This is a genomic window from Streptomyces sp. NPDC002309 (genome assembly GCF_053593375.1).
This window is the reverse complement of sequence record NZ_JBSFCI010000011.1, coordinates 113452-170826: the sequence shown is the minus strand read 5'-3', so window position 1 is coordinate 170826 and position 57375 is coordinate 113452. Positions and strand designations below refer to the sequence as shown.

At 69.3% G+C, this 57375-nt stretch carries 52 protein-coding genes and 2 pseudogenes (1 of these 54 only partly in view); 9 read left to right on the top strand and 45 right to left on the bottom strand.

Features of this window, described 5'->3' with window-relative positions; translation table 11 throughout:
* The 25 genes and pseudogenes from ACWCPM_RS12555 to ACWCPM_RS12435 all read right to left on the bottom strand — a co-directional run.
* Nucleotides 1-153, bottom strand: the start of a protein-coding gene (locus tag ACWCPM_RS12555; protein WP_450976110.1) for a helix-turn-helix domain-containing protein. It extends 699 nt beyond the left edge of the window; only the first 153 of its 852 coding nucleotides appear in the window; it begins with the start codon at nucleotides 151-153; the stop codon falls past the left edge of the window.
* Between the two features lie 13 nt (nucleotides 154-166).
* Entirely contained in the window at nucleotides 167-691 is a 525-nt protein-coding gene (locus ACWCPM_RS12550) for a DUF6879 family protein (protein ID WP_450976109.1), read from the bottom strand.
* Nucleotides 663-905 carry a hypothetical protein gene (locus tag ACWCPM_RS12545; RefSeq protein WP_450976108.1) on the bottom strand — a complete coding sequence of 81 codons (243 nt, stop codon included), beginning with the start codon at nucleotides 903-905 and terminating at the stop codon, nucleotides 663-665. Before ACWCPM_RS12545 ends, ACWCPM_RS12550 begins: the two co-directional genes overlap by 29 nt.
* Before the next feature lie 337 nt (nucleotides 906-1242).
* A complete protein-coding gene (locus ACWCPM_RS12540) occupies nucleotides 1243-5655 on the bottom strand; it encodes a peptidoglycan DD-metalloendopeptidase family protein (protein WP_450976107.1) in 4413 nt (1470 codons plus the stop codon).
* A 1253-nt stretch (nucleotides 5656-6908) separates the two neighbouring features.
* The gene (locus ACWCPM_RS12535; RefSeq protein WP_450976106.1) at nucleotides 6909-7304 is read right to left on the bottom strand and encodes a phage terminase small subunit; all 396 of its coding nucleotides are present in this window, start codon (nucleotides 7302-7304) and stop codon (nucleotides 6909-6911) included.
* 325 nt (nucleotides 7305-7629) lie between these two features.
* Nucleotides 7630-7872, bottom strand: coding sequence for a hypothetical protein (locus ACWCPM_RS12530; RefSeq protein WP_450976105.1), 243 nt, complete (start codon nucleotides 7870-7872; stop codon nucleotides 7630-7632).
* Entirely contained in the window at nucleotides 7869-8228 is a 360-nt protein-coding gene (locus ACWCPM_RS12525) for a hypothetical protein (protein WP_450976104.1), read from the bottom strand. The genes ACWCPM_RS12530 and ACWCPM_RS12525 overlap by 4 nt, the downstream gene beginning before the upstream one ends.
* Before the next feature lie 8 nt (nucleotides 8229-8236).
* On the bottom strand, nucleotides 8237-9160 hold the full coding sequence (locus ACWCPM_RS12520; RefSeq protein ID WP_450976103.1) for a hypothetical protein: 924 nt from the start codon (nucleotides 9158-9160) through the stop codon (nucleotides 8237-8239).
* Nucleotides 9161-9784: 624 nt separating this feature from the next.
* Nucleotides 9785-10375 carry a hypothetical protein gene (locus ACWCPM_RS12515; RefSeq protein ID WP_450976102.1) on the bottom strand — a complete coding sequence of 197 codons (591 nt, stop codon included), beginning with the start codon at nucleotides 10373-10375 and terminating at the stop codon, nucleotides 9785-9787.
* 476 nt (nucleotides 10376-10851) lie between these two features.
* Nucleotides 10852-11538 carry a hypothetical protein gene (locus ACWCPM_RS12510; RefSeq protein ID WP_450976101.1) on the bottom strand — a complete coding sequence of 229 codons (687 nt, stop codon included), beginning with the start codon at nucleotides 11536-11538 and terminating at the stop codon, nucleotides 10852-10854.
* Nucleotides 11539-11975: 437 nt separating this feature from the next.
* Complete coding sequence (locus tag ACWCPM_RS12505; protein ID WP_450976100.1) at nucleotides 11976-13562, bottom strand: recombinase family protein; 1587 nt, start codon at nucleotides 13560-13562, stop codon at nucleotides 11976-11978.
* 58 nt (nucleotides 13563-13620) lie between these two features.
* A pseudogene (locus ACWCPM_RS12500) lies at nucleotides 13621-14364 on the bottom strand (magnesium chelatase domain-containing protein); the annotation flags it as partial.
* A gap of 1 nt (nucleotide 14365) precedes the next feature.
* A complete protein-coding gene (locus ACWCPM_RS12495; RefSeq protein WP_450976099.1) occupies nucleotides 14366-14758 on the bottom strand; it encodes a YraN family protein in 393 nt (130 codons plus the stop codon).
* Nucleotides 14759-14983: 225 nt separating this feature from the next.
* Complete coding sequence (locus ACWCPM_RS12490) at nucleotides 14984-15292, bottom strand: DUF2469 domain-containing protein (RefSeq protein ID WP_003965949.1); 309 nt, start codon at nucleotides 15290-15292, stop codon at nucleotides 14984-14986.
* 56 nt (nucleotides 15293-15348) lie between these two features.
* The gene (locus ACWCPM_RS12485; RefSeq protein WP_450976098.1) at nucleotides 15349-15870 is read right to left on the bottom strand and encodes an NUDIX hydrolase; all 522 of its coding nucleotides are present in this window, start codon (nucleotides 15868-15870) and stop codon (nucleotides 15349-15351) included.
* A complete protein-coding gene (gene lepB / locus ACWCPM_RS12480) occupies nucleotides 15860-16621 on the bottom strand; it encodes a signal peptidase I (RefSeq protein WP_450976097.1) in 762 nt (253 codons plus the stop codon). The genes ACWCPM_RS12485 and lepB (ACWCPM_RS12480) overlap by 11 nt, the downstream gene beginning before the upstream one ends.
* A gap of 113 nt (nucleotides 16622-16734) precedes the next feature.
* A complete protein-coding gene (gene lepB, locus ACWCPM_RS12475; protein ID WP_450976096.1) occupies nucleotides 16735-17706 on the bottom strand; it encodes a signal peptidase I in 972 nt (323 codons plus the stop codon).
* The gene (gene lepB, locus ACWCPM_RS12470) at nucleotides 17594-18688 is read right to left on the bottom strand and encodes a signal peptidase I (protein ID WP_450976095.1); all 1095 of its coding nucleotides are present in this window, start codon (nucleotides 18686-18688) and stop codon (nucleotides 17594-17596) included. The genes lepB (ACWCPM_RS12475) and lepB (ACWCPM_RS12470) overlap by 113 nt, the downstream gene beginning before the upstream one ends.
* Nucleotides 18681-19397, bottom strand: a complete 717-nt coding sequence (lepB, locus tag ACWCPM_RS12465) for a signal peptidase I (RefSeq protein WP_450976094.1) — start codon at nucleotides 19395-19397, stop codon at nucleotides 18681-18683. Before lepB (ACWCPM_RS12465) ends, lepB (ACWCPM_RS12470) begins: the two co-directional genes overlap by 8 nt.
* Nucleotides 19398-19442: 45 nt before the next feature.
* A complete protein-coding gene (gene rplS / locus ACWCPM_RS12460; protein ID WP_450976093.1) occupies nucleotides 19443-19793 on the bottom strand; it encodes a 50S ribosomal protein L19 in 351 nt (116 codons plus the stop codon).
* Between the two features lie 134 nt (nucleotides 19794-19927).
* Nucleotides 19928-20761, bottom strand: a complete 834-nt coding sequence (trmD, locus tag ACWCPM_RS12455; RefSeq protein ID WP_450976092.1) for a tRNA (guanosine(37)-N1)-methyltransferase TrmD — start codon at nucleotides 20759-20761, stop codon at nucleotides 19928-19930.
* On the bottom strand, nucleotides 20761-21303 hold the full coding sequence (gene rimM / locus ACWCPM_RS12450; RefSeq protein ID WP_450976091.1) for a ribosome maturation factor RimM: 543 nt from the start codon (nucleotides 21301-21303) through the stop codon (nucleotides 20761-20763). The genes trmD and rimM overlap by 1 nt, the downstream gene beginning before the upstream one ends.
* Before the next feature lie 86 nt (nucleotides 21304-21389).
* Nucleotides 21390-21629, bottom strand: coding sequence for an RNA-binding protein (locus ACWCPM_RS12445; RefSeq protein WP_075031224.1), 240 nt, complete (start codon nucleotides 21627-21629; stop codon nucleotides 21390-21392).
* 2 nt (nucleotides 21630-21631) lie between these two features.
* Nucleotides 21632-22057, bottom strand: coding sequence for a 30S ribosomal protein S16 (gene rpsP, locus ACWCPM_RS12440; protein WP_450976090.1), 426 nt, complete (start codon nucleotides 22055-22057; stop codon nucleotides 21632-21634).
* 278 nt (nucleotides 22058-22335) lie between these two features.
* Complete coding sequence (locus ACWCPM_RS12435) at nucleotides 22336-22932, bottom strand: hypothetical protein (protein ID WP_450976089.1); 597 nt, start codon at nucleotides 22930-22932, stop codon at nucleotides 22336-22338.
* 689 nt (nucleotides 22933-23621) lie between these two features.
* Here ACWCPM_RS12435 and ACWCPM_RS12430 point away from each other — a divergent pair.
* Nucleotides 23622-24521 (top strand): SAM-dependent methyltransferase, encoded by a 900-nt coding sequence (locus tag ACWCPM_RS12430; protein ID WP_450976088.1) that lies wholly within the window; start codon nucleotides 23622-23624, stop codon nucleotides 24519-24521.
* A gap of 94 nt (nucleotides 24522-24615) precedes the next feature.
* On the opposite strand, the gene ftsH is transcribed toward ACWCPM_RS12430, so the two are convergent.
* From ftsH to nsdA, 6 genes are all read right to left on the bottom strand, one after another.
* The gene (ftsH, locus tag ACWCPM_RS12425) at nucleotides 24616-26556 is read right to left on the bottom strand and encodes an ATP-dependent zinc metalloprotease FtsH (protein WP_450976087.1); all 1941 of its coding nucleotides are present in this window, start codon (nucleotides 26554-26556) and stop codon (nucleotides 24616-24618) included.
* Between the two features lie 105 nt (nucleotides 26557-26661).
* Nucleotides 26662-28212, bottom strand: a complete 1551-nt coding sequence (gene ffh, locus ACWCPM_RS12420) for a signal recognition particle protein (RefSeq protein ID WP_450976086.1) — start codon at nucleotides 28210-28212, stop codon at nucleotides 26662-26664.
* 114 nt (nucleotides 28213-28326) lie between these two features.
* A complete protein-coding gene (locus ACWCPM_RS12415) occupies nucleotides 28327-30771 on the bottom strand; it encodes a [protein-PII] uridylyltransferase (RefSeq protein WP_450976085.1) in 2445 nt (814 codons plus the stop codon).
* Nucleotides 30772-30796: 25 nt separating this feature from the next.
* The gene (locus ACWCPM_RS12410; protein ID WP_003997576.1) at nucleotides 30797-31135 is read right to left on the bottom strand and encodes a P-II family nitrogen regulator; all 339 of its coding nucleotides are present in this window, start codon (nucleotides 31133-31135) and stop codon (nucleotides 30797-30799) included.
* Nucleotides 31132-32475 (bottom strand): ammonium transporter, encoded by a 1344-nt coding sequence (locus ACWCPM_RS12405; protein ID WP_450976084.1) that lies wholly within the window; start codon nucleotides 32473-32475, stop codon nucleotides 31132-31134. Before ACWCPM_RS12405 ends, ACWCPM_RS12410 begins: the two co-directional genes overlap by 4 nt.
* A 337-nt stretch (nucleotides 32476-32812) precedes the next feature.
* Nucleotides 32813-34288, bottom strand: a complete 1476-nt coding sequence (gene nsdA / locus ACWCPM_RS12400; protein WP_450976083.1) for a transcriptional repressor NsdA — start codon at nucleotides 34286-34288, stop codon at nucleotides 32813-32815.
* A 445-nt stretch (nucleotides 34289-34733) separates the two neighbouring features.
* Here nsdA and ACWCPM_RS12395 point away from each other — a divergent pair, with 445 nt between their 5' ends.
* A complete protein-coding gene (locus ACWCPM_RS12395; protein ID WP_450976082.1) occupies nucleotides 34734-35396 on the top strand; it encodes a bifunctional DNA primase/polymerase in 663 nt (220 codons plus the stop codon).
* 131 nt (nucleotides 35397-35527) lie between these two features.
* Here the strand turns inward: ACWCPM_RS12395 and ftsY are convergent, their stop codons facing one another.
* Entirely contained in the window at nucleotides 35528-36736 is a 1209-nt protein-coding gene (ftsY, locus tag ACWCPM_RS12390) for a signal recognition particle-docking protein FtsY (protein WP_450976081.1), read from the bottom strand.
* 156 nt (nucleotides 36737-36892) lie between these two features.
* Between ftsY and ACWCPM_RS12385 the strand changes: the two genes are divergently transcribed.
* A complete protein-coding gene (locus ACWCPM_RS12385; RefSeq protein WP_450976080.1) occupies nucleotides 36893-37864 on the top strand; it encodes an LLM class flavin-dependent oxidoreductase in 972 nt (323 codons plus the stop codon).
* Between the two features lie 121 nt (nucleotides 37865-37985).
* Here ACWCPM_RS12385 and ACWCPM_RS12380 read toward each other — a convergent pair whose 3' ends face one another.
* The 4 genes from ACWCPM_RS12380 to ACWCPM_RS12365 all read right to left on the bottom strand — a co-directional run bounded on the left by ACWCPM_RS12380 (nucleotide 37986) and on the right by ACWCPM_RS12365 (nucleotide 44325).
* Complete coding sequence (locus ACWCPM_RS12380) at nucleotides 37986-39404, bottom strand: sugar porter family MFS transporter (RefSeq protein WP_450976079.1); 1419 nt, start codon at nucleotides 39402-39404, stop codon at nucleotides 37986-37988.
* Between the two features lie 195 nt (nucleotides 39405-39599).
* Nucleotides 39600-43217: a chromosome segregation protein SMC gene (gene smc / locus ACWCPM_RS12375; protein ID WP_450976078.1), complete on the bottom strand. Its 3618-nt coding sequence runs from the start codon at nucleotides 43215-43217 to the stop codon at nucleotides 39600-39602.
* Between the two features lie 239 nt (nucleotides 43218-43456).
* The gene (locus ACWCPM_RS12370; protein ID WP_450976077.1) at nucleotides 43457-43663 is read right to left on the bottom strand and encodes a hypothetical protein; all 207 of its coding nucleotides are present in this window, start codon (nucleotides 43661-43663) and stop codon (nucleotides 43457-43459) included.
* Nucleotides 43664-44043: 380 nt separating this feature from the next.
* Entirely contained in the window at nucleotides 44044-44325 is a 282-nt protein-coding gene (locus ACWCPM_RS12365; RefSeq protein WP_450976076.1) for an acylphosphatase, read from the bottom strand.
* Between the two features lie 158 nt (nucleotides 44326-44483).
* Here ACWCPM_RS12365 and ACWCPM_RS12360 point away from each other — a divergent pair, with 158 nt between their 5' ends.
* Entirely contained in the window at nucleotides 44484-45824 is a 1341-nt protein-coding gene (locus ACWCPM_RS12360; RefSeq protein WP_450976075.1) for a CAP domain-containing protein, read from the top strand.
* A gap of 20 nt (nucleotides 45825-45844) precedes the next feature.
* Here the strand turns inward: ACWCPM_RS12360 and ACWCPM_RS12355 are convergent.
* From ACWCPM_RS12355 to ACWCPM_RS12340, 4 genes and pseudogenes are all read right to left on the bottom strand, one after another.
* A pseudogene (locus ACWCPM_RS12355) lies at nucleotides 45845-47081 on the bottom strand (tyrosine-type recombinase/integrase).
* A gap of 1 nt (nucleotide 47082) precedes the next feature.
* Complete coding sequence (locus tag ACWCPM_RS12350) at nucleotides 47083-47277, bottom strand: helix-turn-helix domain-containing protein (RefSeq protein ID WP_381178468.1); 195 nt, start codon at nucleotides 47275-47277, stop codon at nucleotides 47083-47085.
* A complete protein-coding gene (repSA, locus tag ACWCPM_RS12345) occupies nucleotides 47274-48701 on the bottom strand; it encodes a replication initiator protein RepSA (RefSeq protein WP_450976074.1) in 1428 nt (475 codons plus the stop codon). The genes ACWCPM_RS12350 and repSA overlap by 4 nt, the downstream gene beginning before the upstream one ends.
* Nucleotides 48698-49234 carry a hypothetical protein gene (locus tag ACWCPM_RS12340; RefSeq protein ID WP_450976073.1) on the bottom strand — a complete coding sequence of 179 codons (537 nt, stop codon included), beginning with the start codon at nucleotides 49232-49234 and terminating at the stop codon, nucleotides 48698-48700. Before ACWCPM_RS12340 ends, repSA begins: the two co-directional genes overlap by 4 nt.
* Before the next feature lie 194 nt (nucleotides 49235-49428).
* Between ACWCPM_RS12340 and ACWCPM_RS12335 the strand changes: the two genes are divergently transcribed.
* The 5 genes from ACWCPM_RS12335 (at nucleotide 49429) to ACWCPM_RS12315 (ending at nucleotide 53458) form a co-directional block, all read left to right on the top strand.
* A complete protein-coding gene (locus ACWCPM_RS12335; protein WP_450976072.1) occupies nucleotides 49429-50187 on the top strand; it encodes a GntR family transcriptional regulator in 759 nt (252 codons plus the stop codon).
* Nucleotides 50184-50741, top strand: coding sequence for an AAA family ATPase (locus ACWCPM_RS12330; protein ID WP_450976071.1), 558 nt, complete (start codon nucleotides 50184-50186; stop codon nucleotides 50739-50741). The genes ACWCPM_RS12335 and ACWCPM_RS12330 overlap by 4 nt, the downstream gene beginning before the upstream one ends.
* A gap of 1184 nt (nucleotides 50742-51925) precedes the next feature.
* A complete protein-coding gene (locus ACWCPM_RS12325) occupies nucleotides 51926-52180 on the top strand; it encodes a hypothetical protein (RefSeq protein WP_450976070.1) in 255 nt (84 codons plus the stop codon).
* 344 nt (nucleotides 52181-52524) lie between these two features.
* Nucleotides 52525-52809 (top strand): hypothetical protein, encoded by a 285-nt coding sequence (locus ACWCPM_RS12320; protein ID WP_450976069.1) that lies wholly within the window; start codon nucleotides 52525-52527, stop codon nucleotides 52807-52809.
* 253 nt (nucleotides 52810-53062) lie between these two features.
* Nucleotides 53063-53458 carry a winged helix-turn-helix transcriptional regulator gene (locus ACWCPM_RS12315; RefSeq protein WP_450976068.1) on the top strand — a complete coding sequence of 132 codons (396 nt, stop codon included), beginning with the start codon at nucleotides 53063-53065 and terminating at the stop codon, nucleotides 53456-53458.
* On the opposite strand, the gene mutM is transcribed toward ACWCPM_RS12315, so the two are convergent.
* The 5 genes from mutM to ACWCPM_RS12290 form a co-directional block, all read right to left on the bottom strand.
* A complete protein-coding gene (gene mutM / locus ACWCPM_RS12310) occupies nucleotides 53431-54291 on the bottom strand; it encodes a bifunctional DNA-formamidopyrimidine glycosylase/DNA-(apurinic or apyrimidinic site) lyase (RefSeq protein WP_450976067.1) in 861 nt (286 codons plus the stop codon). The genes ACWCPM_RS12315 and mutM overlap by 28 nt on opposite strands.
* A gap of 116 nt (nucleotides 54292-54407) precedes the next feature.
* The gene (gene rnc, locus ACWCPM_RS12305) at nucleotides 54408-55355 is read right to left on the bottom strand and encodes a ribonuclease III (RefSeq protein ID WP_450976066.1); all 948 of its coding nucleotides are present in this window, start codon (nucleotides 55353-55355) and stop codon (nucleotides 54408-54410) included.
* Nucleotides 55356-55362: 7 nt separating this feature from the next.
* The gene (rpmF, locus tag ACWCPM_RS12300; RefSeq protein WP_003951102.1) at nucleotides 55363-55536 is read right to left on the bottom strand and encodes a 50S ribosomal protein L32; all 174 of its coding nucleotides are present in this window, start codon (nucleotides 55534-55536) and stop codon (nucleotides 55363-55365) included.
* A 2-nt stretch (nucleotides 55537-55538) separates the two neighbouring features.
* Nucleotides 55539-56192: a YceD family protein gene (locus ACWCPM_RS12295; protein WP_450976065.1), complete on the bottom strand. Its 654-nt coding sequence runs from the start codon at nucleotides 56190-56192 to the stop codon at nucleotides 55539-55541.
* Nucleotides 56193-56323: 131 nt separating this feature from the next.
* Entirely contained in the window at nucleotides 56324-57373 is a 1050-nt protein-coding gene (locus tag ACWCPM_RS12290; protein ID WP_450976064.1) for a cell division initiation protein, read from the bottom strand.
* Nucleotides 57374-57375: the final 2 nt, after the last annotated feature.

The following is a 57375-nucleotide window of genomic DNA, read 5'->3' as shown; positions in this document are numbered from 1 at the left end:
GCTCTGGAGACGGGAGACCTTCGACGGCTGCCACCCTGCGCGTGCTGCAATCTCCCTACCCGACAGGCCGGCGTCCCGCCGTATCTCGCGGAGCTGCTCCGCGATGGCGCGACGTGCGGCGTCGAGTGCCGTCGATGGGTAGGGAGACTGCATCGTCGGGCGTCGCTCAGATCTCGTAGTCGTCGTGTGGGATGGCGCGTCCCCAGACTGCCTCGAACGCTTCCGCGTGGCGCTTCACGACGTCGGGCGAGTCCTCCATGACGTCTTCGACGAACCGCCCGTCGCCTGCGAACAGACTGAAGCGGATCAGACGACCGTCGAAGATCCAGAGGTCGTTTCCAGGGAGCTGGAGATCCGACGCCAGGCGCCGGGGTAGCCAGCGGACGTCTTCGCCGGCCGCAAGGTTCTGCGGCGTACAGGAGTGCTCGTAGCGGATGTAGTCGCTCACGGGCTCTGATACGACGCGAGCGCGACGCACGGCGACGCCACGGCCCACAGCATCGGCCACAGCCTCGTGGAAGCCGTTCCACCACGACGAGCGGTCGTCGTGGTCGTACTCCCAACCGTCACGCCAGGCGGCGAAGTCGGCGTCCTCCTCCGCCACCCCGTAGACGTCGCGTGTCTCCAGATGAACCGCGGAACGCTGACAGCCTGCGAGCAGCTCAGCGAACGGCGGAACCTTCTGCGACATCGCACGCCTCCCTGATCTGCTGGACCATCCGGACAGGCAGCCTGACGACTGCCTCACTGTCGGGGATCGGACCCGTCGTCAGGCATTGTGCCTGGAGTACCTCGTCCGCCTTCCACCCTTGGAAAACGAACTCCCCCTTCTCCTCGTCGAGCCACACCGTGGGGCAGTGGTCGCCGTTGGTCTCCGGGTCCTTGCCGAATGATCGTAGAGCCATGGTGTCCTCCGTCGTCACGCAGATTGCGCAATGTTCTACGACCATCACGCTCAGGGGTGCGGACGTCAAGAGCGCCTAGAGCCATCCGGCGTGGCGCATGCGAAGGCGCCAACTCCGCCCGTGCGCCTCGGAGCAGAACTGCTTGACGCGTCCCGGTCCTGGCTTCTGCTCAATGGCAGCGCCGCACTGCGGGCACGTGACGTTCTGCTTCTTCGCTGGCTGTCCGAACATGACTTACTCCTCCGAAGTCGAGAGCCCGCGGACCCTGACGGCCCGCGGGAACAAAAAAGGGTCGGCCCCGTGGCGGGACCGACCCTGATGTGTGCGTGGCTGTGCGTTAGATCCAGCGACCTTGATTGAGGTCCCTGGCAATCTCGGTCTCACGGACCTCGATGCGCTTGTCCACGTGTCCCGTGAGTTCCTTGCCGTCGAGCGTCGTCGAGACGTAGACGTTGACGGAGTCAGCGTCGATTCCTCGTCGGCCCTGCGCAGCCTCACGAATCGTGGCCCACTGCTGAGTGGTCATCACCGGCTCCGGCCTCCCGGTGCCGTTCGCTACGACGCTCAGACCGGGCGGGAGGTAGCCCCCGTCGTCGAACCACGTCGGTGCGAGGCGCTCCGCCACGCGACCGCCCAAGGCGTAGCCGCCGGGGCGGTTGTACGCGGCTGGCAGGTTGCCGTACGCAGCCTTCGCGTAGCGCATGGACGCGTAGATGTTGGCGAGAGGGTTCGTCGAGACGCCATAGGAGAACGGGCCGACGTTGCGCATCTTGCCTGCGTACGAACGGAACGTCGGGCCGATGACCTGCATCAGGCCGACCGACGGATAGCCCGCAGCCCAGTTGCTATCCCACTTGTTGACGATCGTGGGGTTACCGCCAGACTCCTGATTCATCCGCCGGAGCGTCAGGTCCGCGTACGACGCAGGGTTGCCCGTCATGCTGAGCGCCTGGAGGACCGTCGGCCGCCACCGGGCGACGCCAGAGCCGCCGTTCCCGCCGGCGTAGCTGCCTCCGCCACCGGCGCCCATGGACGAGACAGCGTCAATGATCTTATCCTTCAGACCACCGGCCATCTTCCCGGGGATCTTTGCGAGCAGCGATCCCAGTCCCCCGACGTCGAGTCGCTCGCGGACCTTATCGAGGACCGGCTTCAGGAGCCGCGCCCAGATCTTCGACGGGTTGGCAATGAGGTCCGCGGCCGTCGAAGCCCAGTCGATGCCCTTGCCGACGACGTCGGAGACGTTGTCCTTCGTCCAGTCCCACGCGGATCCCAGAGCGCCGACGATGCCGCCGTCGGCGAAGGCGGGGATCTCACCGTGCTCGTTCATGTACGCGAGCCGACCGAACCCGATCTTCCGCGCACTGTCGCGCTTAATGACGAATTCGTCGGCCATGAGCAGCGCAGGAATGCTGTCCTTGCCCGGGATCCCTCCGCGGGTACGGCCACCGTCGGCGAACTTCTCGGGAGCTTCGAGGAGCTTGGGTGCCTTCGGGAGCGGATCGAGTCCGACGAATTCGGCGATCTTGTCCCACACAGCCTTGATCCCGCGGGTGTAGACAAAGTCCACGATCCAGTTCACGGGCTTTGCGGCAACGGCGGCGATTGCGTCCCAGGCCGTCTTAATGCTCTTCTTCGCATCCTCGAACGCATCACCCAGGAGTCCGACGGCCGTCTTGATGTTCTTGAATGCGGGCTTCAGCGCCTTGTCGTAAAGCCAGTCGGTCTTTTCCTGGACCCAGTCCCATGCAGGCTTAACCGTGTGGTCATACAGCCACACGAACTGATCTCCGACCCACTTCAGGCCGTCCCAGATGTTTTCCAGGGCAGGCTTCAGTGCCTTGTCCCAGAGCCAGGTTGCCTTACTGGAGATCCAGTCCATAGAAGGCTTGACTGCGTGGTCGTATAGCCAGACGAATTGGTCGCCCACCCACTTGATACCGTCCCACACGAACTTGAAGAACGGCTTCAGGTAGTCTTCCCACGTCGCCTTGGCTAGGTTGCCAATGAACTCGAAGGCGGGTTTGAATGCCACCTCCCACAGCCACATCACGATCGCGCCGAGAATCTGGATCGCTATCCAGATCGGCGTGAACACCAACGTGACCAGCACGGCAAAGAGGATCTTGCCTGCCAGTGCGATGAAGTTGAAGGCGGGCGAGATGGCGTTCTTCCAAAGCCAGACGGCTATTTCGCCGACCTTCTTCATGAACCACCAGATGCCCTCGAACGTGGGCTTCAGGATCTTTTCCCACGTCCACAGGGTGGCAATCTTGATGCCTTCCCACGTCGCGTGAACCGCCTCGCGGAACCAATCCCACTTTTTGTAGGCCAGTACGACGATCGCAATCAGTGCGATGATCCCCACGACAATCAGCCCGATGGGGTTCGCGTACATGGCGGTATTCAGCGCCCAAACTGAAATGGTCCAGAGCTTCGTGGCGATGATCAGTAGCCAGATTCCCTGAACGAGCCACGGCGCGTTTTCGGCAATAGTCGCAACGCCGTCCGCCATCATTCCTAGGAACTTGAGCAGCGGACCGGAGATGGGCGCGAGTGAGTGTGCAATCTCGAAGAAGGCGCGGCCGATGTCGCCGAATGATTCGGCAACCGTCGGACCCATACGACTCGCGTAGTCGAGGAAGCGCTCGAATTCGGGGCTTCCTCGAAGCCCCGTCCCCCAGTTCGCGAAGCGCTTCGTGATGGACTGCATTCGCTCAGAGATGGATTCCATGTGCGGGAAGAAGGCGTCGATTACCCCCGACATGCCCTTGAAGACATTGCCGAAGGATATACCCAGACCGACGATCGCCGGCTTCGCGCTTTCGGTTATGCCCTTTTTGAAGCGCTGCCAGAACGGGCGCTTCATGTCCGCGCTCGCGCGGTCCATGAGTTCGCCGACGGCGTCAGCGGATGTACGGACGAGCGGCGACAGGCCGGGGAGCGCGTTCTTCGCTCCGTCGATCATCCTAGTGAAGATCGGGAGGACGTCGGGCTGTAGCTCCTTCGACCACGCCTTGAAGGCGTCGATCAGACCCTTCGGGCCGGCGATGGAGTCGTACAACTCCCGCTGTGCCGGCGTCAGTTTCGCAAGTGCTTCCCGATACTCGTCCGCCTTCGTGACCGCCTGCGCCGTGGTGTCGATGGACGACAGGCGCGCCGACTCGACTCCCCGCTCTGCGGACTTAATGGACTCTGCTGCCTGGACTTGAACGTCAGCCGCGTTCGTGACGGCGTCGGCAAGACGTCGCTGAGCATCGGCGACAGTCTGTGCGGCATCCACCTGCGCCTGAGCGGCGTCCTGATGGGCCTGCGCGACGGCCTCCGTCTGGTCCTTGACGTTCTGCTGTGCGTCGGCGAGACGGTCCGCGGCTGTCTTGACGTCCTCGTTGCCGTCGACGCCGGCCTTCTTCGCGGCCTCCGCGTCCTTCTGGAGTTGTGCGTAGTCCTTCTGCTGGTCCTTTGCTGCCTGCGCTGCTTGGTCGTACGCAAGCTGCGCCCGCTGCATCTCCAGTTCAGTAGCTGTGCCAGCCTCGTAGGATTCGCGGACGGCGGCGAGTTCGGCCTCCGCCTCCGTCAGCCGGAGAGTGGCCTCTCGCTCGTCGAGCCTCCCGCGCTCCAACTGGTCGTTCAGATCGGAGAGCTGACGGGCGGCGTCCTCGCGCGCCCGGGTGAGGTCTTCCTCCGCCTGGCGCGCCTGACGTTTGGCGTCAAGGAGGGAGCGCTCTGCGCGCTCGATGGCTTGTGCTGCTTGCTCCCGCTGCTCCATGGCTCGCGCGGCTGCCTGGCCTAGGGCGCGTTCGGCGTCCTCCACCTGGCGGTTGGCCTGCGCTATGGAGCGCCCAGCGTTCCGGTGGGCAGCCGCGAGGGACTGCTGAGCGGAGGCCATCTGGAGGGCGGACTGTGCCGCCTTGACGCTGGCAGCCGCAGCATTGTTCGTGGAGTTTGCAGCCTCTTTTTCGGCTGCGCTCTTCGCCTGTATGGCGCTCGTGACGTCCTTGATTGCCGGGACGGCAGCTAGCGCCAGTGCACCGACGCCAGCACCGGCAGCGACGGCCGCGGACGCAATGGCACCAATACCGGCAGCCGCAATGGGGAGCAGCGGGATAGCGGCTACGGCTCCCAGCGCGATGCCGAGTTGCATCAGGGCGCCTTGCGCCTGAGCCGTATTTGCCGTGACACGGATGCGGACGTCGTCGCGGTCCAGGTCATTTACCTGACGCTGCATCTCCGCGAGTTCGGCGCGGGCGGTTGCGATGTCAGAGCGAACCTGGATATTGGGGCTTCTGGCTCCCAATTCCGCAAGCTTGGCGTCGATGGCCTCCAGCTCCGCAAAAGCGGTAGCGGCGTCGATGTCGACACCGATGCGCTTGTTGCTGAGCGACTCCATGCGGCTTCTGATTCGCGCAAGATCCGCGTCAAAACCCGTTGTGCTGAGACGAACGTCGGGACGAGGCAGCGAACGGAACGCAACCTCCAAGCGAGACTTGAACGCTCGCCCAAACGCACCGGCGTTGTCGTTGCCAGCGCGCGTTGACGCCGTTCTCGCGGCGTTTCCGCCGTTGTTGATGGCGTTGGGGATCGTCAAGACGATATGCCGAGACATAGCGTCGCCGAACCGTCGGCCGGCCTCCTCACCCACCCGCTGAGCTGCGGGAAGGGCGATGGCCTTCATCTTGTTATGGAAGTTCGGCGCGATCGGAACGACGTCAACGGCTGCCGATCCGACGATGTCAAGGTCGGCAGCCATCAAACACCACCGTTTGCAGCGTCGTATTCCGACGGGTGCTCACGCAGGTCCAGCAAACGCGCCAAAACGTCGAGGCGTTCCGCCTGACGTTCGACCGTTGGGGAGTGCTCTCTCCGGGCAACGGTCAATGCCGATTCGGTCCAGTCCTTACATGCGGGACTGCAATACGCGAACACCTCCAGCCCTCCGGATTCCGTCATCGCCGGCAAAGGCGCGAAACGGCATCCAGGACGGAGGCACCGCGTTGGATCATGGGTCATTTGATGTCCAGACATGGCAAAGCCCCGACGCGTCCGCCGGGGCTGAATGGTTTTCGGGGCGCTACTCGTCCACGTCAGGCGACGCGTGGGGCCTTCTGAATATCTCGTCGACGCGCACGTACTGAGTTCGCCGAGCGTCGAGCACCTTGCACAGTCGAAGAAGTTCGACCGCCTCCTCCCCGTTCTCGTTTCGGAGCGCCGTGTGAGCACGACGCATGTACACCGAACATTCGGCAGAGCAGAACTTTGATTTCTTCCACCGCCCGTCATCCCGACGTCGGGCCGATCGGGTAAACCGGCATCCCGGCCGACTGCACTTGGCGGTGATCTCGGTCGTGAACACGGTTCCTCCTGGGAATGCGAAGAGCCCCGAGGGATTTGCTCCCCCAGGGCTCCGTTACGTCTATGTGTGGTTTGACCTGCACGTTTACAGAAAGCGTGACACTGAACTTATGCAAAGAAACGGCCCTAGCGCGCCACCCAGACACTCCTAGAAAGCCCCCTGCGGGCGCCTCACGGCCTCTCAGAGGGCCGCCCTCGTTTGATCCCGCGACCTATCTGCGTCGCAGTTACGGGGCGAGGCCCAGCACCTTAACGGCGCGGAAGGGTGCAGGAGGGGATTACCCGGGTGGTGTCTATGCAGGTCAGAGCGTTGCTACGGCTGACGCGTGTGCCATCGTTCGCCCAGCCCGTCGCGCCACACGGGCCGGCTCGTCGGACCGCAGAGCTGTGCGACGCGGGCGCGCAGGTGGCGTGTGCTGTCGTCGAGAGAGAGTGCGTATTCGTCGCGGGCGTCTCGCCAACGGGACCAAGCACGCATCACAGCGTCACCATCGCTGAGCGTCTCCACCTCCGCAGGCGTGAGCCACTCCTCCACGACGGCCGGCGCCAGGAGGCGGGACGGACACGAGTACTGCGCTATCTCACCGGTCCTCGTGTCCACACCGCGTGCCTCGTCGCGCATGCGCTGTGCGCGCTGCTGACGTCGGCTCATCAGTCCGCCCGTACAGCGCCGGGCGCCTCACCGACAACCCAGCGCAGACGCTCCATCGAGGCAGGCGTCAGACCAAGATCGTTCATCAACGCCCTTTGCTCACCTATGAGTTGAGCGCTTGGTCGTCCTCCGCTGAGCACTGTCGACGTGGCGACGACGAGAGCGGCAACCGCGGGGAAGGCGGAGTCTTCCCATACGTCAGCCTGTGGCGACTGCCACAGCTCCCGCCAGTGTTGCTCTTCCGCCTCAGACCACTCCCGCCCCGGCGGGAGCGGGGGTGGATCATCCTGGCATCCGTCGGGCGGAAGGTACGTTACGGGCCTCTCGTCGGGCTTGTGGCGCGAGCGGGGCGCGCCCGGATTGGGCTTCGGCCCTGGCTTCCCGCGGTGCGGCATTGCGCCTCCAATGGGGTGTTGGGTCAATGCTGTTGGTACACTTGCCGCATACGGGTGGGTGAGTACGTCCCCACCTACGGCCGGACCACGCCGGACCCCACGTGGACGCTCGCACAACAGCGAGCCGCAACCGCATTAGTCCGCGGTGGGGTCCAACGTTCCCCACCGCTATCCGCGAAGGATCTTCGGTGGGTTCTTTCCTTCTTAGCGCACTTGTTGCTGGTGTCCTGGCCGGAATGGGGCAGCACATCGCTAACGCTGTATGGCTCCGTGTTCGTCGTAGCTGGGTGTTCCTCCGACGGTGGTGGGCGTCACGCCAGGCTGGCTAGCCCTGTCCTAGCGACGACACGTGGTCCAAGCGGACCTTGTGAGCCTTCGTCGCCACGGTGACCGTGAGGACAGACGGCCACACCGTCGAGCCCTGCGGACCCGTGATCGACGTGTACGTCAGAGTCCCGGCCAGCGTCTGCCCACCGACGAGGTTGACGCTCACGGCCTGGCCAGTCAGCGTCATCGCGTGGTCGCGGACGGCCGACGCGTACTCGTCGAAGAGGAATGTCGAGATCATCGGTTCTCCATGGTGTAGGTCCGCTCCTGGAAGGGATTGGTTCGGCGCTGCTCATCCGGTCGGGGCTCGCGCTGCGGGTGCTTCTGGCGGTATCGCTCAGCGCCGCCGCTCACGGTTCCGGCGCCGGTGCCGACGTCGCCTCCGCGGGGGCCACCGGAGCGTGGCGCGGGAGTCGTTGAGCCGGCGACGCCGAGATCCGCAGCGAATGCCTGTGCGTCGGCCGTCAGCTCCTCCTCCGTGGCTCCTGCCAGTCGGGCGCTCTGCTCCGGCGTCAGGCCGGCGGCGAGTCCGGCGCGCAGGCGGGCGAGTTCGGTTCGGACTTCGGTGAGCTGCTGCTCCGTGGTCGGTTCGCTCATGGTTGCTCCTAGAAGTAGTCGGTGGTCGACGGCTCGCGGTCCGAGTGCGCGGCTTTGGCCGTCGGCTTCTCCGGATTGGGCTGCGAGTAGTCCAGATGGGGAGTGGATGAGTGCTCGTAGGTCTGCGCCGGGCGTGGCTCGCGGACCGGAGCGACGTGCGGCGAGTAGTCGACGACAGGGCCGTCAGCGCCTGCGAAGACGTCGACGAGATCCTTCGCGCCTGCGTCGTCCTGGAGATCTCCGAACGACGTCGGGACGTAGGCCGTCTCGACGCCCGCAAGCCACAGGAGCACCGTTTCCGAGTACCGGCCCGTACGGGTGGCGTCCTGAACGAAGTTGGGGACGTCGTCGAGGGTTCCCCGGACTTCGCCGTAGCCCTGTCGCCTCCATGCCCGAAGTTTCCGACGCTCGTCCGTGTCGTCGGCGCCGGCGATGGACCAGGGACGCGGACCGGGATCCAGCAACTCCCATTGCGCCGCACGGATGTTGCTCAGCTCGTCAACGAGCCTCTGAAGCGTGCTCCACGCCGCCACGACGGCTCCTCCTGCCTTGATGGCAGCGTCCGCGCTCCGCACGTCTCCGAGCGTCTCCGCGGCCGTCCTGGCGTCGCTCAGCACCTCGTCGAGCCTCGTCCCGAGGTGCTCCAGTGCGTCGGACGCGAGTGCCTGCCGTGTGTCGTAGGCCAGAAGCTCCGTCGAGTCCTTCGCCCTCATGCGCGCCAGGCGCTCCGCCTCCCACTCCAGCGCCGATGTGTGCGCCCTCGCGGCGCGCTTGCCCAGATCCGACGGCCAGGAGCCGTCAGCGTGGAACGCGCTCACGGCAGCGTCGATCACTTCGTTGCGGGCGACGTCAGGGGCTACGCCGTGGGGGTGCTCACGAAGACGCGTCTTCGCCTCGTCGAACAGCCGCTCCGTGCGTGCGATGTCCGGCACGGTGGCGAGTGCTGCCGTCAGTTCGGGATTGCTCATGGTGTCCTCTCGTATGACATGGAAAAGGCGACCGACCCGAGTTGGTCAGTCGCCGTGTGGCGCTCTGTAGGCGCCCACTGTGGGGAGTTGCGCATCAGCTCCGTCCGCGCGGCACGGCGCTGACGCTCGCGCTCCCTGACCGGCTCTGGGTTCCGTCGGTAGCGCGTGCGGCGTTGCGAGTTCACGCAGTCCCGGCACACGCGCCGGAGGAAGTCAGCGCAACTGGGATCGACGTGGAAGTTGGCTCGCGTCCGTGGCAGGTATCGCCCGCACTCGGGGCACGGCCGCGCGGAAGCGCTGGGCACGTCAAGGTTCATGGGGTTCTCCGCGTTGGTATCGGGGGTGTCCTTCTCCCTGATCTGGACAAAAAGAAAGCGCCGCCCGCAGGCAGCGCGAAACAAGATTGAAGGTCCGGCGACGGAGCGTCAGGCGTGGAGGTCACGGAGGAGAGAGCGGTACCTCAACACAGCCGGCTCGACGTCGCCGGACCTAGCGCCGCCACGAGAGGGGGAGCGGCGCGGAATGAGGAGCGACGAGGAGGGGGCGACTGAGCGGCGCCCCCTCCACTAGTTATACGAAGGCGTGACATCACGCCGCTTCGTTGCCCCGCTGACGTCGCTTGCGGTCACGGGCGCGCTCGCGGTCCCACGCCTTCTTACAGACCTCTGAGCACAGAGTCCGCCACCTCTGACGCTGGGAGACGGGCCGTCGCTGCTCCCATGGCTGCGAGCAGCGGGCGCACGGGCCGCGCCACACCTTCGTCAGGCCGTCGACGGTGACCACACCACCTGCCGTCTCGTAGGTCGCGGGTTCCCCCACCGTGGCCCTCTGCTGCGCCTGACGCTCCGCGTAGCGTCGGGCTATCTCCGGGTCCACGCGCGTGATCACAGGGGCCTCGAACGGGGGCTCTATGTCCCTCGCGCGCCCTACGGGACGTCGTGGCGGGCGCTCTTCGTCGTTCTCCGATGCCTCGTGCCACTCGCGCCAGTACCGCTCGCTACGCTCCTCCGGGTCCTCGTCGTCGAAGGGGTCGTGCCCCTCCAGCCCTCTCCACGGCGTCGCCACGCCCGGGGAGACGTACGCTCCCCCCTCCTCCAGCTCCCTGACGAAGTGCTCCGCTTCCACCTCCTCGTAGCCGCGCCGCGTGGGACGTCGTGCCGGCCCGCTGAACTCCTCCATGCTCAGTTCCCCTTGTTGTCGGTGATCCCGCGCAACGCGCGCGGGTACACCGTGGTTATGGGGCGCAGACCGTCAGATGTTTGGTGCGCACACACAGGAGTTATGGGGCGGAGCGCGGAGGATGTGACGTCGGAGTGGCGCCTTCGTCGACTCGTCACTCCCCGTCGACGTCAGGCGGGATCGTCCTCCGGCCAGACTGAAGCCAAAGTGCCAAACTGAACCCCAATCCTGAGCCAGCCCTAACACGTTATAGAGCGACTTGGAGAACCCCTTTAGTTTGACACTTTGACTCTAGAAATGACCTAAGTAGACACACTGAGTAGTCGAACGAGTCAAGGTGGTCACTCTCTGGAGTTATCCACAGCAGGCTGTGGATAGCTAGGGCTCTCCTCGACGTGGACGAGGAGGGCCGGACAAACGACGAGGGCCGTCCCGGAGACTCTCCGAAGACGGCCCTTCGTTACTGTCGGTGATGCTCAGGAGACGGGGAGGACGTCGGCCGACGGGTGGAGGACGGGGAGCACGTCCCGACGGATCCCGTCGAGGCAGCCGGCGTGCAGCGGGATCCACGCGTTCCCGCTCTCGACGATCATCAGGTCTTCGGTGTCGTTGTACTCGCCGCACCACGTGCAGGCGGACTCCTCCAGGCACTCCGCGCAGAAGACCTCTCCGCGCTCGTCGACGTACGGCCGCGTGTGGCGCAGCAAAAGCCCGCAGGGGCACTCCGCCACCTCGTCGACCCTGAGCGGCTCGTGGACGTCCACGCCGGCCGCCAGAGCCTCGCCGACGAGGACGAGGGCCGGAGCGTCGAGCATCGACGCGACGCCGCCCGTCAGGTAGAGCGCGGAGTAGCCCGTGACGCGGTGAACCGTGTCCGTCGCCCACACCGCCGGCCGTCCCAACTCGGAGGCGACAGCGTGCGCCAGGGCGCGCAGCGCCTTGCGGTCCGCCGGCGTGTCGGCCGCACCGACGACGAGGGCGACGCCGGGCGTGCCGTCGTCCATCCCGTCCACGCAGGCCGGGTGCGCGAACACCTGGCATCCGTCGACGACGCCCACAGGCACCATGGCGCCTTCCTCGTCGGCGCAGACGAGACAGGCGATGCCGTCGAGCTGAGCCGGGGTGAGGTTTGCGGGGGTGAGGACCGGGGTGGTGGCGTACATTGGAGTCTCCTCTTCTGAGGACGAACGCCCCGTGATGGTCTGCCAGGACTGCGGGGCGTTCGCCGTTCTCCGTGCCGTCTTTGTGGCCACAAAGCTAGACCCGTTGTGGCCACAAGCGCAACCCCTTTGCGTCTTGAGTTTGTGGCCACAAGACGGATACCGTTGGAGCATGGATGTCGAGGAAAGCGACTACGACAAGGCGCGCCGCGTACGCATGCCCGACGACGAGTGGGACCCGTTCCTACAGGCGGCTCAATCAATGCACCCAACAGGGCGAAGTCCGCGCGGGCGCGTGATCAGGGAGTTCGTCCGCTGGTACCTGCGCCGGCCAGGCGCCAGGCTCCCCGAGAGACCCCCTGCGGGCGCGTGGAGCGAGCACCCGCCGCAGACATAGAGGAGCCCCCCGTCACGTTGACGGGGGGCTCTCTCGCGGGTTGCTAGAGCGCTAGCTCTTCTTCCAAGATCTCCGCTAGCCGCGCGGCGTTTGGATCATCCTCGTGCCGTCCGACGGTGACGCGTTCCGGGTCCCACTTGCGACCTCCGTAGGCCGGCTTGACGTCGGCACGGAGGCCAAGGGACAGCAGCAAGAGACGTCGCTCCGCGATGTCCTCCGCTTCTGCCCACATCTCTGCGACAGTCTTACCGGTCGGGACCCACTCCCAGCGTTCGGGTTCCACCGGCTCCGCCTGTAGTTCGTCGAGCGCCTCTTGCCGCGCGTCCAGTTCCTTCATCACAGCGTCGTAGGACGCTCCGCGGAGACCCCCGAGCGCCTTTGCTAGGTGGCTGATGTCTTCGTTCAGCTCCTCCAGCATCGCCGCCCGGTCCCCCGATCCGCCGATGCGCACACGCTCCCTGAACGGGATCGGTCCCAAGTTGGTCAGGAGCCACTCCTCGACGTGCGATTCCAACTGCTTTGCCGTGGCCGTGACGCCAGGGCACGTGCCGTCGTCGCGGTATCGCTTCTCCCGCACCGCGCGACAGGAGTAGACGTCCCGGCGCTTATCCCCGTACTGGCGCGAGTTGTAGTAAAGCGTCTCGTCGCAGTTCGGACACCACGCCACATGTAGGAGGAGCGTGGCCTTCCTCCGCGGTCGCTTAGGGTCCACAGAGGCCGCGTTGAGCGTCCTCTGAAGGGCGAAGAACGTCGCGTCGTCGACGAGTGCCGGACCGACCCTGACGGGCGCTCCTGACTCGTCTCTGACGATCCTCCGGTCCTTCCTCTTTCCTACGACACGTACTCCTCGGAGGACGTCGCTTCGCAGATGCTGATAGAGCGGGGAGTACGTCCATTCGGAGTAGCCAGGTGCCGGGGGAGGGAGTTCTCCGCGCAGCGCCTTTCGGTAGTCGAGGGGCGTGAGGACACCTTCGCGGTTCAGGCGATCAACTTCCTGCGACAGAGTGACGCCGGAAATGACGCGCTTGATGACCTTGCGGAGTTCCGCAGCGGTCTTCTCGTCGACCTCCAGCCGCTTTCCGCCTAGTCCGTCGGGAACAATGCGGTAGCCGTAGGGCGCCGCTCCTCCCAGCCATCGCCCCGCCCTGCGCAGCTCCGCCCGAGAACGCAGGATTCGACTCTGTATCACCTCTCGCTCCATCTGAGCGAAGGCAACCATGATCGTCGTCACGAAGCGTCCGTAAGGGCTGGTGAGGTCGACCTGTCCGTTGACGTCGGCGAGTGTCGTCCCGCCCTTGTCGAGGGTTTCGACAAGGGCTGCGAAGTGGCTCGTGTTGCGCGAGAACCTGTCCAAGCTGCGGCCGACGACCACGTCCACGAGCGGAAGGTTGTCGAGGATGACGCCGAAACCGGGACGCTCCTCCGGGCGGATAGCTCCGGATACTCCGACGTCGTACGTGACAGCGACGACGTCCCACCCGCGGAGCCGGCAGAACGTCCGGCCGTCCTCCTCCTGAGTTGCGATACTCGTGCTGTCGTCAGCGTCGCGCGAGAGACGGCAGGCGATGACGGCACGCAGCCGTCCGGAAGCTGCCTGTGGCGCGCCCCACCCTGCCTCGTACTTGGCCACCAATGGGCCCGGTTGTTGTACGGGTAGCAATGACCCTCCCCTGTCTCGCTCAGTATGCACCCCCTCCGGGCGGGCCCTCCAGGAACAGATGATGTCCGCCGGCGGCGCTGACCTCCACCGCCGTACGCGCCGAGATCTGGCCCACGACATCGGCCAGGTCGTGCCCGTGGTCGTGCTGGGCGGCGCCGGCGCCGTGCATGCCGGTGGCCGCGTGCGCGCCGGGGAGCCGCAGGCCGGCCAGCAGCGGATCGGGGCGGCCGTGCAGGTCGGGTTCCTCCTGCGGCACGGGCTCGTCCGAGAGGACCGCGATGAGCTGGCGCAGACTGCGGACGCCCAGCACGGACACGCCCGGCACGAGTGCCGCCTCGGCGGCCGCGCACTCGGGCACGACCACCTGCTCGTAGCCCGCGTCCGCCGCGGCCAGCACGGCCGGCAGGATGCCGCGCACCGGGCGCACCCGGCCGTCCAGACCGAGCTCCCCGATCATCACGATGTCGGCGAGCACCCGCGGATCGATCCGCTCGCCGGCCCCCAGCACGGCACACGCGACGGCCAGGTCGAACCCGCTGCCGGCCTTCGGCACGGACGCCGGGCTCAGCCCGACCGTGAGCTTTTTCTGCGGCCACTGCGCGCCCGAATTCACGACAGCGGCGCGGACCCGGTCACGGCTCTCCGTCAGGCTCTTGTCGGGCAGCCCGACAAGCGTGAACGCGGCGACGCCCGGTTCCAGGTCGGCCTGGACCTCCACCACGACACCCTCGACGCCGACGAGGGTGACGGCACACGTACGCGCGAAGCCCATCTCAGGCCACCCCTCGCGCGTGCTCGACCACGGCCGCGCCACGATCGGGCAGGACGACGCCGATCAGGTCGATGCGGACGCCGCCGGGTGGGGCGCCGCCGTGCGTGTGGATCCACTGTTCGGCGAGGGCGCGCAGCCGTTCGGCCTTGTCCTGCCGGACCGCGGCCATCGGATGCTGGAAGGGTCCGGCCCGGCGTGTCTTCACCTCGCAGACGACCAGGACGTCCCCGTCCCGCGCCACGATGTCGATCTCACCGGTCCTGCCCGCGCGCCAGTTGCGCTCCAGGACCGTCATCCCGTCCGCCACCAGGCGTCGGGCCGCCAGTTCCTCGCCGTACCTGCCGAGAGCGTCTCGTGCGTTCATGTCGGCACCTCCTTGGGCGCCAACGGTCACGCATCCGCCCTCAAGAAGTGGATCTTGGTGGACCACTCAGCGGTTGTGGACAACTTCGTCACCCACACGAGCGATACGGACCGATTCGAACCACCACGAGCCAAACAGCCGCGAGCCCGACAATCACGAGCCGGACAGCCGCAAGCCGGACAGCCACGAGCAACACCGACACGAACGGCGCACAAGCACGTGAACGCACGCGAGCCAGGCCCGCCCTGCGATCCCTCACCCGCCGGGCAGTTCGAGGTCGCTCTTGTTCAGCTCCTCGATATTCACATCCTTGAATGTGAGGACACGTACCTGCTTCACGAACCGAGCCGGCCGGTACATGTCCCAGACCCAGGCATCCGCCATGGACACCTCGAAGAACACCTCACCCTGGACCGAGTGCACCTGCATCTCGTAGTCGTTGGTGAGGTAGAAACGCCGCTCGGTCTCGATCACGTATTTGAACAGACCGACGACATCGCGGTACTCCCGGTAGAGCTTGAGCTCCATCTCGGTCTCGTACTTCTCGAGGTCCTCGGCGCTCATGGCATGTTCCCCTTCAGCCGTGCGATCCCACCATTGTGCGCCAGTCCCGTGGGCCCCTAGACGATTTCCGTGTCCAGGATCTCCGGATTGGCGGGGGGACCTTCGTCGAGCAGCCTGCGCAGCAGCTCGGCGAGTCTGGTCGGATACACCGTCTCATGAGCCCGGGTCAGATCCTCACAGGTCCACCACCTGGCCCCCACGACACTGCGCCGCTCCAACTCGGTGAGCGCGACCGCCTCCGTCGCCGTCTGGGTGGTGCGGGCCAGGTAGTACCACTCGTCCTGGTCCCAGCGCCGCCCGGCGAACGGGAAGGAGCACAGCCGCCGCCACAGCACCGGGCCGAGCTGGACCTCCGTGATCCCGGTCTCCTCCGCGAGTTCCCGCAGTGCGGCCTCCTCACGGGTCTCCGTGCCCTCCAGGCCACCGCCCGGTGTGAACCACCAGTCGTCCGCCGGGTCCTCCGGCTCATGGCCGTGCAGCAGCAGGATCCGGTCGTCGGGGTCGAGCAGGACGACCCGGGCCACCTTGCGCGCACGGCCGCCGTCGATCTCGTACCCCTCCGTCGCCTCAGCGGGCACCGGCGGGCACCTTCCTCCTCCGGGACCCCAGGAGCTTCGCGACCGGCCCGTACGCGGCGCCGCCCAGCACCAGCGCGGCACCCACCACGATCATGGCGCCCATGGTCCGGAACGGACCCGGCGCCGAGAGGCCGCCGAGGGCCTCGAAACCGGTGGGACGGGCCAGCATGCCGTCGAAGGGGAAGACGACGGCGTCGACCCGGCCGGAGACGTCGTCGCGCGCCACCGTGCCGCTCGCGGCGTCCGTGAGGTGGGCGGTGGAGTCCAGGGAGCCCTGCCGCTCGTCACCGAGCAGGAACAGCCGTCCCTCGGGCACGTTCACCGTGAAGTTCACGTCCTCCGCCGGCTGCCCCTCGGCCAGGTACGGCTCCTCGATCGCCTTGCCGTTCACGGTCAGCCTGCCGTCGCGGCAGCAGGAGACCCGGTCACCGCCGACGGCCACCACCCGCTTGATGAGCGGTGCGTCGCCCCAGGTCGCGTCCTTGAACACGACGACGTCACCGCGGCGCACCTCGGCGCCGTCGACGCGCTGCGCCAGCACCCGGTCACCCGCGTCGATGGTCGGCGTCATGGAGGTGGTGGGCACGGTGTACGGCAGATAGGTCACCGCCGCCCAGCCGAAGCCGCCCAGGAACAGCGCGAGGCCCAGCGCGACCGCCAGCCCGGACAACCGCTGTCCGGTCCGGCCGCCCGCCGGGCCCCTGCTCGTTCCACCACTGTGCGGTGCCGTACGTGTCGTGCTCTCGCCCATGGATCCGCACCCTACCCGGCGGTACCGGACCCGGTCAGCCCTTCGTCCCGCCGGGCCCGACAGCTCCACGAGGACTTCACGCACCTCGGAAGCGCTCCGGTCCGGAGGCGGGATCAGTCGGCCGTACGGCGGCGGCGCCACAGCGCCACCGGCACGACTCCCGCGAGGGCCAGCGCGTTCGGGGCGGCGGTCAGCGCCGGCGCGGCGGACGACCGGTCGTTCAGACCGGGCTGGTCGAAGGTGTCCGGTACGGGGAGCGTGCCCCAGCGGTTGATCGGCCAGGCCTTCACGATGGCGCGTCCGACGACCTTGTCGACCGGGACCATGCCCTTGTTGGCGTCGCCCTGGTTGTAACGCGAGTCGCGGGAGTTCTGCCGGTGGTCGCCCATGACCCAGATGAAGCCCTCGGGGACCTTGACGTTGAACTGGCCGCCCTGGTCGTCCAGGCTGCAGGGGGTGTTGCCGGGGTAGACGTACGACTCGTCCAGCGCCTTGCCGTTGACCTTCACCGGGCCCGTGCCGTTGCACTCGACGGTGTCGCCGCCGACACCGATCACCCGCTTGATCAGGTCCTTCTCCTCGGCGGACGGCATCAGGCCGATCCAGCTGAGGAACGTCTGCAGGGCGTTCGGGTCCAGCGTGGGCTCGCCCGCGAGCCAGTTGTCGGGGTCGTGGAAGACCACGACCTCACCGCGCTCCGGCTCGGAGCCGAACCACGGGGTGAGCTTGTCGACGAGGACGCGGTCGCCCTCCTGCAGGGTGTTCTGCATCGAGTCCGAGGGGATGGAGAACGCCTGCAGCAGGAACGTCTTGATCAGCAGCGCCAGCACCAGCGCGATACCGATCAGGATCGGCAACTCCTTCCAGAAGGAGCGCTGCTTCTTCGGCTGCTTGGGGTCGGAGCCCTCCGGCCCGTGCTCCCCGGTCTGGCTCTGTTCGTCCGTCACCGTGCCGTCCTCGGCCCTTCGGCCATCATTCCCGGGGTTCACAGCGCGGGCCGCGGCCTGGGGGCCCGCTTCCACGGGGCGTCCGCGGTGCTCCTCGCCATCGTGTCCGGACCGTGCGCCAACCGCCACATCCCCCACGCCTGCTCCTCACTCTGTGCCGCCGCCCGCGCCACGCCAGACGCAGGCCCACCACTCCCATAACGAGCGGGAGTTCCGCAGGGGTCGGGAGGTGGATCGTTCCGTTCGGATCGTCGGGGGCAACCCTATGCGACGGCCGGGGGGCCGCGGTCGACCCGGATGCCGAGTCGGCCACGGAAGCGTAGGTATTCGGTTCGTTCAGCGTGGTCCAGTGGCCCAGCGGCCAGGCGATCACGACGGCCCGGCCGACGACCTCGTCCTCGGAGACGGTGCCGCCGTAGTCGGTGTCCTGGTGGGAACGGGAGTCCGCGGAGTTGGACCGGTGGTCGCCCATCACCCACAGCCGGCCCTGCGGCACCGTGATGTCGAACGGGGTCGCGGACGGCTCGTTGCCCGGGTACAGGTAGTCCTCGTTCAGGGGGACACCGTTGACCGTGACGCGCCCCTGCACGTCACAGCACTGCACCCGGTCACCGCCGACGCCGACGACCCGCTTGATCAGGTCCTTCTCGTTCTCGGACGGCAGCAGGCCGATGAAGGTGAGCCCCGCCTTGACCTGCTTGACGACGACGGGGTCGTCCTTCTTCTGCGTCGGCTGCTCGTCCTGGAGCCAGCCTCCGGGGTCCTTGAAGACCACGACGTCGCCGCGCTCGGGCCTGGTGCCGAACCACGGGGTGAGCTTGTCGACCAGGACCCGGTCACCGATCTGGATCGTCTGCTCCATGGAGCCGGACGGGATCACGAACGCCTGGACGAGGAAGGTCTTCAGTACGAGGGCTATCAGTACGGCCACACCGACGAGGAGCGGTATCTCCTTCACGGCGGAACGGCGCCGGCGCCGCTTCACCTTCCGCTGGAGCTTGCGCCGCTCGGCGCGGGTGCGCCCGCTCCCGACCGCCGCGGTCGTACGCCGGGTGCCGGTGGGCAGCAGGTTCTCGGCGGCACTGACGGGCGCTCCGCGCGGCCTGCCACGGTTACCCATGTCCACCGTCCGCCGCGGGCACGCGCGCGTAGGCGCCGCTGCGGTCCAGGTGGGTGGCGTGGCCGAGGGGCCAGACGATCCAGTCCGCCCGGCCGATGACGCCGTCGACGGGGATCATGCCGCCGCCGGGCGAGCCGAGGTGGTCGCGGGAGTCGCTGGAGGCGCTGCGGTGGTCGCCGAGGACGAACAGGGTGCCGCCGGGTACGACGACGTCGAAGGCCACCGTGGAGGCGCCGTCGCCGGGGTACAGGAAGGTCGACTCGTCGACGGACCGGCCGTTCACCTGGAGCCTCCCCTCCTTGTCGCAGCAGACCACGTGATCTCCGCCCACGCCGACGACGCGTTTCACGTAGTCGGCGTTCCCGAAGTATCCGGTTCCGTCGAAGACGACCACGTCACCACGTCGCGGCTGAGCACCGAAACGGTACGCCAACTTGTTTACGAGAACGCGGTCGCCGATCCTCAATTCCGGTTCCATCGATCCACTGGGAATCCGGAACGGCTGCGCCACGAAGGTGTTGAGCAGCAGGGTGAAGACCAGGCATACCAGCACGGACAGGGTGATCCGTCCGCCCGGTACCCACTCGGCGACCCGCTCCACCAACGCGGAGCGCGACCGGCCCTCCGGCCCCCCTGTGTCCGAGATCTCCTCGGGCAGGGAAGGGCGGGAGGAGCGGTCGCGCTCCGTCTGCTGTGCTTCGGTGTCCATCGGGGCCAGATGCTATCCGGCCCCGACCGGAACCCCGGGAGGCGCTCAGTTGTCGCGCTTCTCCTTGATCTTCGCCGCCTTGCCGCGCAGGTCGCGCAGGTAGTACAGCTTGGCGCGGCGGACGTCACCACGGGTGACGAGCTCGATCTTCTCCACGATCGGGGTGTGCACCGGGAAGGTGCGCTCGACGCCGACGGAGAAGGAGACCTTGCGGACCGTGAAGGTCTCGCGCACGCCGGAACCCTGGCGACGGATCACCACGCCCTTGAACTGCTGCACACGGGAGCGGTTGCCCTCGATGACGCGGACGTGCACGTTGACGGTGTCGCCCGGGCGGAAGGCCGGGATGTCGCCGCGCAGCGACGAGGCGTCGACGGTGTCGAGCAGGTGAGCCATTTCTTCTGCTTTCCTCGCTGATGCCACAGGTCATCAACGGAAACTAGGTTTCTGGTGTGAGTGCCGTGCGGGTCGGGGCGGCGTCGTGTCCCCCTGCGGCAGGGGCGCACGCCGGACAGGCGCACAACAGCGACCTATTCTTCCACGCTCTCGGTCCTGCGCCAAAATCGGCCGAACGGCTCACCCTCGGGGTCCGGTGCCCAGCCCAGGATGGAGAGCATCTCCCGGTCCTTCTTGTCGAAGGCCTTGGGGTCGCAACGCTCGATCAGATCGGGCCGGTTGGCCGTCGTGCGCCGCAGTGCCTCGTCGCGCCGCCAACGGGCGATCTTGCCGTGATGCCCGCTGAGCAGCACGTCCGGGATCCCGCGTTCCCGCCACTCCGGCGGCTTGGTGTAGACGGGCCCCTCCAGGAGGCTCGCCATGGCGCCGGGCGCGAAGGAGTCGTCCCGGTGCGACTCGGCGTTGCCCAGGACGCCGGGGAGCAGCCGCGCCACGGCCTCGGTGACGACCAGGACGGCCGCCTCGCCGCCGGCGAGGACGTAGTCGCCGATGGACACCTCGTACACCGGCATCCGGCCGGCGTACTCGTCGACGACCCGTCGGTCGATCCCCTCGTAGCGGGCCGGGGTGAAGATCAGCCAGGGGCGCTCGGAGAGCTCGACGGCGAGCTCCTGGGTGAAGGGCCGGCCGCTGGGCGTGGGAACGATCAGGGCCGGGCCGTGCGAGCCCGTCTCGTAGCCGTCGGCGAGGACGGAGTCCAGGGCGTCACCCCAGGGCTCGGTCTTCATGACCATGCCGGGGCCGCCGCCGTAGGGCGTGTCGTCGACCGTGTTGTGGCGGTCGTAGGTCCAGGACCGCAGATCGTGCACGTGGACCCGCAGCTGCCCTCGCGCCCGTGCCTTGCCGACCAGGGAGACGTTCAGCGGGTCGAGGTACTCCGGGAAGATCGTGACGACGTCGAGCCGCATCAGGACTCGTCCCTCGACGAGGCGATGTCCGCGCGGTCGTCGATCAGTCCGGGCGGCGGGTCGATGACGGCCCGCTGCTCCTCCAGGTCGATCTCGGTGACGATCTCCGTGACGAACGGGATCATGACCTCGCTGCCGTCCGGTCGCTCCACGATGAACAGGTCCTGCGAGGGAAGGTGCGAGATCTCGGTGATCCGGCCGACCTCCGCCCCGTCCGTGGTCACGACGTCGAGGTCCATCAGCTGGTGGTCGTAGTACTCGTCCTCGCCCTCGGGCAGTTCCTCCGGGTCGATCTCGGCGATCAGGAGGGTGTTGCGCAGGGCCTCGGCGCCGCCGCGGTCGCTCACGCCCGCGAAACGCAGCAGCAGACGGCCACTGTGCACGCGGCCCGTCTCGATGGTCAGCGGCCCGGTGGAGGCCGGGTCGGTGGCGAGTACGGCGCCGGGCGCGAGCCTGAGCTCCGGCTCGTCGGTACGTACCTCGACGGTGACCTCGCCCTTGATGCCGTGGGCACGGCCGATCCGTGCGACTACGAGCTGCACTGTGCTTGTTCTCCTGTCGTACGACGACGGGCCGGGGACGGCCCACTGGCCCTCCCCGGCCCGTGCCGGTGCTGCGCTGCCTTGTGTCAGCGGACGTGGTCCACGTCGACGAGGTCGACACGGACACCGCGGCCGCCGATGGCGCCCACGACGGTGCGCAGGGCGCGCGCGGTGCGGCCGTTGCGGCCGATCACCTTGCCGAGGTCGTCGGGGTGCACCCGGACCTCCAGCACACGCCCGCGACGCAGTTCGCGCGAGGCGACCTGCACATCGTCAGGGTTGTCGACGATGCCCTTCACGAGGTGCTCGAGAGCCTCCTCGAGCATGCTCAGGCCTCGGTGGACTCAGCCGCGGACTCGGCCGGGGCCTCGTCCTTCTTGTCGGCCTTCTTCTTCTGGGTGATGGCCTCGCCCTTGCCCTCGTCGTCACCGCCGAGAGCCTCGAAGGACGGACGCGCCGCCTTCGGCGCGGCGACGAGCAGCGGCGCCGGGGCGGGCTCGCCCTTGAACTTCTGCCAGTCGCCGGTCTTCTTGAGGATGGCGAGGACGGGCTCGGTCGGCTGGGCGCCGACGCCGAGCCAGTACGCCACACGGTCGCCGTCGACCTCGATCACCGACGGGTTGTACGTCGGGTGGTACTTGCCGATCTCCTCGATCGCACGGCCGTCACGGCGGGTGCGGGAGTCGGCGACGACGATGCGGTAGTGAGGCGAACGGATCTTGCCCAGACGCTTCAGCTTGATCTTGACTGCCACGGGAGTGGGTTCTCCTGGATCTGACGTGGGTGGGCACGGCGGGAAGAGCCGCGTGGGGTTGCGGTACCCGAGTGCCCGATGGACGCGTCAGCCGGAGGAGAGAGGGGTCCTGTGCGGCTGTCGAGTACAGCTGTCCATTCTGCCACAGCCCACGAGCCGCTTCGGACCGAGGGTGCGCCCAGGCACGCCTGAACGGCACCCGGCGCCCCGCGACGGGCGCCGAGTGCCTGGCCCGCGGGACTACGGGTGGCGTACGGCTGCCACGAACAGCCGCGCGCTCACCTCGCTCCCGCGCCCACCACCTCGGGGATCCGGAACGGCTTGCCGCAGCCGCCGCACATGATCGGCGCCTGGGCCAGGACGGACGGGACGACCCGTACGTTCCGGCCGCAGTCGCACACCGCCTTGACCCGGACGCCGCCGCCGGACGAACCATGGCGGGCGGCCGGGCCGCGGAAGCTGCGGCCGGTGTCGGTGGTGGTGGCGGCGGTGTGGGCCTTCAGGGCGCGCTGCAGGCGCTCGATCGTCGGCCGGTACCGCCGCTTCGCCTCGGGGTTGAGCGTGACCAGCGAGAAGCCGCTGCTGGGATGCGGCTCCTCCGGGTGGTCGAGGCCCAGCTCCTCGGCGATCGCGAGGAATCTGCGGTTGTGGTACCGGCCGGCGCGGGAGGTGTCGCGGATTCCGCGCGCGGCAGCGATGCCGTGGACTGCTTCGTGAAGCAGCCGCTCGAAGGAGAGTTCGTGTCCGCAGGCGGACGAGGACTCCCCGATCAGGGACTCGGGCGCGGCAAGGTCCGGCAGCTCGGAGTGGTACCGCTGAATGTCGGCCCACGCCTGTGCCAGCTCTGCGGCGAGAACAGGTGGTGTCGTGCTCACGTAATGACAACGAGCCTGAGTCCCGCTGTGTTCCTATTCCGGGGCATCCCAAATAATTTGCACGTACCCGTCAGTTGTCGCTGATGCGTCCTGAGGAGGGCGGGTGCGCTGATCTGCGGAGAAGCCGCGCAGCTCACTACAAGGTGGTACGTAGCCTGACGTACGACCCGGCGCGCAGGGCGCGTCCACGTGGTGGGGTGGAGGAGGCCGCGGGTGCGCAAGAGGTGTTTCGGCCGCCTCTCACCCCCGCCAGGCCCGCACGCGGTACGACCGTGACCCTACCGGGTCCGCCCCCGGTGTCCGCTACCGCCCTGTCCTTCCGCGACGGGACCCCGACCGGGGGGCACGCACGCGGCGAGCACGCGGCGACCGGACGACGTCCGGGGCTCTCGACCTTGGCCGAAACCGAGCCGCCGCCCCGCGCCGCGACGCACCGTCATCGCCCACGGCGCGATCACGCCACTCCTCGGTGCGCCGGACGGAGCAATTCCGCCGCGGGAGGGACAGCGGTGTTGCCGGAACGTGAATTCTCGCCACTCACGCGGGCACCTCACAAGCGGGGCGCCGAGACCCCTGGACGCGGTCGCCGCCTCGGAGTTACCTGGCATACGGGGGAAGGGTGGGCGTACACGACGGGGGGCGACGAAAACGGGTACAGCGGCGACTCGCTGCGGATTGGGGCGCTTTCGATGACACCTACGCTCGTGCGGCAGCACCTGCCTCACGCGGGAGACGCACCCCGCGTGGACCTGTGCGCACGCGCGCGTGACTGGTCGGAGATCCAGGAGCGGATGCTCGTACCGCTCTACGAGGCCGTCTACGAGCGACTGGACGTGGGACCCGGCACGCGGCTGCTGGGGCTCGGCTGCGGTACGGGGCTCGCCCTGCTGATGGCGGCCTCCCGGGGCGCCGCCGTCACCGGTGTCGAGTCCTCCTCGCCCGAGAGGCTGGCCCTCGCGCGCGAGCGGCTGCAGGGGGCCGCGGAGACACCCCGCACGAACGCGCGTACGGCCGGTGCGCGGCTCGTCGAGGGCCTGCCGGACGGCGGCCTGCCACCGGACGGCGCCGGGCCCGGGGAGCCGGCCGGTTCGCGGGCCCCGGAGTACACCCTCGTCACCTCTTTCGAGCCCATCGGGTGTCTCGCCGGGGACGCGGAGGGCCTCGGTGATCTGCTGGCCGCCGCGGCTCCGCTCGCCGGCCGGGGCGCGCCGGTGGTGCTGGCCGGCTGGGGGCCGCCGGAGCGCTGCGCCACCTCCTCGGTGCTCCGGGTGGCGGCCAAGCTGGCGGATCCGCTGCGCGGCGGCGGCAGCTGGCGGCCGGCGCTCCGCGACAACCTGGAGGAAGTGGCCCTGGGTGCCGGTCTCAGGCCGGACGGTTCGGGCCGGGTCGCCTGCCCGTTCGGGTACGCCGACGTGGACAGCGCGGCGCGCGGTCTGCTGTCGACGGGGCTGTTCGACGCGGCGATCGCGGCGACCGACCAGGAGCGGGTCGACAAGGAACTGGCCGAGGCGCTGCACCAGCACCGGCGGCCGGACGGCACGGTGTGGATGCCGAACGTCTTCCGCTACCTGATCGCCCGGACGCGCTGAGGGTGGCGCGGCACGGTCCGGGCGGCGAGCCCGGGCGGTGCGCGAACGGCCCACAGGGGCGAGGGGACGGACCCGGGACGGTGCCCCCGGGCCGCTACCCCTGCCCGTTCGTCTTGGCCGCGCGCGCGATGCCGGCGATCCGGTACGCGTCCGCCTCCTCCAGCGTCTCCCGCTCCAGCAGCGCCGCCGCCAGCGCGTCCAGCTGGTCGCGGTGGTCGCGCAGCTTGTGGCAGGCCTCCTCGTAGCACTCGTCGACGACGCGCCGCATCTCGCCGTCGATCACGTCCAGCGTCTGGGGGGCCGCCGCCAGCCCGTAGGCCTGCTGCGCGTCGCCGGGCAGCGCCGACAGCCGGCCGACCTGCCGGCTCATGCCCCAGCGGGCCACCATCCCGCGCGCGATGTTGGTGACCTGCTCCAGGTCGCTCTCCGAGCCGGTCGTGATGACCCCGTAGACGACGTGCTCCGCCGCCATCCCGCCGAGAGCGCCGATGATCCGGCCCCGCAGATAGTCCTCGGTGTACGCGTACTTGTCCGATTCCGGGGTCGACAGCGTCACGCCGAGCGCCCTGCCGCGGGGCACGATGGTGATCTTGCGGACGGGATCCGCGCCCGGCTGGAGCATGCCCAGCAGGGCGTGCCCGCTCTCGTGGTAGGCGGTGCGCCGGCGTTCGTCCTCGGGCATGACCAGCGCGCGTTCGGCGCCGAGCTGGACCTTCTCCAGCGCCTCCGAGAGGTCGGACTGCGTCACCTCGTCCTGGCCCCGCTTGACGGCGAGCAGGGCGGCCTCGTTGGCCAGGTTGGACAGTTCGGCGCCGGTCATCCCGGGGGTCGTACGGGCGACCCGGGCGAGGTCCACGTCCGGGGCGAGCGGGATCTCGCGCGTGTGGATCCTCAGGATGGCCTCGCGACCGCCCCGGTCCGGCGGCGCGACCTGGACGATCCGGTCGAAGCGGCCGGGTCGGGTCAGGGCGGGGTCGAGGACGTCCGCGCGGTTGGTCGCGGCGATCACGATCACGCCCTCGGAGCCGGAGAAGCCGTCCATCTCGGTCAGGATCTGGTTCAGGGTCTGCTCACGCTCGTCGTGCCCGCTCACGGTCGCACCCGCGCCGCGCGCCCGGCCGATGGTGTCGATCTCGTCGATGAAGATGATCGACGGCGCCACCTTGCGCGCCTCCGCGAACAGTTCCCGCACCCGGGACGCGCCGACGCCCACGATCATCTCGATGAACTCGGACGCGGACGCCGAGAAGAAGGGCACCCCCGCCTCCCCCGCCACCGCCCGTGCGAGCAGCGTCTTGCCGGTGCCGGGAGGTCCGGCGAGCAGCACACCGCGGGGCAGCTTGGCGCCCATCCGCCGATAGGCGTCCGGGTTCTTCAGGAAGTCGACGACGTCGTTGAGCTCGCCCGCCACCTCGTCGATGCCCGCCACGTCCGCGAACGTCGTGCGCTTGTCCCCGGGCTCGAGCTCGACCGGCTTGGGCGGCGGCTTGCGCCCGAACATGCCGCCCGCCCCGCCGAACCCCGTTTTCGCCCGCCGCGCGATGAAGACCCACAGCAGGACGAGCAGCAGGATGGGGGCCAGCGAGAGCAGCAGATTGGCCACGATGCCGCGCTGCTGGACGACGGGCTCCGCGGTGACCGTGACGTTGTGACTGCTCAGGTCCTCCCAGAGCTCGTCGTCCGCGAAGGCGGGCCGCTGCGTCTTGAACCGGGTGTAGGTACCGTCGCCCCCGGGGTTGTCCTGGGCCTTCTTCAGCTCGCCCTGGATCGAGTCGCCCTTGGAGTAGATCCTGCTGACGTTGTCGGCTTCGACCTGCTTGCTGAACGCCGTGTAGGAGATCGTGGGCTCCTCCTCGTCGAGGAACGACAGCACGATGTTGGCGATCAGGAACACGACCAGGGCGGTGACGGCCAGGCTCCACCAGCCGCCGGGCAGCTTCCGCCAGCCGGACGGCGACTTCGGCGGCTCCTCCGGGGTGCCCTCGGTGCGCCAGGGCTGGTCCGGCGACTTTCGCGACGGCGCGGCGTTGGTCATATCGGGACGTTACGACACACCGGCCCCGGAGGCATGTGCGGAAGCGGCGCCGGGGGCACCCCCTGGAAGGAGGTGCCCCCGGCGCCGTCACGACGAGAAGTGCCGTCAGCCCATGAACTTCTTGAACTCGTCGGGCAGTTCGAAGTCCTGCGCGCCCTGCTGCGGGACACCGAAGGCGTTGCCGCCCTGGGCGGCGGCCGCGCGACGGGCGGCGGCGTCCTGCTCCTGCTGCTTGCGCTTCATCGGGTTGCCGGAGCGCTGCTTGCCCTTGGCCTGCTTCTGCTGCTTCTTGGCCCGGCCCGGGCCGCCTCCCATGCCCGGAATCCCCGGCATGCCGGGCATCCCGCCGCCCTGCGCCATGCGGGACATCATCTTGCGGGCCTCGAAGAACCGTTCGACCAGGTTCTTCACGGCGCTGACCTCGACGCCGGAACCACGGGCGATACGGGCACGCCGCGAGCCGTTGATGATGTTCGGGTCCTGGCGCTCGCCCGGCGTCATCGACTTGATGATCGCGGCGGTGCGGTCGACGTCCCGCTCGTCGATGTTCTGGATCTGGTCCTTGATCTGGCCCATGCCGGGCAGCATGCCGAGCAGCTTGGAGATGCTGCCCATCTTCCTGACCTGCTCCATCTGGGCCAGGAAGTCGTCCAGGGTGAAGTCCTGGCCCTTCTTGGACGCCAGCTTGGAGGCCATCTTCTCGGCCTCTTCCTGGCTGAACGTCTTCTCCGCCTGCTCGATCAGGGTGAGCAGGTCACCCATGTCGAGGATGCGGGAAGCCATCCGGTCAGGGTGGAAGGCGTCGAAGTCGTCGAGCTTCTCACCGTTCGACGCGAACATGATCGGCTTGCCCGTGATCTGCCGGATCGACAGGGCCGCGCCACCACGGGCGTCACCGTCGAGCTTGGACAGCACCACACCGTCGAAGCCGACGCCGTCGCGGAAGGCTTCGGCGGTGTTCACCGCGTCCTGGCCGATCATCGCGTCGACGACGAAGAGGATCTCGTCCGGGGAGACGGCGTCGCGGATGTCCGCGGCCTGCTTCATCATCTCCTGGTCGATGCCGAGGCGTCCGGCGGTGTCCACGATCACGATGTCGTGGACCTTGGACTTCGCGAAGTCGATGGAGTCCTTGGCGACCTTGACCGGGTCACCGACACCGTTGCCCGGCTCCGGCGCGTAGACGGCCACACCGGCGCGGTCGGCGACGACGCTCAGCTGGTTCACGGCGTTCGGGCGCTGGAGGTCGGCGGCGACCAGCAGCGGCGAGTGGCCCTGCTCCTTCAGCCACCAGCCGAGCTTGCCCGCGAGGGTGGTCTTACCGGCACCCTGGAGACCGGCCAGCATGATCACGGTGGGCGGCTGCTTGGCGAAGCGCAGCCGCCGGGTCTCGCCGCCGAGGATCGTGACGAGCTCGTCGTTGACGATCTTCAGGACCTGCTGGGCGGGGTTCAGCGCCTTGGAGACGTCGGCGCCGAGCGCGCGCTCCTTGACGTTCTTGATGAAGCTCCGGACGACCGGCAGCGCCACGTCCGCCTCGAGGAGCGCGATCCGGATCTCGCGAGCCGTGGCGTCGATGTCCGCTTCACTGAGTCGCCCCTTGCCCCGGAGGGACTTGAAGGTGGCTGAGAGGCGGTCGGAAAGGGTATCGAACACGGCGGCGTCGGTCCTCGGCAGTAGGCGACAGTAGGGATCGCCCTCCAGGGTATCCGCACCGCCGAGCGAATCGTCCTCGTCCAGCACATGAGGGAGCGCCCCGAGCGCCCCGGGTCACCCCCGCAGCATCTCCTCCAGCTTCCGTGCCACCGCCACCGCCTCCTCGCCCGGCAGGGGCGTTCCCTGGTGACCTGTGACGTAGAACGCGTCGACGGCGTTCGCGCCCAGCGTCGACACATGCGCGCTGCGTACCCGCACGCCGGCGTCCTCCAGGGCCCGGCCGATGCGGAAGAGCAGACCGGGCGCGTCCTGGGCACGGACCTCGAACACCGTCGCGTGACGGGAAGCCGCCGAGTCGACCGTCACACGCGGTGGCGGCGCGACGACGCCCCGGCGGCGCGGGTACGCGGCGTCCCGCTCGGCGAGGCGGCCCGCGACGTCGAGCGAGCCGTCCAGGGCCCGGACCAGGTCCGCGCGCAGCCGGGCGGCCTGCGGCAGGGAGCCGTACTCGGCGGCGACCCGCCAGTCCAGCACCAGCACCGCGCCGTCGACGCCGTCCGGCAGTTCCAGAGCCCGCAGCTCGGCCGCGCGCACGGTCAGACGGTGCATGGCGAGGACACCGGACACCGCGGGCAGCACACCGGGCTGGTCCGGGACGGCGACGAGGAGCTCGACCCCGAGCGGCTCCGACTCGCCGGACGCCTCCTCGGTGGGCGCCGCCGTCTGGGCCCGCAGCGCCAGCACCGGGCTGCCCGTCGCGAGCGCCTCGATGGCGAGCCGTTCCTGCTCCGCGGTGGGCGCGACGGCCTCCGGGTCGGCCGGGGCGTCCCCGGCGAGCACGGCCGAGACCCGCTTCACCAGGTCGGCCACGAGCGAACCCCGCCAGGACGACCAGGCGGCCGGTCCGGTGGCCTGGGCGTCGGCCTCGGTCAGCGCGTGCAGCAGTTCCAGCGTGCCCTGCGAGCCGACCGCCTCGGCGACGGAGCGCACGGTCGCGGGATCCTCCAGGTCACGCCGCGTGGCGGTCTCGATGAGCAGCAGGTGATGGCGTACGAGGGCGGCGAGGACGGCCACGTCCGTGCGGTCGAAGCCGATCCGGCCCGCCACGTCGCGCGCGATGATCTCGCCCGCGACCGAGTGGTCGCCGGGCCAGCCCTTGCCGATGTCGTGCAGCAGCGCCGCGACCAGCAGCAGGTCGGGCCGGCTGACCCGGCGGGTGAACTCGGAGGCACGGACGGCGGTCTCGATGAGGTGCCGGTCGACGGTCCAGAGGTGCACGGCGTTGCGCTGCGGGCGGCAGCGCACCCGCTCCCAGTCGGGGATGAGCCGGGTGATCAGACCCTCCGCCTCCAGTGCCTCCCAGACCTCGACGGTCGGCCGGCCCGAGCCGAGCAGCGTGACCAGCTGCTCGCGGGCCTCGGCGGGCCAGGGTGTGGGCAGAGGGCGCGCGCCGGCCGCCATGCGCCGTACAGCGTGCAGGGAGAGGGGGAGCCCGGCCTGCGCGGCCGCAGCCGCGGCACGCAGCGGGAGTACGGGGTCGCGGTCGGGGCGCGCGGCACGGGCGAGCACCACCTCGCCCTCCTGCTCCACGACGCCCTCGGCCAGCGGAGACCGCTCGGCGACCTGCTTGCCCCCGCCGAGCATGGAGCGCAGCCGGGGCCGCACGGCCCGCGACCGCAGCACACGCCCCACCTCACGCCAGGTGACATCGCCCGCGTACGAGATGAGCCGCGCCGCCTCATAGACCTGCCGCAGCAGGGTGTCGGCGTCGAGCAGGCCCAGCTCGGCCGCGACCTGGTCCTGCTCCTGAAGGGCGAGCCGGTCGGTGGCGCGTCCGGTGGCGAGGTGCAGGGCGTCCCGGACGTCCAGGAGCCGGCGCCGGGCGTCGTCGAGGCCCTCGCGCGGGGCGTCGGCCAGCCAGGAGGCGGCGACGGCGCGCAGGGCGGTGGCGTCCCTGAGGCCACCGCGGGCCTCCTTGAGGTCCGGCTCCAGCAGGTACTGCAGCTCGCCCTGGCGTTCGGCGCGCTCGGCGCAGAGCTCCTTGAGTTCCGGGAGGCGCTTCGGCGCCTGGTTGCGCCAGTCGGCGAGGACCGCGGTGCGCAGGCCCGCGGTCAGACCGAGGTCGCCCGCGAGGTGGCGGGCGTCCAGCAGGCCCAGGTGGACCTTCAGATCCTCCGCGGCGGTCCTGCGGGCCTCGGCCGGGGTGCGGACCGAGTGGTCGAGGGCCAGGCCCAGGTCCCAGACCGGGTACCAGATGCGGTCGGCGAGCGCGGCGATCGCCGACGCGTCGCCGTTGTCGTGCAGCAGGAGGAGGTCCAGGTCGCTGCGGGGGGACAGCTCACCGCGGCCGTAGCCGCCGACCGCCACCAGGGAGACCCCGCGCAGCCCCTCCGCACCCGCGCCGAACAGCCCCGCCAGCCACTCGTCGGTCAGCCCGGCCAGGGCGGCACGGCGCGGCGGCCCGGACCGCGCCCCCTCGGTGAGGAGACGCAGCCGGGCCGCCGCGTAGCCGCTGGGTCCCGAGTCCTCTGCTTCCGTCCGTACGCCCGTGCTCGTCACCCGGCGACTCCTGTTCCTCGGTGTGTCAGAGCGCGTCCGGTCCGCGCTCGCCCGTGCGGACGCGGACCGCGGTCTCGACCGGAAGGGACCAGACCTTGCCGTCACCGATCTTGCCGGTACGGGCCGCCTTCACGATCACGTCGATCAACTGCTCGGCGTCGTCGTCCTCGGCCAGTACCTCGATACGGATCTTGGGGACCAGGTCGACGGTGTACTCGGCGCCGCGGTAGACCTCGGTGTGCCCCCGCTGGCGACCGTAACCGCTGGCTTCGGTGACGGTCAGTCCGTGTACTCCGAACGCCTGGAGGGCTTCCTTGATCTCGTCGAGCCGGTGGGGCTTGACGACGGCGGTGATGAGCTTCATGCGTCCACCTTCTTGTTCGCGGCCGCGGCGGCCGTGGGCGGGGCAGGCGTGGTACGGGAGGCACCGCCGCCGGCGCCGCTGAAGTCGTATGCGGTCTCGGCGTGCTCGGCCTGGTCGATGCCGGCCACCTCGTCGTCCTCCGGTACCCGCATGCCGATCGTCTTGTCGATCAGGAAGGCGAGGACCGCCGAGACGATCAGGGAGTAGGCGAGGACGGCGAACACACCGGCACACTGCTTCCAGAACTGTTCCAGGCCGCCACCGTAGAACAGGCCCTCGACGTCGGACTGGCCCTTGCCGCTGGCGAAGAAGCCGATCAGCAGGGAGCCGAGCACACCGCCGACGAGGTGGACACCGACGACGTCGAGGGAGTCGTCGTAGCCGAACTTGTACTTCAGGCCGACCGCCATCGCGCACAGCAGACCGGCGATGGCGCCCACCGCGATCGCGCCGAGCGGGTCGACCGCGCCGCCTGCCGGAGTGATGGCGACCAGACCGGCGACCGCGCCGGACGCGGCGCCCAGCGTGGTGAACGCGCCGTGGCGGAGCTTCTCGTAGATCAGCCAGGCCAGCATGGCGGCGGCGGTGGCGATCTGGGTGTTGACGAACATCAGCGCGCCGACGCCGTCGTCGTTGCCCAGCCACGAGCCGGCGTTGAACCCGAACCATCCGAACCACAGCAGACCGGCGCCGAGCATGACCAGCGGCAGGCTGTGCGGCCGCATCGGGTCCCTCTTGAAGCCGATGCGCTTGCCGATCACCAGGATCACGCCGAGGGCCGCGGCACCGGCGTTGATGTGCACCGCCGTACCACCGGCGAAGTCGATCACGCCCAGCTCGAAGGCCCAGCCGCCCGCGCCCCAGACCCAGTGGGCGACGGGGAAGTACACGACGGTGGCCCACAGGGTGATGAACAGCGCCCATGCCGTGAACTTCACGCGGTCCGCGAGGGCGCCGCTGATCAGGGCGGGCGTGATGATCGCGAACATCAGCTGGAAGACGGCGAAGACATAGACCGGGATGGTGTAGCCGTCCCACAGGTCGCCGATACCGATCCCCGTGAAGCCGACGTAGTCGGAATTCCAGCCGATGAGGCTGCCGGAATCCGTTCCGAACGCCATGGAGAAGCCGTACAGCACCCACAGAATGGTGACGATTCCCAGGCTGATGAAACTCATCATCAGCATGTTCAGGGTGCTTTTGACGCGGACCATGCCTCCGTAGAAGAAGGCCAGACCCGGGGTCATGAGCATCACCAGGGCGGAACAGATGAGCATGAAGCCTGTGTTCGCGGACGACAGCGTGGGTGCGTCCGCCGCAAGCGTGATGGCTGGAGCCATCGGCGTCTCCTCGTCGTTGGATACGGCCCCGTGCGGGCGAAGCCTGAGCGGGATGAGGGGTGGGCCGGTTATGCGCCACGACATTGACGCAGCGCCGTTTCGGTGGAAGCCCCTCGTTGTTTCGCCGGGGTGACGAAGGCGCCGGGCGTGTTACGCCTCGATGAACTGCCTGCTACGGGGCCGCGCGATCGTTATCGTGGCGCAACCTTCCTCCGCCGCTTTTCCGGGGGAGAAGGACCGGCCGCGGGCGGCCTTCCGATGACCTGGCATGGGGGAGCCGAGTCGGGCAGTTCGGGAGGGCCGGCCGCGGCCGGGGTCAGGGGTTTCGCCGCCGTGCTCAGACTGCCTCGGCGGTCTCGGGCAGCTCGATCGCGAGCTTCCGGCTGAGGTCCACGACCTCGGCGACGTCACCGAAGTCACGGACGGCGGTGTCCACGGTCTTTCGGATACGAGTGTTGACGCGCTCGGAACGGACATTCTTGGCGACGGTCATGGCCTGATCGGCGAAGACGGTGCTCTGCTCGGGCTCCCGCCGGAGCAGGTGCACACTGGCCATGCCGATGAGGTTGAGCGCGTACGACCGCTGGTGCTCGGTGTCGTCCGCGAACAGCTCCACGGCCCGCCGCATCAGGGGCTCGGCCAGGGAGGCGTAGGCCGGGCTGCGGCCGGCCACGTAGGCGAGATCGCGGAAGGAGTGGCTGTTCTCGGCGAACAGCTCCGCCTCGGAGAAGAAGCGGATCCAGTCGGCGTCCGGCTCGTCCCAGTCGTCGACCTCGGCGAAGGTGTCCTCGGCCATCCGGACGGCACGCTTGCACTTGCCGGGCTGGCTCATGTTGGCGTACGCGCGGGCCTCCATCGCATACAGCATCGCCTGGGCGCGCGGGCTCGCGCAGTCCCGGCTGCCGTACTGCGCGAGGTGGATCAGCTCCAGCGCGTCCTCGGGGCGCCCGAGGTGGATCATCTGGCGGCTCATGCTGGACAGCACGTACGAGCCAAGGGGACGGTCACCGGCCTCCTTGGCGGCGTGCAGCGCGAGCACGAAGTACTTCTGCGCGGTCGGCTGGAGCCCCACGTCGTACGACATCCAGCCGGCGAGTTCGGCCAGCTCGGCGGCGACCTTGAACAGCTTGCGGGTGGTGGACTCGGGCTGGGGCTCCTGGAGCAGGTCGGTCACCTCGTGCAACTGGCCGACGACGGCCTTGCGGCGCAGACCGCCGCCGCACTGGGCGTCCCACTGCCGGAACATCACCGTGGTGGACTCGAGCAGGTCCAGCTCCGGCTTGGACAGCCGGCCCCGCGCCCGGGTGGACGGCACCGAGGAGGGTTCCGGCCGGGGGGAGGGAGGCGTGGGGACCAGCCAGCGCTGCATGGGCTCGATCAGGGCCGGTCCGGCGGACAGCGCCAGCGAGGTGCCGAGGAAACCGCGGCGGGCGAGCATCAGGTCGCTGCGCGAGTACTCGCCGAGCAGCGCGACCGTCTGCGGGGCCGTCCACGGCAGGTCCACGCCGTGGGCCGACGGCGACTGGCGGGCGGCCCGCAGGCCGAGGTCCTCGATGGACACGACACAGCCGAACCGCTCCGAGAACAGTTCCGAGAGAATGCGCGGGATCGGCTCGCGGGGGTTCTCACCGTCCAGCCAGCGGCGCACGCGCGAGGTGTCGGTGGAGATGTGGTGGGCGCCCAACTGGCGTGCCCTGCGGTTCACCTGGCGCGCCAGCTCGCCCTTCGACCAGCCGCTGCGCACGAACCACGAGCCCAACAGCTCATTCGGGCGCTTCTCAGCGTTCGTCCCGGTTCCGCCGTTGCCGCCCACTGGAACGCCCCCATCCCTCGGATCGCCTGCCACCAACTGCGCCAAGCCCTATCAGAATGCCCGTCAGTACGGCTGCCCGTCCGGCAGTTCTCAGTCTTCGAACGAGGAACCTGATTGCCTCCGGCATACCCACTGGTGCATGTGCCCCTGCCGCCGTGCACACACGGTAATCCTACGATCACCCGCCCGGCCACGGCGTTCCCGGAAACGCCACCATTCGCCACCCCTTCGAATGAACTGGCAGACGCCGCCACGCGATTCACTTGACATAGGCCGGACAGAAGTGGGCGGACAGGTGCACCCAGGGGCGCGCAGGCGTGGACACACCACTCGGGTTGCTTCCGAAAGCCGTCTGGCGTCGCGCGGCAGCGGGAAGTCGGAAACGGAGAGTCACGTTCTGATTCCGTCTCGTAACCACCGATGTGTCGGACCCGTTGGAGGGGGCATGGGCTTCACGATCGGCAGCAGTCGGGGCATCCGCGACATCCGGTCCGCCTCGCGGCGCCGCGGCCGCACGTCGGAGGGCACCGCCGTGGCGGAGTACACCGGACTATGGGGCTGGGACGTCGTCCCGGGCGCACGGGCGGCCGGTGGCGCCTGTTCCTGCGGGCGCGGCGACTGCCGCGCGCCGGGCGCGCATCCACTGGACTTCGCGCCGGAGGTGCCGGCCGGAGCGACGCTCGACGAGGTGACGACCGCCTGGGCCCAGTTCCCGGGAGCGGCGGTGATGCTGCCGACCGGACGGACGTTCGACGTGATCGAGGTGGCCGAGCCCGCGGGGCGTCGTGCCCTGGTCCGGCTGGAACGCATGGGACTCCCGCTCGGCCCCGTGGCCGCCACCCCCGACGGCCGGGCCCACTTCCTCGTCGCCGCGGGCTCGGCACCCGAGCTGCCGGCGCTGCTGTACCGCATGGGCTGGGACGACCCGCGCCTCGACCTGCGCGGCCTCGGCCCGGGCGCGCACATCACGGCCCCGCCGTCCGACCGGGGCGGCCTCGGCCCGGTGCGCTGGCTGCGCCCGCCGGACCTGGACTCGGCGCGGAAGCCGCCGGCCGCGCGGCTGCTGCTGGGGACGCTGGCCTACGTGGCACACCGGTCGCGGGCGTAGCCGTACCGGCTCCGGGACGAGCGCGGGGCCCATCGGGACGCCCCGTGACCGGCTCCCGCACACGACGAAGCGCCCGCCCCCGATGACAGCTCGGGACGGGCGCTTCCTGGTGTGCGGGGCTCCGTGGGTGCTCACTCTCCGATGAGGGCGTCCACGAAGGCCTCCGGCTCGAACGGCGCCAGGTCGTCGGCCCCCTCACCGAGCCCGATCAGCTTGACCGGGACGCCGAGTTCGCGCTGCACGGCGACGACGATGCCTCCCTTCGCGGTGCCGTCCAGCTTGGTGAGGACGATGCCGGTGATGTCGACGACCTCGGCGAAGACGCGGGCCTGGACAAGGCCGTTCTGGCCGGTGGTGGCGTCGAGGACGAGGAGCACCTCGTCCAGCGGAGCGTGCTTCTCGACGACGCGCTTGACCTTGCCGAGCTCGTCCATGAGGCCGGTCTTGGTGTGCAGCCGTCCGGCGGTGTCGATGAGCACCACGTCGGCGCCCATCTCCTTGCCCTCCTTCACGGTGTCGAACGCGACGGAGGCGGGGTCGCCGCCCTCCGGTCCGCGCACGGTGTAGGCCCCGACCCGCTCGCCCCAGGTCTGGAGCTGGTCCGCGGCGGCGGCCCGGAAGGTGTCGGCGGCGCCCAGGACGACGCTGCGGCCGTCGGCCACCAGGACACGGGCGAGCTTTCCGGTGGTGGTGGTCTTGCCGGTGCCGTTGACGCCGACGACCATCACGATGCCGGGCTTGGTGCTCTCGGGCTCGGTCTTCACGACCCGGTCCATGTCGGTGCCGACCAGGGTGAGCAGTTCCTCGCGCAACAGGCCGCGCAGCTCGGCGGGGGTGCGGGTGCCGAGCACCTTCACCCGCTCGCGCAGCCGTTCGACCAGTTCCTGGGTGGGCTGCACACCGACGTCGGCGGTGAGCAGGGTGTCCTCGATCTCCTCCCAGGTCTCGTCGTCGAGGTGCTCACGCGAGAGCAGCGTGAGCAGCCCCTTGCCGAGGGCGTTCTGCGAGCGGGACAGACGGGCGCGGAGACGGACGAGCCGCCCCGCGGTGGGCTCCGGGATCTCGATCTCGGTCGGCGGGAGCTCGACGACGGGGGGTTCCTCGACGGCGACCGGGGCCGAGCCGTCGGGGAGGTCCACCTCCTCTATCGTGCGGCGCGGTTCCTCCCGCGGTGTCTCGGCCTCGTCGCCGACATGCGGCTCGGCCGGGGGTGCGGTGATGTCGGGCGTCGTGGGCGGCGGCGGGGGCAGCGACTTTGTCCGCCGGCTGCCGATGACGAGCCCGCCGATCGCGCCGATCACGACCACGGCGATGACTACAGCAAGGATGACGATTTCCATAACCCGTCCAGTATCAGCCATGGGGCTCCGGCGGACCCGGTTTGGACGTTCGTCCAAGTGCCGTGTGGCCCCGGCGGCCCCCGCGCCACGTCTCTGGCGACCTGACGCCTCGTCAGCTACCGTCCCCCTCCACACCCGCCCGGCGAAGGGGACCCCATGCCCGTCTCGGTCGTCCGTTTCAACCTCGTCGAACCCGGGGCCACCCCCGCCTCCCTGCACGCCCGCTACCGGACCGCGCTGGAGATGGCCGGGTACGCCGACGACCAGGGGATCACCACCGTGCAGACGGAGGAGCACCACGGTGTGCCGGACAACTGGCTGCCCTCGCCGTTCACGTTCGCGGGGGCGGTGCTCGGCGCCACCCGCCGTCTCGCCGTCACCGTCTCGGCGGTCATCGGACCGTTGCACGACCCGCTACGGCTGGCCGAGGACATCGCCGTACTGGACCTGCTGAGCGGGGGACGGCTGGTGACCGTCGCGGGGATCGGGTACCGGCCGCAGGAGTACGAACTGTTCGGTGTGGACTGGGCGCGGCGCGGGCGGTTGCAGGACGAGGTGCTGGAGACGGTGCTGAAGGCCTGGACCGGGGAGGAGTTCACCTACCGGGGTCGGACGGCGCGGGTCACGCCGCGCCCGTTCTCCGACCCGCACCCGCTGCTCCTGGTCGGCGGTTCCTCCCGGGCGGCGGCGCGCCGGGCCGCCCGCCTCGGCCTGCCGTTCTTCCCCAGCGCGCACCTGCCGGAACTGGAGGCGTACTACAAGGAGCGCCTGGTGGAGTACGGCACCGAGGGCTGGACGATGATGCCCGGCGCCGAGACACCGCTGCTGCATCTCGCCGAGGACCCGGACCGGACGTGGGCGGAGCACGGCGGGCACTTCCTGCACGAGGCGCGCACATACGCCTCCTGGCAGTCCGCGGACATCCGCTCGGCCGTGCGGTCGGCGGCCACCACGGTGGCGGAGCTGCGCGCCGAGGGCGTCTACCGGGTGCTCACGCCGGACGAGTGCGTGGCGCAGGGCCTCGACAACCTCGTACTGCATCCGCTGGTCGGCGGGATGCCGCTGGAGGAGGGCTGGCGCAGTCTGCGGCTGTTCTGCGAGAGCGTGCTGCCCCGGCTCGGTGGCTGAGCCGGGGCGGCACGTCTCTCACGAGGACGAGGAGAGGGGCAGCGGGGACTTGGCCCCTCTCCTCGGTATCGAGGGCCTCGGGGTGAGGCCGGGCGGGCGTGAGGCCCGGGGAGGGTGAGGCTCAGCCCATCTCCTCCAGCGTCCTGCCCTTCGTCTCCTTCACGAACTTCAGGACGAACGGGATGGAGAGCGCCGCGAAGACGGTGTAGATCACATAGGTCGCGGAGAGGTTCCAGTCGGCGAGCGACGGGAAGCTCGCGGTGATGGCCCAGTTGGCCATCCACTGCGCGGCGGCGGCCACGCCCAGGGCGGCGGCGCGGATCCGGTTCGGGAACATCTCGCCGAGCATGACCCAGACCACCACACCCCACGACAGGGCGAAGAAGAGGACGAACACATGGGCGGCGATCAGCGCGACCCAGCCCTGGGTGGCCGGCAGCTTGCCGCCGACGAGGTCGAAGGAGAAGGCCCAGGCCTCCAGTGCGAGGCCGATCACCATGCCGACCGAGCCGATGAGGGCAAGGGGCCGACGGCCGATGCGGTCGACGAAGATCATCGCGATGACCGTGCCGACGATATTGATGATCGACGTGGTGAACGAGTAGAGGAACGAGTCGGCCGGGTCCACGCCGACCGACTGCCACAGCGTCGCGGAGTAGTAGAAGGCGACGTTGATGCCGACGAACTGCTGGAAGACCGACAGCCCGATGCCGACCCAGACGATCGGCTTGAAGAAGAAGCCGCCGCCGAGCAGGTCCTTGAAGGTCGACTTGTGCTCGCTCGTCATGGCGTGCTCGATCTCCGCGACGCGGGAGTCGAGGTCCACTCCGCGCCCCTCGACCTCGGCGAGGATCTCGCGGGCGCGCTCGCGCCTGCCGACGGAGATCAGATAGCGCGGGGACTCGGGGATCACGAAGGAGAGCAGGCCGTAGAGGACGGCCGGGACGACCATGACGCCGAGCATCAGCTGCCACGCCTCCAGACCCAGCAGCTCACCGCGCTGGTCGCCGCCGGCGGCGTTCAGGATGCCCCAGTTGACCAGCTGCGAGACGGCAATGCCGACCACGATCGCGGCCTGCTGGAACGAGCCGAGACGGCCGCGGTACGCGGGCGGGGCGACCTCGGCGATGTAGGCGGGGCCGATCACGGAGGCCATGCCGATGGCGAACCCGCCGATCACACGCCAGAAGGCGAGGTCGTACAGCGAGAACGGCAGGGCCGAACCGACGGCACTCACGGTGAACAGGACCGCGGCGATCCGCATGCACAGGATGCGGCCGATGCGGTCGGCGATCCGGCCGGCCGTCGCGGCGCCGATCGCACAGCCGATCAGCGCCACGGCGATGACCTGCGCCAGCGCCGCGGAGCCGATGTCGTAGCGGTCCCGGATCGCCTCGACGGCACCGTTGATCACGGAACTGTCGTAGCCGAAGAGGAAGCCGCCCATCGCGGCCGCCGCCGCGATGAAGACGACGTGCCCGAGATGGTCGGGCCGGGCCGGACCGGCTCCTGACGGAGGCGCCTGCGGCGTGCTGGTCACGTGACTCCTAGGGCCACCGGCGACGCTGCCGGTATGTGGGGGGGTAGCCCTCATAGATGGCAAAACCTGAAGTTGAAAACAACCTTCGAGAGACTATGCGTTCAAGTTTCGAAGTCAACAGGATCCTGTTAGGAATCCTAGCCCCATCGGTGAGGGTCTTGTGTTCACAACTTGAAGAACTGGCCTTCGCCAGGCTCAACGCAGCCGCTGGCTGATGACCTTGGACACACCGTCGCCCTGCATGGAGACGCCGTAGAGAGCGTCGGCGACCTCCATCGTCCGCTTCTGGTGGGTGATGACGATGAGCTGCGAGGCCTCCTGCAGCTCCTGCATGATCCGGATCAGCCGCTGCAGGTTGGTGTCGTCGAGCGCGGCCTCGACCTCGTCCATCACGTAGAACGGGCTGGGCCGGGCCTTGAAGATCGACACGAGCAGCGCCACCGCGGTCAGCGAGCGCTCACCGCCGGAGAGCAGGCTCAGCCGCTTGACCTTCTTGCCGGGGGGCCGCGCCTCCACGTCCACACCCGTGGTGAGCATGTTGTCGGGGTCGGTCAGCACCAGCCGCCCCTCGCCGCCCGGGAAGAGCCGGCCGAAGACGCCCTCGAACTGCCGGGCGGTGTCCCAGTAGGCCTCGGTGAAGACCTGCTCGACCCGCTGGTCGACCTCCTTGACCACCTGGAGCAGGTCGGCGCGGGTCTTCTTCAGGTCCTCCAGCTGCTCGCTGAGAAACTGGTGCCGCTCCTCCAGCGCCGCGAACTCCTCCAGCGCCAGCGGATTGACCTTGCCGAGCTGCTGATAGGCCCGCTCCGCGGACTTCAGCCGCTTCTCCTGCTCGGCCCGCACGAAGGGCTTCGGCTGGTTGCGCGGGTGCTCGGGGTCCTCCGGCAGCTCCTCGCCCTCGGCAGGCGGGGAGGGCGGTACGAGCTGACGCGGGCCGTACTCCGCGATCAGCCCGGCCGGTTCGACGCCCAGCTCCTCCAGCGCCTTGCTCTCCAGCTGCTCGATCCGCATCCGCTTCTCGGCGCCGAGCACCTCGCCCCGGTGCACGGAGTCGGTGAGCTTGTCGAGTTCGGCCTTGAGGTCGCGGCCCTCGGTGCGGGCGGCGGCGAGTTCCCGTTCGCGGTGCGCCTTGGCGGTCTCGGCGGCGGTGCGCTCCTCGTGGGCGCGGGCGAGGGAGACCTCGACGTGTGCGAGCAGCCGACGCGCACCGGACGCCACGGCTTCCGCGACGGCCGCTTCGTGCCGAAGGCGCGCCCTGCGCTGCTCGGCACGCGCGCGTGCCTCACGTTCGGCGCGCGCGGCCCGGTCGAGGGAGTCGGCCCGTCCGGCGAGCCCCTTGACCCGCTCCTCGTGGGTACGGGCCTGGAGGCGGGCCTCCATCTCGGTCTGCCGGGCGTTGGCACCGTCGGCGGCCAGCCGGTCCCGGACGGAGGTGTCCGGCTCCTCCTCGAGCGGCATCTCCTCGGCGACGGCGAGCCGTTCGGCCAGTTCCTCGACGTCCATGAGGGCCTTGTCGAGCGCCTCCTGCGCCCGCGCGGCCGCGGCCACGCTGCGCTCGGCCTCCCCGGCGGCGGCCCTGGCCTGCCCGGCGAGGCGCCCGAGCTGCTGTGCCACGGACGACTTCTCCCGGTCGGCGGCCCGCCGCCGCTCCCCCAGTTCCTCGACGAGCGCCGCGCTCTCCCCCCGCCGTTCACCGGCCGCCCGCTGCGCCCCGGCGAGTTCCTCGCACCGCACGGCCAGCTCTTCGAGCTCCGCGGCGGCCTCGTCGACGGACGCCTGCACCTCCAGCAGACTCGGCGCGCCCGCGGAACCGCCGAGCGCGAAGTGCGCCCCGAGCAGGTCCCCTTCGGCGGTGACGGCGGTCAGGTCGGGCCGTGCGTAGACGAGGTCCTCGGCGTCCTCCAGAGTGCCGACGACGACGATGTTCCGCAGCAGCCGCCGCACGGCGGGCATCAGCTCGGCGGGGCCCCGGACCAGTTCGGCGGCGAAGGGGCGCGACGGCCCCCGCCTGTCGTCGGTGAGCCCGTCGTCACCGTTCGCGCCGTTCCCCGCGCCCCCGTGCGGCGCTTCGGCCACGGGCGCCGGCTCCTCCGGGGCGCCCGCCAGCAGCAGGGCCGCCCGGCCGCCGTCCTGCTTGCGCAGCAGCCTGATCGCCTCGGCCGCCGAGGCCGGGGTCGTCGCGGCGATCGCGTCGGCCGCCGCGCCGAATGCCGCCGCGAGCGCGACCTCGTGGCCGGGTGTGACCGAGAGCAGTTCCGCCGCCGGGCCGAGGACGCCGGTGAGGCGGTCCCGTGCTCCCAGCAGTATTCCGGTGCCGTCCTTGCGCCGCAGGCCCATGGCGAGGGCGTCGTGGCGGGCCTGCGTCGCCGCGCGACTGCGTTCGGCAGCCGTGGCCGCCTCCCGGGCTCCGGCGAGAGCGGACTCCGTCCCGGCGAGCTGCCGCTTGGCCGCCTCGTGCCGCTCGGCGAGTTCGGCGTCACCGGCGTCGAGGCCGTCGACCTCGGCCTTGAGCGCCTCGTACTCCTCCTGCGCGGTGACCGCCCGCTCCTGCGCCTCGTCGCGGGAGGCGGCGAGCCGGTCGATCTCGGCCTGGGCGGAGGCCGCACGCGAACGGGCGGCGCCGACCTGGCCGTTCAGCCGGGCCAGCCCCTCGCGCCGGTCGGCGATGGCGCGCGCGGCGTCCTTCAGGCGGCGTTCCTCGGACGCCAGTTCGCGCTCCAGCTCGGCACGGTGGGCGACCGTGTCGTCGAGGGCACGCTGGGCCGCGTCCAGGGCGGCCTCCAGCTCGGCCTCCTGCTCACGGATGCGCTGGGCCTCGCGCTCCATGTCCTCGGGGTCACGGCCGCGCCGCTCCTCGGGCGGGGCGGAGGTCGCGCTCTTCACACGTGCCTCGGCGAGCGAGATCGTGCCGCGTACGCGTTCGGCGAGCTGGGACAGCTCGTACCAGGTCTGCTGCGCGCGCTGCAGCCGCGGGGTGAGGCGGCGGACCTCGTCCTCCAGGAGCGCCTCGCGCTGGAGCGCCCCGCGCAGCTCCTGCTCGGCCGCCTCCTTGCGATCCTTCAGCGCGGCCTCGTCGGCGACCTCCGCCTGGAGCGCGTCCTTGAGCCGGACGAGATCGTCGGCGAGCAGCCGGAGGCGGGCGTCGCGCAGATCGGCCTGGATGACGGCGGCCCGGCGGGCGACGGCCGCCTGCCGGCCCAGCGGCTTCAGCTGGCGCCGCAGCTCGTCGGTCAGGTCCTGCACGCGCGCGAGGTTGGCCTGCATCGCGTCCAGCTTCCGCAGCGCCTTCTCCTTGCGCTTGCGGTGCTTGAGGACGCCCGCGGCCTCCTCGATGAAGGCGCGGCGGCCCATCGGATCGGCGTGGAGGACGGAGTCGAGCTGGCCCTGGCCGACGATGACGTGCATCTCGCGGCCGATGCCGGAGTCGGAGAGCAGTTCCTGGATGTCGAGCAGGCGACAGGTGTCGCCGTTGATCTGGTACTCGCTGCCGCCGTTGCGGAACATGATCCGCGTGATGGTGACCTCGGCGTACTCGATGGGCAGTGCCCCGTCGGAGTTGTCGATCGTCAGCGAGACCTCGGCGCGGCCCAGCGGCGGGCGGCCGGTGGTGCCGGCGAAGATGACGTCCTCCATCTTGCCGCCGCGCAGCGACTTGGCACCCTGCTCGCCCATGACCCAGCTGAGCGCGTCCACGACGTTGGACTTGCCCGAGCCGTTCGGTCCTACGACACATGTGATGCCCGGCTCGAACCGGAGTGTGGTCGCGGAGGCGAACGACTTGAACCCGCGGAGGGTCAGGGCCTTGAGGTGCACGCCGCTGGACTCTACCTTCCGGGGTTGTCTCGCTCCATGAACCCACGGTTTCGCCGCTGAATGCGCAGGGCACACCAAATGTTAAAGACGCTGAAAGGATGCGCGGGGCACGAAAGCCCGGGGTGAGCAGACGCGGGGGGCAAGAAAGAAGGGACGCCGAAGCGTCCCTTGCGACTTCTGACAACTTAGCGGTTGATACGGGCAGCCCAACCACTGCGTGTCGTCGTGCGACGCAGCGATCAGGTGAGCGCAGGCTCCGCCTGGTGTGCGTCGACGCTCTCCATGATCCTGTCGTGGTGAGAAGCGGCAGCCGTCAGCGTGTCGTTCTCGGCCTGGATCCGTCCGAGCTCGGATTCCAGGTCCTGCACGCGCTGCTGGAGCCGTCGCATCTCGGCGAGGAGTCGAGGGTCGGAGCCGCCGACGTAACCGAGAAGCGCCTTTGCCATGATGGATGGTCCTCCACACTGAGTGACCGACCGATGCGGTGTGGGTCGTGAGGGATTCGCACCCGCGGCCGCTTGGCACTGTGGAGTTGTGCTGGCGTTCATCCATGCCAAACAGCTAAGGTGCGCGGGGCTTTCAGCGTCTCACCAAAAAGTTTGACGGTCAACACGATCACGCCCTGTATCGGGGGGCAACCCGCTGGCACGCGGCCGGACACGGCGGCGCGGCGACTTCCACGGGGCACTCAGGGCGTGGCGATCATCCTTGCGTGTCGAGCCTGCCAAGGCAAGCGGTTCTCGGCAATCACCTGCTCGTTTCCGTTCCGGGCGGCCGTCGCGGACGGGCTTCCGGCCTCCCCGGCGGTCACCGCGCCCGCACGTCGTCAGCGGATCGCGAACCCGTCGTAGCCGCCGCGAGGTGTGTCCCAGATCTCGGTGACGCCGTCTACGCGCCCGGGCGTGTCATCTCCCTGGAGCCAGTCCAGGAGCCCTTGGCAACCCTGGCGCGGTCCCTCCGCGACCACCTGGACGCGACCGTCGGCCAGATTGAGGGCGAAACCGCTGAGGCCCCCGATCTCCAGCGCCTTGGCCCGCGTGAACCAGCGGAAACCCACACCTTGGACACGCCCTCGCACCCAGGCGACCAGTCGCACATCCTCACTCATGGCTGCAACCTAACCGGCCAATGTCCCTGGGGACACTTCCTCCCCGAGCGCCATGCGGTACCGTCCAGCCCCAATGAATCTCATATGAAACTCGCTCGATCGAGTGAGTTTGGTTGGCCGGGGGACGAGTCGACCGCGAGACCGAGGAAGGCCATCACATGGGACGCCACCGACGCTCCGACGCCGGCCGCGCCACCACGGGGGACCACGAGCCGCACGGCTCCTACGTGGGGGGCCTCGACCCGCAGCACACGCCCGAGGCCGGTTCCGTGCGGGGCATCGCCCCGTACCTGAACCCCGAGGCGTACGCCGAGACGGTGTCCAGGAGCGATGCCTACCTCTTCGCCCCGGAGGACCCGTACACCTCGGCGGTCCCCGACACCGTGCCCGGCGGCGGCACGGTCGGCTTCCCGATGGCCGAGGAACGCCGCCCCGTCGGCAACGGCACCGGCGGTCACACCTTCGGCGGCCACGACAGCCCGACCTTCGACGACCGGGGCCACGAGGGGCACGGCCTCGACGGTCATGGCCTCCAGGGTCACGGTTTCGAGGGCCACGGCCTGGACGGCTACGGCCCGGACAGCTATCACCTGGACAGTTACCGGCTGGACGGTGACGGCCCGGACGGTTTCCGCCCCGACGGCGGAAACCGGAACGGCGGCTCGCACCGCTCGCACCACCGCAAGAAGAAGAACATGGCGCCCGTCCGCAACGGTCTGCTCGGGGTCTCCGCGGCGGTGGCCATCGGCACCGTCGCGGTCGCCGCCGGCGTCCTGCCCGGCGGCGACACGTACACCCTGGGCGGGGGCGGCGCCGACAAGGTGCAGTCCGGGGACACGCAGAGCAACACCGAGGCCCTGCAGGGCGGCACCTCCGGCGCCGTGGAGGCCGGCGGCCTCGACGGCGACCCGTCGACCGGCGGCGCCTACGCCGAGCGCGGCGCGTCGCCGTCCTCCTCGGCCCCGTCGGCCCGGCCGACCACCGCGGCACCGGCGCCGGAAACCCCCTCCGAGAAGCCGTCGACCACCCCGTCGCAGAAGAAGCCGGCGCCGAAGACCACGCCGTCCCGCACCCCCACGGAGGTGCCGACGCAGGAGACCAACCCGCCGGAGACCTCCCCGGAGACGGCCGCGGTGACCGAGGTGCTCAGGCTGGTCAACGACGAACGCGCCAAGGCCGGGTGCAGCCCGCTGGCCGGGAACAGCGCGCTCGCGGACCTGGCCGGGGACTACAGCGAGGCCATGGCCGAGCAGGGCTTCTTCGACCACACCGACCCGAGCGGCAGGACCCCCTGGGACCGGGCCGAGGCAGCGGGCATAGGCAACCTCGGCGGCGAGAACATAGCCCGGGGCCAGGCGGACGCGGCAGCCGTCATGGAAGCCTGGATGAACAGCCCCGGCCACCGGGCCAACATCCTGAACTGCGACTTCAAGACACTCGGCGTCGGCGTGCAGTTCGGCTCGGGCGGCCCCTGGTGGACACAGAACTTCGGCTACTGAGATAACCGCAGGTCAAGGGGCTAGGAAGCCCCTGGGGCCGCCTCCGGGCCGTCCCCGGACAGCTCCTCATTCTCGAAGACGCGATCCACGGCGGCCCGGGTCCGCGTCTCACTCGACGGCATCAGGTGCGTGTACGTGCGCAGGGTGAAACCGGGGTCGTGGTGGCCCAGGTACTCACTGAGAGCCTTGATGCTCTCCCCCGCGTCCAGGAGCACCGAGGCATAGAAGTGCCGCAGGGCGTGCATGCCGTTGCTGCGCTCAGGGTCGACGCCGGCCGTTCGGAGAGCTGGCCGCCACACGCGGTCATTGAAGCGGTTGCGATTCAGTGCCAGGCCCTCGGCACTGATGAAGAGCAGCGAGGCCGTGACCGGCGGACCGTCGAGGGTCTTCCACGGCAGGGTGATCCTCGTCGCCGGGTGCCGCTTTAGGTGACCGGCCAACGCGAAGGCGACTGACTGGGGTAGAGGAACGTCGCGCTCTCGCCCGCTCTTTGGCGGAGCGAAGACCGCCCGATGGCGTTGCAGCAACTTGACCTGCCGCACGACATGCACGACACCGCCGAGGAAGTCGACGTCTTCCACCGCCAGGCCGAAGGCCTCTCCCTGCCGCAGGCCGAGGCCAGCCGCGACGTTCACCAGGGCCTGATAGCGGTCCGGCAAGGCGGCGCGAACTGCCGTGACCCTGCCGACTGACCAGGGCTTGACCTTGCGCGGCTCAAGTCGAGGAGCTTTGACCGAGCGTGCGCTACACGGATTGACGCGAATGATCCGGTCCTCGACGGCCGCGGTGAACACCGTCGAGACGTGGGCGAAGATGCCGCGCCGGTAGCCGGCCGAGAGCCCCCGCTCCTCCAGCGTGCGCAGCCAGAGGCGCAGATGGGAGGGCGTGAACGAACTCATCGGCCGAGTGCCCAGGTGCGGGATCGCGTGGAGCCGTAGCCGACTCTCTACAGACTCACGGGTCAACGGGTCGGTGATCTGCGTTGCCATCCACCCGGTGGCGTACTGCTCGAACGTGACCTTCCCGGAGATCCACGTAGTCACCGCGCGACATGTCGGCCTCGATGTTGGCGAGCCACTGTTCCGCCTTGCGCTTCTGCTTGTCCGGGAAGCTCTTGGACTTCTCGGAACCGTCCGGGCCGACGTACCGGGCGCGGTAGCGCATGCCGACGCCGAAGCGGTCGGTCTTGGCCTTGACGGTCTTGCCGTCGGAGTCGGTCTCGACTTTGTACCAACGGTCTTGGACGTGTCCGGCCATCTCAGGCGGCCCTTTCCATCTGGGACTCGACCCAGACGCGGACGTCTTCAGGGTCGAAGCGAAGGTGCCGGCCGACGCGGAAGCCGCGCGGTCCGGTCTGCTTGCGGCGCCACTGGTAGACGGTCTCGACGGGGACGCCGAGGAGGTCGGCCAGGTCGACCGGGGTCAGGTAGCGGTCGGGCAGCGCGCGCCTCATGTCCACGCCTCCGTGTCGTCGCTGTCATGCAGATCCGCGAGTGCGTCACGTGCCGTCTCGCGGTTCAGACGCAGGTCCCGAGCGATCGAGGCGGCGAGCCAGGACTCACCGGGGGTGTGTCCCTGCCCGGCGTAGGTCCAGTGGGCGAGCACGAGCGTGGAGCCCTCCGAGTCGTCGAGGTCCTCGGAGAGTCCCCGTTCCCTGCGTTCCTGGCGGGCGCGGAAGTCGGCGCGCGCCTGGCGCAGGGTGCCGAGGGTGGTGGAGTACTGGCGGGACTTGGTCGAGAAGTGGCCGCGGAAGCCGAGCATGTGAGCCCACCGCGCCAACAGCCGTTCCGGGTATGCGTCATCAAGCACCCAGCACGCTTCGATCAGGCGTCGGGTGTGCGCGGGCAACGGCAGCTTGTCGAGTTCCGAGAGCTCTCCGATCCGGCGGTCCACTGTGCCGGTGGTCTCGGCCGCCTTGGTGGCGTACTTGGCCACGTAGGAGGCCACGGCTTGCTCGGTCAGTTCCTCGTGGCCCAGTGCGCCGATGGCCTGTACGTCGACCTGGGAACCCCAGCGCAGGAGCCGCGCGGGGAAGTCGCCGGACGCGGGCACCGGTACCGAGACGCGCCCGGCAGCGGCACGGATCGCTCCGTCCAGCAGAGCGACCGTGGCCCACGGTGGCGGAGCCGAGTCGGGACCGGCCGGGCCGTCGAGGCGCACCACGGCGTGGAAGTGCACGGCCCCACGCTTTTGGAATTCGGCGACCTTACCGAAGGAGACCCGGCACACCTCCCGCAGCGCCGACTGCGTCAGGCCGGCGCGAGCGGCGATCTCCCTGCGCAGGTAGATGGTGAAGCGCCGCCACAGATCCCCGGCGAAGTTGTTGAACAGCACCGACCCCGCGTAGTCGTACGAGGCCGGATCGAGTGCCGTACCGAGCGCTGGATCAGCGTCAGCGTGCTGGGCGCCACAGCGGCAGCGTCCGGAGTCGGGGCGGTTGTGAACCGGGCCGAACGAGGGTGCGGTCAGGGTGGCGAAGACGCGGGGGTGATCCCGCACCGTCGCGGGCACGTCCTTGCGTTCGTCGCCGGTGATCCCGGCACGGATCAGGTGATAGGTGTCCCCGGCGTAGGTCCAGGCGCAGGCCGGGCAGCGCGAGGCACGGCGGTTGCCGCAGGCCACGCGGAGCGTGCCGCCCGGCTCCTGCTCGGTGCTGTAGGAGTACAGGACGTCACCGGTCTTCGCGTCGCGGGTGACGGTCTGGCCCTGGATGCGGATCGGGTGCGCGCAGCCGCCGGTACGGCTGACCTGTTCCTGCCACCGGTCGAAGCCGGGCGCGTTGGCGACCCGCAGCAGGTCGGCCAGGGTTACGGGGTCGACGCCGATGGAGGCCGCAGCACCGGCCACGGCCTCCGGAGGGACGGGGAAGACCGTCACGCGGACACCCCCGCGTACATCGACATACGCCCCTCAGGGTTGTGACCGGGGCACGCCTGATGCGCTTCGGTGCCGTCCCCCATGTCGAAGGGGATCCAGCCGGTACCCGCGCAGTGGCAGGCGCCTTCGACCCGCGGGCGACCGCCGCGCTTCCTGGCTTCCGGGGTCATCTCGGAGCGGAAGGTGAGCAGGGCGGCGACGCGCTCGGCTCGGTCCAGCCGAGCAGCGGACGGGAACCGGTGAGCGTGCGCCGCGTCCTGCTCCGGGGTGGCCGAGCCAGCCGCCCACAGCAGCCGGTAGCCGTAGGCGTACGCGGCCGAGCGGTACAGCTCATCCAGGCCCAGACGCATGACGCCCTGGAGAACCCAGAAGGTCAGCCGGTCGAGGTCTCCCCGACTGCTCCGGTAGCGGGCGGGCATGTCCGACGCGTACAGCGCGACCGCGCGCTCACAGTCCGACAGCTCTTCCACCGAGACGGACGGCGCAGATAAGGCGACCGCAGCGACGTGCTCAGCAACCAGAGTTGCGGGCATGATGGGACTTCCCTTCGAGGGAGCCAGGGGCGGCGGTTCTTCTTGGCGGTTGAGCGCCGCCCCTGGGCAGGCGTAGTTGGTGCCGGACCTCGCTCAATCACGTAGCGGGTACATCCCTAAGGTTCCCTAGGGCACCTTAGGGTGTCAAGGGGTACGCTAGGGATGCAGCCAACTGAGACGAGGGAGCAGACGCGATGGCAGACCAGGCCGACAATCGAGCGCCCTACGCGCAGATTGCCGCCCACTACGCGGAACTGATCACGTCCGGCGAACTACAGCCGGGCTCGCTTCTGCCGAGCATCAAGACCCTCTCTCAGGAGTGGAGCGTCAGCAGCGCGACTGCCGAGAAGGCGTTGCGGAAGCTGCGTACCGAGGGCCTCGTTCGGGGGATTCACGGAATCGGAACCGAGGTACTGGACCGGCCTGCGCCCATGTCGTCAGGGGCCCAGCGCCAGGACCGAGGACGTCGGACCGGCTCCAGCTGGGGAACCGGTGAACGGTCCGACTCGCATAAGGCCTCGGTTGTGCCGGCGCCCGCGGAGGTGGCACAAGCACTCGACCTCAAGCCAGGCTCCAGCGTGATCCGTCGAAGCCGGGTCTACCGCGACCGGCACGGCATCGTCGCGCACTCAACATCGTGGATTCCCGTGCGATACGGAGAGCTGATCCCACAACTCACGAGTAGTGAGCGGCTGACCGGGGGAACGTCGCTCCAGCTCATCGCGCAGGAAACCGGCAATCCGATCACGCATCGGTTCGACACCGCGTCCGCGCGGCTGCTGACCTCAGAGGATGCGAAGCTCTTGGAGCTGGACCCCGCGAAGCCACCGCAGGACCCTGTGGTCGTGATGACCGCAAAGTTCATCGACAGCCAAGGCATCGTTGTGGAGTTCGGCGTCGACCTTGGCGGCCCCGGCCGGGCGTGGCAGACGGCATCGGAAGTCACCCCGTGACAACCACCGATGGCACGCGCCAACCGTTCTGCGTCCTTATGGCAGGTCTTCCCGGCTCAGGCAAGACGACTTTGGCCCGTGCTCTGACAGCACGTGGATTCGTCAGGCTCTGCCCGGACGAGGAGATGTTCCGCCGCCACGGGGTGTACGGGGTCGATTTCCCACGAGGGACGTTCCCGACTCTTGAGCGGCCGATCCTCGAAGAGACCGCGGTCCAGCTCCGTGACCAGCTCCAGGCTGGGCACGATGTGGTGGTGGATCATGGCTTTTGGACGCCGGAAGACCGCGCTTACTGGCGATCGGTTGCGACCGAAGGTGGCGCGATCTCGGTGGTGATCTACCTTGAGGCCAGCCACGAAGAGCTGTGGTCCCGCGTGAGCAAGCGCAATGCCGGACACGAGGATGACCCGAACTCGATCTACTTCGCCGAAAGCGACCTGATCCGCTACCGGTCACGATTCGTGGCCCCAGAGCCCGGCGAACCACACATCGTCTATAGCGGCGAACCTGAGTCGGTTCTGAAGACCCTCCAATCGGAGCAGGCTCGCCCGTAGCCCGGAGCAACAAGGCCATCCATGCCGGGTTACAGGTTTCTCTACCTCATCAAGCCGGCTGCGCTGCGCTCCGCCGGGCGCGCTCCCGGCTCCGCCGCGGGCGACGCTCCTGCCTTCGGCCCGCTCCGCCCGCGCTGCGCCGACGCGCGCCCACATGTGGATAGGGCCGTGTGGCCATGAGTCGATCACCGCATAGAGCGGGTTGCGGTCAAGGCGATGCCTCCGGCGGGGGATCGGCCGGCACCGGGATGGAGGGGGCGCCATTCCCGGCCGCAAGTCCGTCGTGGCGTGCGCGGGGAGCTTCCATCCCGTCCACCGTCGACCCAGGCAGAGCCGAGCAGACGCGGCCCAGGGGCGTCAAGGTCGTTCGTACAGTTGCGCGCTCCACCTTGACGCCCCTGAACCACGCCTGCTCCACGGTGTGTGGGTCGACGGCGGACGGGATGGAAGCTGGGGTAAGTGGTGGGTTGGGGCAGAGGACAGGTGCACTCACCTTCTGCCCGGCCGATCTTGGGCTGTGGGAAGATGCCTCTTATGACTGGCATCCGATGGGGCCGTGCCTCGTAGAACAGCAGGTTCACTTCGACGGCGGGAACGCGGCCGGGGAAGACCGTGGGTGCGGTATCGCGATGTCCCCGGTCTGTCGGGAGCAGCAAATGCCGCCGTCCGCGTGCTCGAACGGGAGCGGTTGTCTCCGGGCATCGTGTCAGTGGCGCTAAGCGTGTGGTCCGTTCGCGTTCACGGCACCAAGCGCCGATGGAGGCCGTGGGAGGACGAGTTCACCTGCCCGTGCTGCGGCGAAGGCTGGGCTCGGGACAAGCTGCAAGAGGTTCTGTTCATGCTGCCGCCGAGAGCAGCCACCGAACTCCAAGGACAGATCAAGCGCCTGGACGCGGTGCTGCTCAGGCGAACGCACCACGACCCAATGACAGATTCGGAGTTGTCGTGGTGGCATCGCAGGTGCTGACCATGCCGAGCTCAGTCCATGCTGACTGCATGATCAAGACGGTGGCCAGGTTTCTGCGGTACAGCAGCGGAGTACAGCAACCAGCACGACCGTAGTCATCCCGCAGCAGCCTTCATGGACCCCCCAACCAGGCCAGCGACCCTCAGTGACCGCCCTGCCGATAGTTCGCATCGAGAGGGGCGCAATCCGGTCCGCTCCCTCATGGCACACTCCTATAATGCCTGCCGAAAGCGCATCGGACTTGGGAGCAGACATGACGACTCCGCGCATTCGGAGAATCGCCGGCCAGATCATGTTCTGTGTCAGCCTTCTCTGGGCCTGTGGGGAGTCGCTCTATGGAACCGGCATGTACCGCGTCGCCTCCATCCTGATGTTGATCATCGGCGGGGTGACGCTTGTCGGCATGGCCCTCGACCACATCCGTCCGCGGCCGAAACGTCGCAGAGCGCACAAGCAGGATGCCGGGAACTGAACACCCGCTCTGCCCGCCGTGTGCCCGCCTGAGGGAGGCTCCGAGACGGCGGTACAGCAGCGAAGTACCGCAACCACAGCAACCGACTACGCCCGGCAGTGCCCATCAGTACCCTTCAGGCAGCCTGCATGACCGCTGATGACCGATCTCTTTAGAGCTACGGATCAGATGCTCCCCGTGCCACAACCGTGCCAGAACGAGCGGGGAGCCACGGGGAACGGCAGGCGCCAGCAGGGCGCGTACCCGACGTCCGCCGGAGCGCTTCTTCCGCAGGTCACGCAGACTCTTGCCCCACCTCGCTCCTAAAGCGGTGGTCCGCACCTGCCGGGTGAGATCATCCGGGGATGGCAGACGCGCAACTACCCCCAGGCTGGACCCTCCAGCAGATCCGCGATGTATCTGGGGACCGGGAGGCTGTCGCGCTGGATCCGAACCGGGCGGTGAAGTGGGTGGCCGGCGCCGGAGCCCACGAGGTGCTGTATCCAGAGATCATTCTCGGCTTCCACGGCCTGTGCCTCGTGAAGCCCGTCGATGACGACGACTGGTACATGGGCAGCCTGTACGACGACGGCAGCATCGACTGTTGGGAAGCCTACGACGATCTGTACGAGGCACTACGCGGTCTGTAGTGGCATGCGGGCTGGACACCGGACGCCTTTGGTTCATGACGGCCCGGGCCGTCTGGGGGCCGTCGGAGGGTGCTCAGCGACGACCAACGCTGACAACCAGCGACAGCTAAGTCGCAGGTCGCAGCGTTGATCGATTGCACGGCCGCAGGTCAGAGACTCGGCCCTTCACTTCTTCGGCTACTGATCCAGCCCGGCGCTTGCCATCGGTAAGCGCCGTCTGTCGGTGAGCGCTGTGCGCGCGTACGCTGCGGGTATGACCGCCGAGCCCGCGCCGGAGCAGAACCCGCCGTACGACGTGTTCTCCCAGGCGTGTCCCTCCCGGGGCACGCTGGAGCACGTGACGGGACGCTGGGGGGCGCTGACGCTCGGCGCGCTGCACGAGGGGTCGCTGCGGTTCAACGAGCTCCGGCGCCGGGTCGACGGGGTGAGCGAGAAGATGCTCTCCCAGACACTGCACGCGCTGGAGCGCGACGGCCTGGTGCACCGCGAAGCCCAGCCGACCAACCCGCCGCGCGTCGACTACGAGCTGACGCCCCTCGGGCGGGGGGTCACCGAGCGCCTGCTGGAGCTCATCCGTCATCTGGAGGGGCGGATGGACGACGTGCTCGCCGCCCGGGAACGCTACGACGAGATCCGCGGCGGTCGCTGACACGTCGGGCAGTAGTAGCTGGACCGGTTCATCCACGAACGCCGGCGCATCGCCGTGCCGCACCTCCGGCACGGCAGCCCCTCGCGTCCGTACGCGTCCAGCGAGCGGTCGAAGTAGCCCGATTCGCCGTTGACGTTGACGTACAGGCTGTCGAAACTCGTGCCGCCCACCGACAGGGCCGCGTTCAGCACATCCCTGGTGTGGCCGAGGAGTTCGAGCGTGCGGGGGCGGGTGAAGGTGGAGGTCGGGCGGTCGTAGTGGAGACGGGAGCGCCACAGGGCCTCGTCCGCGTAGATGTTGCCGACGCCGCTGATCAACGACTGGTCCAGCAGGGCCCGTTTGATCGTGCTGCGCTTGCGGCGCAGCGCCTGGTGGAACGCCTCGTCGTCGAATCGCTCGTCCAGCGGGTCGCGGGCGATGTGGCCGATGACGTCGGGCAGGCCGTCGGGGGTGGTGTCGTGCAAGGAGAGGCCGCCGAACGTGCGCTGGTCGACGAAGCGCAGCTCGGTGCCGAGGGCGTCGGAGAACCGGACGCGGATGCGCAGATGCTTCTCGTCGGGCGCCGCGTGCGGCTGGACGAGGAGCTGGCCGCTCATGCCGAGGTGGGCCAGGATCGCCTGGCCGGTGTCCTCCAGCGGCAGCCACAGGTACTTGCCGCGCCGGCCCGGGACGCCGACCTCATGGCCTCTCAGGCGGTGCGCGAAGTCGTCGGCACCGGCGACGTGACGGCGCACGGCACGCGGGTGCAGCACCTCGACCTCGGTGACGCTCCGGTGGGCGACCCACTGCTCCAGGCCGCGCCGGACGACCTCCACCTCGGGCAACTCGGGCATCGCGCCTCCCCGTTCCCTGCCGTCGTACGAGCCGAGCGCCCGCCCCGGGGCTGGGGCGGGCGCTCGGGTCTGCTCTTCTCCCGTGCTTCCACGGGACGCTGTCCCGCCGGGGCGGATCAGCCCGACGCCGAGGGGGCGTCCGTGCCGTCGCCGTCCACGGCGGCCGTGGAGGCCGGGGCTTCGGAAGCCTGACCGGCAGGCGCCGCCCCAAGGGCTTCCGCGGCAGCGGCCTCGCTTGGCGAGGCACCGTCGACCGGGACCGCGTCGACGGCCGGTCCGGCGCCCGCGGCCGCGGCGGCCTTGGCACGCTCGTCCGCGGCCGCGCGGATGGACCGCCAGGCGGATTCGGCGGCCTGCTGCTCCGCCTCCTTCTTGCTGCGGCCGGTGCCGGTGCCGTACGAGACGCCTCCGACGCGGGCGGCAGCGGTGAAGGTCTTCTCGTGATCGGGACCGGTCTCCGTGACCAGGTACTCGGGAACGCCGAGCCCCTCGGTCGCGGTGAGCTCCTGGAGGGACGTCTTCCAGTCCAGGCCGGCGCCCAGATTGGAGGACTTCTCGATCAGCGGGTCGAACAGGCGGTGCACCAGTTCCCCCGCCGCGTCCAGGCCCTGGTCGAGATAGACCGCGCCGATCACCGCTTCCAGGGTGTCGGCGAGAATGGATGCCTTGTCCCGGCCGCCCGTGCCCTCTTCACCGCGGCCGAGCCGGATGAAGGCGCCGAGATCGAGCGTCCGCCCCACGTCCGCCAGCGCACGCGAGTTGACCACCGCGGCCCGCAACTTGGCCAACTGGCCCTCGGGCAGGTCGGGGTGGGTGCGGTACAGCGTGTCGGTGACGACGAGACCGAGCACGGAGTCCCCGAGGAACTCCAGCCGCTCGTTCGTCGGCAGACCGCCGTTCTCGTACGCGTAGGAACGGTGCGTCAGCGCGCGCACCAGAAGGGCGGACTCGAGCTTGTAGCCGAGCCGCCCTTCCAGAAGCGTGTGGGACGAGGCCTGGTTGTCCGGTCCACCCCCGCTCGCGCGGGAAGACTGCTTCTTCGGTGTGGACACAGTGCCTCTCACCAGCCGCTCAGACCTCGAGGACCTGGCGTTTGTTGTAGGTGCCGCAAGACGGGCACGCGATGTGCTGCTGCTTGGGCTCGTGGCAGCGCTCGCACGCAACCAGGGTGGGGACCGCAGCCTTCCACTGCGACCGGCGGTGGCGCGTGTTGCTGCGCGACATCTTCCGCTTCGGAACAGCCACGGCTACTTCTCCTGCTTCTCGTCGACGGGCGCTGATGGAAGCGCGCCGCCGCTCATCTCGTCCTTCTCGCCGTCTCCGAGTGGACCGGCGAGTCCCTGCAAAGCCGCCCAACGGATGTCGACGGCGTCGTGGTGGTGGTCCGGGTCGTCCGCGAGCCGTGCTCCGCACTCGGAGCACAGACCCGGGCAGTCCTCCCGGCACACCGGCTGCATCGGCAGTGCGAGCACCACCGCATCACGCAGCACGGGCTCAAGGTCGAACATGCCGTCCTCGAGAAAGAGCCTGCCCTCGTCGTCCTCGGCGTCGTCGCCCGGTTCCGCGATCACGCGGCCCCGGTCGTCGGCGTCAGGGTACGAGAACATCTCCTGGAAGTCCGCTTCGAGCTGCTGCTCGACCGGCTCCAGACACCTTACGCACTCCCCCTCGGCCCGTGCACGGGCGGTGCCTGTGACGAGCACACCCTCCATGACGGACTCCAGACGGAGGTCGAGCTCGACCGGCGCGCCTTCCGGCACTCCGATGACGTCCTTCAGACCGAGGTCCTTCGGGGCGTCGACCGTGCGGGTCAGGCGCTGCTGCGCACCAGGACGCCGTCCCAGCTCATGCGTGTCGAACACGAGAGGGTTGCGGTGGTCGAGGCGGGCGTTCAGAGCCATTCCTGCTTTCGATCTTGTGAACTCGCTGGGGACGCCGCCCCGCGGTGTCCGTGGGCAGCATGGATCGCGGGCGTACACGCGACCGAAGAGCCAGGATACTGGACCTTTCGCCGACAGCCCAATCGGAGGTCTCAGCCGTTGCCGCGGCCTTGTTCGTAGGCCCGCAACTGCTCCGCGCTGATCATGCTGGTGTCGAAGAGACTGGTCTCGTCGAGCGCCTGCGGCTGCTGCTGATAGCCGGCGTGCCCCTGGCTCTGATGCGGATCGTAGCCGGGCTGCTGCGGGTACGCGGCGTACGGATCGGCCTGCTGGTAGCCGTACGGGTCCTGCTGCGCGTACTGCTGCTGGTAGCCGTAAGGGTCCTGCTGCTGCGGCGACTGCTGGTAGGCGTAGGCGTCCTGGGGCGCGTAGGGCTGCTGGGACGGCATCACCGGCTGCTGGGGCTGCTGCGCGGACTCGGCCGGGGCGTCGGCCATGGCGGCGAGGTCGGCGAGGTAGTCGGCGTCGCTGCTGTGCTGGACGGTGCCGGTGTCCAGGGAGCCCAGGTCGTCGCTGGCGATCCGGCCGTGCAGGGTCTGGCGGCCGCGGCCCACCGCCTCCAGGGTCTTGGCGAGGACCGCCTCGAAGGCGCCGAGCTTGATGTCGACGTACTCGTCGGCGGTGCGGCGCAGCGTCTCCGGGTCGTGGCTGCGCTCGGGGGCGTCCTCGTCCTCGTACCCCTGCTCGTCGAGGCCGGGGCCGGTGCCGAGCAGCTTCTCGCGGCCGCGGCCGACGGAGCCGAGGGTCTTGGTGAGGACGACCTCGAAGTTGGCGAGCTTGGAGTCGACGTAGTTGTCGGCCTCGGCGCGGACCTCCTCGGCCTCCTTGCCGGCCTCGGCGAGGATCCGGTCGGCCTCGGCCTGGGAGCGGCGGGCGATCTCCGTGTCGGAGATCAGCGAGCCGCGCTCGGTGTGCGCGCCCTGGATGATCCGGTCCGCCTCCTGGCGGGCCTGCTCGACCATCTGCTCACGGCCGCCGATCAACTCCTGGGCCTCGGCCAGGGAGTCGGGCAGCGCCGCGCGCACCTCTTCCAGCAGGGCGAGCAGTTCGGCGCGGTTGACCACGCACGAGGCCGACATGGGCATGCCCCGGGCGGTGGAGACCGTCGCCACGATCTCGTCGAGCTTCTTCTGTACGTCCACCG

Bases quoted from the DNA above. Each gene is read 5' to 3' on its own strand.
- ACWCPM_RS12515 (WP_450976102.1), bottom strand. From the start codon at position 10,375: ATGGAGGAGTTCAGCGGGCCGGCACGACGTCCCACGCGGCGCGGCTAC.
- lepB (WP_450976097.1), bottom strand. From the start codon at position 16,621: ATGGGCGAGAGCACGACACGTACGGCACCGCACAGTGGTGGAACGAGC.
- ACWCPM_RS12430 (WP_450976088.1), top strand. From the start codon at position 23,622: ATGACACCTACGCTCGTGCGGCAGCACCTGCCTCACGCGGGAGACGCA.
- ACWCPM_RS12410 (WP_003997576.1), bottom strand. From the start codon at position 31,135: ATGAAGCTCATCACCGCCGTCGTCAAGCCCCACCGGCTCGACGAGATC.
- ACWCPM_RS12350 (WP_381178468.1), bottom strand. From the start codon at position 47,277: ATGAGGCGCGCGCTGCCCGACCGCTACCTGACCCCGGTCGACCTGGCC.
- trmD (WP_450976092.1), bottom strand. From the start codon at position 20,761: ATGCGGCTCGACGTCGTCACGATCTTCCCGGAGTACCTCGACCCGCTG.
- ACWCPM_RS12525 (WP_450976104.1), bottom strand. From the start codon at position 8,228: ATGAGCGAACCGACCACGGAGCAGCAGCTCACCGAAGTCCGAACCGAA.
- ACWCPM_RS12405 (WP_450976084.1), bottom strand. From the start codon at position 32,475: ATGGCTCCAGCCATCACGCTTGCGGCGGACGCACCCACGCTGTCGTCC.
- ACWCPM_RS12320 (WP_450976069.1), top strand. From the start codon at position 52,525: ATGGCAGACGCGCAACTACCCCCAGGCTGGACCCTCCAGCAGATCCGC.
- ACWCPM_RS12335 (WP_450976072.1), top strand. From the start codon at position 49,429: ATGGCAGACCAGGCCGACAATCGAGCGCCCTACGCGCAGATTGCCGCC.
- ACWCPM_RS12545 (WP_450976108.1), bottom strand. From the start codon at position 905: ATGGCTCTACGATCATTCGGCAAGGACCCGGAGACCAACGGCGACCAC.
- ACWCPM_RS12490 (WP_003965949.1), bottom strand. From the start codon at position 15,292: ATGAGCGCCGAGGACCTCGAGAAGTACGAGACCGAGATGGAGCTCAAG.
- ACWCPM_RS12535 (WP_450976106.1), bottom strand. From the start codon at position 7,304: ATGCCGCACCGCGGGAAGCCAGGGCCGAAGCCCAATCCGGGCGCGCCC.
- ACWCPM_RS12530 (WP_450976105.1), bottom strand. From the start codon at position 7,872: ATGATCTCGACATTCCTCTTCGACGAGTACGCGTCGGCCGTCCGCGAC.
- ACWCPM_RS12315 (WP_450976068.1), top strand. From the start codon at position 53,063: ATGACCGCCGAGCCCGCGCCGGAGCAGAACCCGCCGTACGACGTGTTC.
- ACWCPM_RS12395 (WP_450976082.1), top strand. From the start codon at position 34,734: ATGGGCTTCACGATCGGCAGCAGTCGGGGCATCCGCGACATCCGGTCC.
- ftsY (WP_450976081.1), bottom strand. From the start codon at position 36,736: ATGGAAATCGTCATCCTTGCTGTAGTCATCGCCGTGGTCGTGATCGGC.
- rplS (WP_450976093.1), bottom strand. From the start codon at position 19,793: ATGGCTCACCTGCTCGACACCGTCGACGCCTCGTCGCTGCGCGGCGAC.
- mutM (WP_450976067.1), bottom strand. From the start codon at position 54,291: ATGCCCGAGTTGCCCGAGGTGGAGGTCGTCCGGCGCGGCCTGGAGCAG.
- ACWCPM_RS12540 (WP_450976107.1), bottom strand. From the start codon at position 5,655: ATGGCTGCCGACCTTGACATCGTCGGATCGGCAGCCGTTGACGTCGTT.
- lepB (WP_450976094.1), bottom strand. From the start codon at position 19,397: ATGGACACCGAAGCACAGCAGACGGAGCGCGACCGCTCCTCCCGCCCT.
- ACWCPM_RS12445 (WP_075031224.1), bottom strand. From the start codon at position 21,629: ATGCTCGAGGAGGCTCTCGAGCACCTCGTGAAGGGCATCGTCGACAAC.
- ACWCPM_RS12325 (WP_450976070.1), top strand. From the start codon at position 51,926: ATGCCTGCCGAAAGCGCATCGGACTTGGGAGCAGACATGACGACTCCG.
- ACWCPM_RS12365 (WP_450976076.1), bottom strand. From the start codon at position 44,325: ATGAGTGAGGATGTGCGACTGGTCGCCTGGGTGCGAGGGCGTGTCCAA.
- ACWCPM_RS12340 (WP_450976073.1), bottom strand. From the start codon at position 49,234: ATGCCCGCAACTCTGGTTGCTGAGCACGTCGCTGCGGTCGCCTTATCT.
- ACWCPM_RS12295 (WP_450976065.1), bottom strand. From the start codon at position 56,192: ATGGCTCTGAACGCCCGCCTCGACCACCGCAACCCTCTCGTGTTCGAC.
- ACWCPM_RS12385 (WP_450976080.1), top strand. From the start codon at position 36,893: ATGCCCGTCTCGGTCGTCCGTTTCAACCTCGTCGAACCCGGGGCCACC.
- ACWCPM_RS12360 (WP_450976075.1), top strand. From the start codon at position 44,484: ATGGGACGCCACCGACGCTCCGACGCCGGCCGCGCCACCACGGGGGAC.
- lepB (WP_450976095.1), bottom strand. From the start codon at position 18,688: ATGGGTAACCGTGGCAGGCCGCGCGGAGCGCCCGTCAGTGCCGCCGAG.
- ACWCPM_RS12510 (WP_450976101.1), bottom strand. From the start codon at position 11,538: ATGTACGCCACCACCCCGGTCCTCACCCCCGCAAACCTCACCCCGGCT.
- ACWCPM_RS12550 (WP_450976109.1), bottom strand. From the start codon at position 691: ATGTCGCAGAAGGTTCCGCCGTTCGCTGAGCTGCTCGCAGGCTGTCAG.
- ACWCPM_RS12370 (WP_450976077.1), bottom strand. From the start codon at position 43,663: ATGGCAAAGGCGCTTCTCGGTTACGTCGGCGGCTCCGACCCTCGACTC.
- ftsH (WP_450976087.1), bottom strand. From the start codon at position 26,556: ATGACCAACGCCGCGCCGTCGCGAAAGTCGCCGGACCAGCCCTGGCGC.